53 protein-coding genes and 1 pseudogene are annotated in these 48,257 nt (G+C 70.3%); 17 read left to right on the forward strand and 37 right to left on the reverse strand.

Features of this window, described 5'->3' with window-relative positions; all coding sequences use genetic code 11:
• Positions 1-1,040: 2-succinyl-5-enolpyruvyl-6-hydroxy-3-cyclohexene-1-carboxylic-acid synthase (gene menD, locus QM634_RS14430; protein ID WP_415043472.1), on the reverse strand; the 1,040-nt coding region annotated here is incomplete at its 3' end.
• A 32-nt stretch (positions 1,041-1,072) separates the two neighbouring features.
• On the opposite strand from menD, the gene QM634_RS14435 reads away from it, so the two are divergent.
• The 4 genes from QM634_RS14435 (at position 1,073) to QM634_RS14450 (ending at position 4,884) form a co-directional block, all read left to right on the forward strand.
• Entirely contained in the window at positions 1,073-1,324 is a 252-nt protein-coding gene (locus QM634_RS14435; protein ID WP_415043473.1) for a hypothetical protein, read from the forward strand.
• Positions 1,325-1,379: 55 nt separating this feature from the next.
• On the forward strand, positions 1,380-1,997 hold the full coding sequence (locus QM634_RS14440; RefSeq protein ID WP_415043474.1) for a class I SAM-dependent methyltransferase: 618 nt from the start codon (positions 1,380-1,382) through the stop codon (positions 1,995-1,997).
• Between the two features lie 106 nt (positions 1,998-2,103).
• The gene (locus QM634_RS14445; protein ID WP_415043475.1) at positions 2,104-3,600 is read left to right on the forward strand and encodes an MFS transporter; all 1,497 of its coding nucleotides are present in this window, start codon (positions 2,104-2,106) and stop codon (positions 3,598-3,600) included.
• Between the two features lie 45 nt (positions 3,601-3,645).
• Entirely contained in the window at positions 3,646-4,884 is a 1,239-nt protein-coding gene (locus QM634_RS14450; RefSeq protein ID WP_415043476.1) for a saccharopine dehydrogenase family protein, read from the forward strand.
• Positions 4,885-4,888: 4 nt separating this feature from the next.
• Here QM634_RS14450 and QM634_RS14455 read toward each other — a convergent pair whose 3' ends face one another.
• Positions 4,889-5,599 (reverse strand): O-methyltransferase, encoded by a 711-nt coding sequence (locus QM634_RS14455; RefSeq protein ID WP_415043477.1) that lies wholly within the window; start codon positions 5,597-5,599, stop codon positions 4,889-4,891.
• A 43-nt stretch (positions 5,600-5,642) separates the two neighbouring features.
• Positions 5,643-6,260: a PaaI family thioesterase gene (locus QM634_RS14460; RefSeq protein WP_415043478.1), complete on the reverse strand. Its 618-nt coding sequence runs from the start codon at positions 6,258-6,260 to the stop codon at positions 5,643-5,645.
• Positions 6,261-6,307: 47 nt separating this feature from the next.
• On the opposite strand from QM634_RS14460, the gene QM634_RS14465 reads away from it, so the two are divergent.
• The gene (locus QM634_RS14465; RefSeq protein WP_415043479.1) at positions 6,308-7,258 is read left to right on the forward strand and encodes a 1,4-dihydroxy-2-naphthoyl-CoA synthase; all 951 of its coding nucleotides are present in this window, start codon (positions 6,308-6,310) and stop codon (positions 7,256-7,258) included.
• Here the strand turns inward: QM634_RS14465 and QM634_RS14470 are convergent.
• Together QM634_RS14470 and QM634_RS14475 are read right to left on the reverse strand one after the other, a co-directional pair.
• Positions 7,252-7,506: a hypothetical protein gene (locus tag QM634_RS14470; RefSeq protein ID WP_415043480.1), complete on the reverse strand. Its 255-nt coding sequence runs from the start codon at positions 7,504-7,506 to the stop codon at positions 7,252-7,254. The two genes, QM634_RS14465 and QM634_RS14470, sit on opposite strands and share 7 nt — an antisense overlap.
• 28 nt (positions 7,507-7,534) lie before the next feature.
• Entirely contained in the window at positions 7,535-8,731 is a 1,197-nt protein-coding gene (locus QM634_RS14475) for an oxygenase MpaB family protein (RefSeq protein WP_415043481.1), read from the reverse strand.
• A 114-nt stretch (positions 8,732-8,845) separates the two neighbouring features.
• Here QM634_RS14475 and QM634_RS14480 point away from each other — a divergent pair, with 114 nt between their 5' ends.
• Positions 8,846-10,033, forward strand: a complete 1,188-nt coding sequence (locus QM634_RS14480) for a YncE family protein (RefSeq protein WP_415043482.1) — start codon at positions 8,846-8,848, stop codon at positions 10,031-10,033.
• A gap of 54 nt (positions 10,034-10,087) precedes the next feature.
• On the opposite strand, the gene QM634_RS14485 is transcribed toward QM634_RS14480, so the two are convergent.
• Positions 10,088-10,627: a hypothetical protein gene (locus tag QM634_RS14485; protein ID WP_415043483.1), complete on the reverse strand. Its 540-nt coding sequence runs from the start codon at positions 10,625-10,627 to the stop codon at positions 10,088-10,090.
• Positions 10,628-10,702: 75 nt separating this feature from the next.
• On the reverse strand, positions 10,703-11,764 hold the full coding sequence (locus QM634_RS14490) for an LLM class F420-dependent oxidoreductase (protein WP_415043484.1): 1,062 nt from the start codon (positions 11,762-11,764) through the stop codon (positions 10,703-10,705).
• Between the two features lie 161 nt (positions 11,765-11,925).
• Between QM634_RS14490 and QM634_RS14495 the strand changes: the two genes are divergently transcribed.
• From QM634_RS14495 to QM634_RS14520, 6 genes are read left to right on the forward strand one after another with little or no spacing between them, the layout of a single operon-like run.
• Positions 11,926-13,140 carry an inorganic phosphate transporter gene (locus QM634_RS14495; RefSeq protein WP_415043485.1) on the forward strand — a complete coding sequence of 405 codons (1,215 nt, stop codon included), beginning with the start codon at positions 11,926-11,928 and terminating at the stop codon, positions 13,138-13,140.
• A 25-nt stretch (positions 13,141-13,165) separates the two neighbouring features.
• On the forward strand, positions 13,166-13,438 hold the full coding sequence (locus QM634_RS14500) for a hypothetical protein (protein ID WP_415043486.1): 273 nt from the start codon (positions 13,166-13,168) through the stop codon (positions 13,436-13,438).
• A 19-nt stretch (positions 13,439-13,457) separates the two neighbouring features.
• Positions 13,458-13,757 (forward strand): DUF3349 domain-containing protein, encoded by a 300-nt coding sequence (locus QM634_RS14505; RefSeq protein ID WP_415043487.1) that lies wholly within the window; start codon positions 13,458-13,460, stop codon positions 13,755-13,757.
• Between the two features lie 49 nt (positions 13,758-13,806).
• The gene (locus tag QM634_RS14510) at positions 13,807-14,193 is read left to right on the forward strand and encodes a DUF3349 domain-containing protein (protein WP_415043488.1); all 387 of its coding nucleotides are present in this window, start codon (positions 13,807-13,809) and stop codon (positions 14,191-14,193) included.
• Positions 14,194-14,198: 5 nt separating this feature from the next.
• On the forward strand, positions 14,199-15,383 hold the full coding sequence (gene menE / locus QM634_RS14515) for an o-succinylbenzoate--CoA ligase (protein ID WP_415043489.1): 1,185 nt from the start codon (positions 14,199-14,201) through the stop codon (positions 15,381-15,383).
• 22 nt (positions 15,384-15,405) lie between these two features.
• Positions 15,406-16,329 carry a 1,4-dihydroxy-2-naphthoate polyprenyltransferase gene (locus QM634_RS14520; protein WP_415043490.1) on the forward strand — a complete coding sequence of 308 codons (924 nt, stop codon included), beginning with the start codon at positions 15,406-15,408 and terminating at the stop codon, positions 16,327-16,329.
• Here QM634_RS14520 and QM634_RS14525 read toward each other — a convergent pair.
• Both QM634_RS14525 and QM634_RS14530 read right to left on the reverse strand, forming a co-directional pair.
• On the reverse strand, positions 16,326-17,162 hold the full coding sequence (locus QM634_RS14525; RefSeq protein WP_415043491.1) for a Clp protease N-terminal domain-containing protein: 837 nt from the start codon (positions 17,160-17,162) through the stop codon (positions 16,326-16,328). The two genes, QM634_RS14520 and QM634_RS14525, sit on opposite strands and share 4 nt — an antisense overlap.
• Positions 17,163-17,189: 27 nt before the next feature.
• A complete protein-coding gene (locus QM634_RS14530; protein ID WP_415043492.1) occupies positions 17,190-17,408 on the reverse strand; it encodes a helix-turn-helix domain-containing protein in 219 nt (72 codons plus the stop codon).
• A gap of 139 nt (positions 17,409-17,547) precedes the next feature.
• Between QM634_RS14530 and QM634_RS14535 the strand changes: the two genes are divergently transcribed.
• Positions 17,548-18,297: a YggS family pyridoxal phosphate-dependent enzyme gene (locus QM634_RS14535; RefSeq protein ID WP_415043493.1), complete on the forward strand. Its 750-nt coding sequence runs from the start codon at positions 17,548-17,550 to the stop codon at positions 18,295-18,297.
• On the opposite strand, the gene QM634_RS14540 is transcribed toward QM634_RS14535, so the two are convergent.
• The 4 genes from QM634_RS14540 to QM634_RS14555 all read right to left on the reverse strand — a co-directional run bounded on the left by QM634_RS14540 (position 18,298) and on the right by QM634_RS14555 (position 23,095).
• The gene (locus tag QM634_RS14540) at positions 18,298-20,868 is read right to left on the reverse strand and encodes an FtsX-like permease family protein (protein WP_415043494.1); all 2,571 of its coding nucleotides are present in this window, start codon (positions 20,866-20,868) and stop codon (positions 18,298-18,300) included.
• Complete coding sequence (locus tag QM634_RS14545) at positions 20,865-21,575, reverse strand: ABC transporter ATP-binding protein (RefSeq protein WP_415043495.1); 711 nt, start codon at positions 21,573-21,575, stop codon at positions 20,865-20,867. The genes QM634_RS14540 and QM634_RS14545 overlap by 4 nt, the downstream gene beginning before the upstream one ends.
• Positions 21,572-22,705, reverse strand: a complete 1,134-nt coding sequence (locus tag QM634_RS14550; protein WP_415043496.1) for a PLP-dependent cysteine synthase family protein — start codon at positions 22,703-22,705, stop codon at positions 21,572-21,574. Before QM634_RS14550 ends, QM634_RS14545 begins: the two co-directional genes overlap by 4 nt.
• Positions 22,706-22,768: 63 nt before the next feature.
• Positions 22,769-23,095, reverse strand: coding sequence for a DUF4229 domain-containing protein (locus tag QM634_RS14555; RefSeq protein WP_415043497.1), 327 nt, complete (start codon positions 23,093-23,095; stop codon positions 22,769-22,771).
• A 176-nt stretch (positions 23,096-23,271) separates the two neighbouring features.
• Here QM634_RS14555 and QM634_RS14560 point away from each other — a divergent pair, with 176 nt between their 5' ends.
• Both QM634_RS14560 and QM634_RS14565 read left to right on the forward strand, forming a co-directional pair.
• Positions 23,272-23,496 carry a BldC family transcriptional regulator gene (locus QM634_RS14560; RefSeq protein ID WP_415043498.1) on the forward strand — a complete coding sequence of 75 codons (225 nt, stop codon included), beginning with the start codon at positions 23,272-23,274 and terminating at the stop codon, positions 23,494-23,496.
• 64 nt (positions 23,497-23,560) lie between these two features.
• Positions 23,561-23,743: a hypothetical protein gene (locus QM634_RS14565; protein WP_415043499.1), complete on the forward strand. Its 183-nt coding sequence runs from the start codon at positions 23,561-23,563 to the stop codon at positions 23,741-23,743.
• A gap of 5 nt (positions 23,744-23,748) precedes the next feature.
• Here QM634_RS14565 and ccsB read toward each other — a convergent pair whose 3' ends face one another.
• The 7 genes from ccsB to QM634_RS14600 form a co-directional block, all read right to left on the reverse strand.
• Positions 23,749-24,729 carry a c-type cytochrome biogenesis protein CcsB gene (gene ccsB / locus QM634_RS14570; RefSeq protein WP_415043500.1) on the reverse strand — a complete coding sequence of 327 codons (981 nt, stop codon included), beginning with the start codon at positions 24,727-24,729 and terminating at the stop codon, positions 23,749-23,751.
• Positions 24,730-24,734: 5 nt separating this feature from the next.
• On the reverse strand, positions 24,735-26,396 hold the full coding sequence (locus QM634_RS14575; protein ID WP_415043501.1) for a cytochrome c biogenesis protein ResB: 1,662 nt from the start codon (positions 26,394-26,396) through the stop codon (positions 24,735-24,737).
• Complete coding sequence (locus tag QM634_RS14580; protein ID WP_415043502.1) at positions 26,351-27,157, reverse strand: cytochrome c biogenesis CcdA family protein; 807 nt, start codon at positions 27,155-27,157, stop codon at positions 26,351-26,353. The genes QM634_RS14575 and QM634_RS14580 overlap by 46 nt, the downstream gene beginning before the upstream one ends.
• Positions 27,154-27,762 carry a TlpA disulfide reductase family protein gene (locus QM634_RS14585; RefSeq protein ID WP_415043522.1) on the reverse strand — a complete coding sequence of 203 codons (609 nt, stop codon included), beginning with the start codon at positions 27,760-27,762 and terminating at the stop codon, positions 27,154-27,156. The genes QM634_RS14580 and QM634_RS14585 overlap by 4 nt, the downstream gene beginning before the upstream one ends.
• Positions 27,763-27,797: 35 nt before the next feature.
• Complete coding sequence (locus tag QM634_RS14590; protein ID WP_415043503.1) at positions 27,798-28,466, reverse strand: histidine phosphatase family protein; 669 nt, start codon at positions 28,464-28,466, stop codon at positions 27,798-27,800.
• Between the two features lie 4 nt (positions 28,467-28,470).
• The gene (hemL, locus tag QM634_RS14595; RefSeq protein ID WP_415043504.1) at positions 28,471-29,838 is read right to left on the reverse strand and encodes a glutamate-1-semialdehyde 2,1-aminomutase; all 1,368 of its coding nucleotides are present in this window, start codon (positions 29,836-29,838) and stop codon (positions 28,471-28,473) included.
• A 71-nt stretch (positions 29,839-29,909) separates the two neighbouring features.
• Positions 29,910-30,803 carry an SGNH/GDSL hydrolase family protein gene (locus tag QM634_RS14600; protein ID WP_415043505.1) on the reverse strand — a complete coding sequence of 298 codons (894 nt, stop codon included), beginning with the start codon at positions 30,801-30,803 and terminating at the stop codon, positions 29,910-29,912.
• Between the two features lie 97 nt (positions 30,804-30,900).
• Here QM634_RS14600 and QM634_RS14605 point away from each other — a divergent pair, with 97 nt between their 5' ends.
• On the forward strand, positions 30,901-32,865 hold the full coding sequence (locus tag QM634_RS14605; protein ID WP_415043506.1) for an acyl-CoA dehydrogenase: 1,965 nt from the start codon (positions 30,901-30,903) through the stop codon (positions 32,863-32,865).
• 6 nt (positions 32,866-32,871) lie between these two features.
• Here the strand turns inward: QM634_RS14605 and QM634_RS14610 are convergent, their stop codons facing one another.
• Genes QM634_RS14610 through QM634_RS14650 form a run of 9 tightly spaced genes read right to left on the reverse strand, consistent with a single transcriptional unit; the run spans position 32,872 to position 40,538 of the window.
• Complete coding sequence (locus tag QM634_RS14610; RefSeq protein WP_415043507.1) at positions 32,872-33,297, reverse strand: hypothetical protein; 426 nt, start codon at positions 33,295-33,297, stop codon at positions 32,872-32,874.
• Between the two features lie 21 nt (positions 33,298-33,318).
• Entirely contained in the window at positions 33,319-33,936 is a 618-nt protein-coding gene (locus tag QM634_RS14615) for a DUF3093 domain-containing protein (protein ID WP_415043508.1), read from the reverse strand.
• Positions 33,933-34,526, reverse strand: coding sequence for a hypothetical protein (locus QM634_RS14620; protein ID WP_415043509.1), 594 nt, complete (start codon positions 34,524-34,526; stop codon positions 33,933-33,935). Before QM634_RS14620 ends, QM634_RS14615 begins: the two co-directional genes overlap by 4 nt.
• 57 nt (positions 34,527-34,583) lie before the next feature.
• On the reverse strand, positions 34,584-35,585 hold the full coding sequence (hemB, locus tag QM634_RS14625) for a porphobilinogen synthase (protein WP_415043510.1): 1,002 nt from the start codon (positions 35,583-35,585) through the stop codon (positions 34,584-34,586).
• A 19-nt stretch (positions 35,586-35,604) separates the two neighbouring features.
• A complete protein-coding gene (locus QM634_RS14630) occupies positions 35,605-37,266 on the reverse strand; it encodes a uroporphyrinogen-III synthase (protein WP_415043511.1) in 1,662 nt (553 codons plus the stop codon).
• Between the two features lie 42 nt (positions 37,267-37,308).
• A complete protein-coding gene (hemC, locus tag QM634_RS14635) occupies positions 37,309-38,238 on the reverse strand; it encodes a hydroxymethylbilane synthase (RefSeq protein ID WP_415043512.1) in 930 nt (309 codons plus the stop codon).
• A complete protein-coding gene (locus QM634_RS14640) occupies positions 38,235-39,611 on the reverse strand; it encodes a glutamyl-tRNA reductase (RefSeq protein ID WP_415043513.1) in 1,377 nt (458 codons plus the stop codon). Before QM634_RS14640 ends, hemC begins: the two co-directional genes overlap by 4 nt.
• Positions 39,608-40,276 (reverse strand): redox-sensing transcriptional repressor Rex, encoded by a 669-nt coding sequence (locus tag QM634_RS14645; protein WP_415043514.1) that lies wholly within the window; start codon positions 40,274-40,276, stop codon positions 39,608-39,610. Before QM634_RS14645 ends, QM634_RS14640 begins: the two co-directional genes overlap by 4 nt.
• Positions 40,277-40,289: 13 nt before the next feature.
• Positions 40,290-40,538 (reverse strand): glutaredoxin family protein, encoded by a 249-nt coding sequence (locus tag QM634_RS14650; RefSeq protein WP_415043515.1) that lies wholly within the window; start codon positions 40,536-40,538, stop codon positions 40,290-40,292.
• 81 nt (positions 40,539-40,619) lie between these two features.
• Between QM634_RS14650 and QM634_RS14655 the strand changes: the two genes are divergently transcribed.
• Positions 40,620-41,714 (forward strand): HAD family hydrolase, encoded by a 1,095-nt coding sequence (locus QM634_RS14655; RefSeq protein WP_415043516.1) that lies wholly within the window; start codon positions 40,620-40,622, stop codon positions 41,712-41,714.
• Between the two features lie 62 nt (positions 41,715-41,776).
• Here QM634_RS14655 and QM634_RS14660 read toward each other — a convergent pair whose 3' ends face one another.
• The 8 genes and pseudogenes from QM634_RS14660 to QM634_RS14695 all read right to left on the reverse strand — a co-directional run.
• Complete coding sequence (locus tag QM634_RS14660) at positions 41,777-42,898, reverse strand: lysophospholipid acyltransferase family protein (protein WP_415043517.1); 1,122 nt, start codon at positions 42,896-42,898, stop codon at positions 41,777-41,779.
• 158 nt (positions 42,899-43,056) lie between these two features.
• Positions 43,057-44,115 (reverse strand): NAD-dependent epimerase/dehydratase family protein, encoded by a 1,059-nt coding sequence (locus QM634_RS14665; RefSeq protein WP_415043518.1) that lies wholly within the window; start codon positions 44,113-44,115, stop codon positions 43,057-43,059.
• A 6-nt stretch (positions 44,116-44,121) separates the two neighbouring features.
• The gene (locus tag QM634_RS14670; protein ID WP_003402602.1) at positions 44,122-44,223 is read right to left on the reverse strand and encodes a 30S ribosomal protein bS22; all 102 of its coding nucleotides are present in this window, start codon (positions 44,221-44,223) and stop codon (positions 44,122-44,124) included.
• A 171-nt stretch (positions 44,224-44,394) separates the two neighbouring features.
• Complete coding sequence (locus QM634_RS14675; RefSeq protein ID WP_415032341.1) at positions 44,395-44,619, reverse strand: helix-turn-helix domain-containing protein; 225 nt, start codon at positions 44,617-44,619, stop codon at positions 44,395-44,397.
• Between the two features lie 193 nt (positions 44,620-44,812).
• A complete protein-coding gene (gene proC, locus QM634_RS14680) occupies positions 44,813-45,679 on the reverse strand; it encodes a pyrroline-5-carboxylate reductase (protein ID WP_415043519.1) in 867 nt (288 codons plus the stop codon).
• 52 nt (positions 45,680-45,731) lie between these two features.
• Positions 45,732-46,613, reverse strand: a complete 882-nt coding sequence (locus QM634_RS14685) for a thioesterase family protein (protein ID WP_415043520.1) — start codon at positions 46,611-46,613, stop codon at positions 45,732-45,734.
• Positions 46,610-47,506 carry a sugar phosphate isomerase/epimerase family protein gene (locus tag QM634_RS14690; RefSeq protein WP_415043521.1) on the reverse strand — a complete coding sequence of 299 codons (897 nt, stop codon included), beginning with the start codon at positions 47,504-47,506 and terminating at the stop codon, positions 46,610-46,612. Before QM634_RS14690 ends, QM634_RS14685 begins: the two co-directional genes overlap by 4 nt.
• A gap of 34 nt (positions 47,507-47,540) precedes the next feature.
• Positions 47,541-48,257 (reverse strand): annotated as a pseudogene (locus QM634_RS14695) (hypothetical protein); the annotation flags it as partial.

Below are 48,257 nucleotides of genomic sequence, written 5' to 3' on the forward strand. Positions count from 1 at the left end.
ACCCGCGCGACCGCGTCGACGGCCCGCCGGTTCTCGGCGGCGCACTCGGCGAGCCAGGCCGACCGCGGCGTGCCGGTCGGCTCGGCGCGCGTCCCGGTAGAGTAGACGTTGCCCGACACGTCCGGCCAGCGCGGGCCGGTCGTGATCGCGTGCACCCGGACCTCGGGGTCGGCGAGCAGACGCGCGATGCCGCGATGCAGGGTCGGGCGACCGCAGATGATGGCCTGCTGCGGTTTGACCCCACCCAGGGCGAGTGGATGCATCGGGTTGTCGGGCACCGGCGCGGTGGGCTCGGCGATGGTCGGCAATCCGGTCAGCTCGGGGTTGACCCCCGCTCCGTGCCCGGCGACGACGACGGTGTCCAGGCTCAGGTCGATGGGCACCGGGATGTCCAGGCGCCCGGCCGGCGCCTGCGTCCACGGCAGCCCGTCGGGGCGGCCGGTGAAACCGGCGAGGTCGTCGGCACCGTCGCCGTCACCGGTTTCGGGCACCAGCGGCTCGCGCAGCGGGATGTCGAACTGGACGGGACCGGCGTTGCCGGTGCGGGCGCCGCGCGCCGCGGCCAGCACCCGGCCGACCGCCGAGCGCCACTGGCTGTTGGTGTCGACGCCGTCCTCGGCCAGCCCGATGCTGATCGCCGCACGGACCTGCGTGCCGAACAGGCCGAACTGCTCGACCGTCTGATTGGCGCCGGAGCCGAGCAACTCGTACGGGCGGTTGGCGCTCAGCACGATCAGCGGCACCCGGGCGTAGTTGGCCTCGAAGACCGCCGGGCCGACGTTGGCGACCGCGGTTCCGCTGGTCAGCACGATGGGGACCGGTCGGCGCGAGGCGACCGCCAGGCCCAGCGCGAGATAGCCCGCCGACCGCTCGTCGATCCGCACGTGCAGGCGGATCCGCCCGTTCGCGTCGGCGGCGTGCAGTGCGAAGGCGAGCGGTGCGTTGCGCGACCCGGGGCACAACACGGCGTCGGTCACTCCCCCGCGGATCATCTCGTCGACGATCACCCGGGCCTGCAGCGTCGACGGATTGATCGGCATGGGACAAGTCTGTCACGCCTAGAATCGCGGGGGTGGTCTCCACCCTCCTGTCGATCACCTTCGCCTGCGGCCTGTTCATCGCCGCGGCGCACGTGGTGAACACCCGCTTCACCGCACCCGTCTACGACGCGATCGCCAACCTCCTCGCCTTCGGTTGTGCGACGGCGGCCTCCGCGCTCCTGCACCATTGGGTGCCCGCTGCACTGTCGGCCTTCGCATTCTTATGCTGGGTCGCGCTCGCGGTCCGCACCGCCACCCGACGGGCCGGTCGGACAGCGGCTTGATCGGCGTATCCGCGTTTTTCGACCAGCCACACCGCGGTCAGACCACAATCGGGGCATGGGCTTCTACGGGGACCGGATCCTGCCGCACGTCGTGCAGCTCACCTGCGGGATGCCGGCGATGCGCAAGATCCGCCGCAAGGCGACGGCGGGGTTGCACGGCGACATCGTCGAGATCGGCTTCGGCTCGGGTTCCAACGTCGGCTGCTACCCCGACGAGGTGACGTCGGTGACCGCGATCGAGCCGTCGGACACGGCGTGGACGATGGCCGCGCCGCGCGTGGCCGAGAGCGCGGTGCCGGTGACCCGCGGCGGTCTCGACGGCCAGCGGCTGCCCTTCGACGACGACACCTTCGACGCGGCGCTGTCGACGTACACGATGTGCACGATCCCCGACCTTCCCGCGGCCCTGGCCGAACTGCGCCGCGTCGTGAAGCCGCACGGCACGCTGCACTTCCTCGAGCACGGTCGCGCACCCGACGAGGGTGTCCGCCGTTGGCAGCGCCGGATCGAACCGGTGCAAAAGCGGCTCGGCGGCGGCTGTCACCTGACCCGCGACATCCCCGCGCTACTCGCCGACGCGGGGTGGGAGCCGGTCGAGCTGGAGCAGTTCTATGCCACGAAGACCCCGCGGACCTTCGGCGCCCTGAGTCTGGGCGTCGCCCGTCCGGCGTGAGTGCCCGACGAGGTGTTCAGGTTCTCGTTGCCCGCCGGTAACCCAAACGTGGGTCACCGGTACCCGCTTGCGGCAGGATTCCTCGGACCGAGGAAAGTGGATCACCGTGAGCGAGACAGCCGTGCGGCGCCCTGAACAGGCGGCCCGCCGCAAGCATCCCAGTGGCCCCAAGAGCGTCCAGGAGTACATCGACGAGACGCCGACCTGGGAAGACGGCACGCCCGCGATGGCGACGCCCCTGACCCGGATGCAGTGGTTCATCTGGGCGCTGGCCGCGACCGGCAAGTTCTTCGAGGGCTACGTTGTCTTCGTGGCCGGCGTGGCCCTGCCGCTGATCACCTACGAGTTCAACCTCACCTCGCTGCAGAAGGGCCTGGTCAGTTCGGCCTCGCTCGCCGGCATCCTGCTCGGCGCCAGCCTCCTGGGGAACCTGTCGGACCGGCTCGGCCGCAAGGAGGTGTTCGTCGGCGAGATGGCACTGTTCGCCGTGTTCCTCCTGGGGGTCGCGCTGAGCCCCAACCTCACGGTCCTGCTCCTGTGCCTGCTGTTCGTCGGCGTCGCGCTCGGCTGCGACTATCCGACGGCGCACGTGATGATCTCCGAGTGCAGCCCGACCCGGCTGCGCGGCCGCCTGGTGTTGAGCGCCTTCGGCTTCCAGGCCGTCGGCGCGGTGGCCGGCACCTTCGTCGGGTACGTCGTGTTGAGCACGTCGACCTCACAGGGCGACTGGCGACTGATGTACTTCATCGCCGTCCTCCCCGCCGCGCTCGTGGCGGTCGGCCGCCTGTTCGTGGTGCAGAGTCCGCACTGGCTGATCGCCAAGGGCCGCGTCGACGAGGCCCGCGCGGCCACGCGCCACCTGCTCTCACGCGTCCCCGCCTACCCGTCGGACATCGAGCTGCGCGCCAACCGCGACGCGGAGGACGAGGGGCGCACCCGGGTCCGCGACCTCTTCGGCCCCAAGTACCGCCGCGCCACGATGTTCGCCTCGATCCCGTGGTTCCTGCAAGACCTGAGCACCTACGGCATCGGCATCTTCACCCCGGTGATCATCGCCACGACCGCCGGCGGCGCCGCCAAGCCGGAGGACCCGCGCAACATCGCCGAGGTGGTCCACGCCGACGCCATCGGTGCGCGCGGCGGCGTGCTCATCGACCTGTGTCTGCTCGTCGGCGTCGTGATCGCCTTCTTCCTGGTCGACGGCGTCGGTCGCATCCGGCTGCAGGTCGTCGGCTTCGTCGGATGCGCGATCGGCCTGCTGGCCGCCTCCCTGTCCCACTTCGCCGACGGCACCACCGGGATGATCGTGCTGTTCGCCGGCGTGATGGTGTTCAACGTGATGACCAACGTCGGGCCGAACACCCAGACGTACGTCATCGCCGGCGAGGTCTTCCCCACCGAGGTGCGGGCCACCGGCGCCGGTCTGGCCGCCTCGTTCGCGAAGGTGGGCGCGGTGATCGCCGCCTTCCTGTTCCCGATCATGTTGAAGGACATCGGCACCCAGTGGCTGCTGCTGGCGCTGGTCGGGGCGTCGCTGCTCGGAGCGGTTGCGACCTGGAAGCTGCGCATCGAGACGCGCGGCGTGAGCCTCGAGCACCTGTAGCCCCATAGCGCCGTCGCCTCCCCGGCGAGCCGATACGCTGGCGCCATGAGCCGCGAATTCGACATCGTTGTCTTCGGCGCCACCGGTTTCGTCGGTGAGCTGACCGCCACGTACCTGGCCGACTCGGCACCGACCGGCACGCGCATCGCGCTCGCCGGGCGCTCGGAGTCCAAGCTGGCCGCGGTCCGCGACCGTCTCGGGTCCCGGGCCGCCGATTGGCCGCTCATCGTCGCCGACGCCGACCGGCCGTCGACGCTCGACGAGATGGTCGCGCGCACGCAGGTCGTCTGCACGACCGTCGGGCCGTATCTCAAGTACGGCGAGCCGCTGGTGACCGCCGCCGCCAGCGCGGGCACCGACTACGTCGACCTCACCGGCGAGGTCCCGTTCGTGCGCTACTCGATCGACAAGGCCGGGGAGACCGCCGCGGCCACCGGCGCACGCATCGTCCACGCCTGCGGTTTCGACTCGGTTCCCTCCGACCTGGGCGCCTACCTGGTGTTCCGGCAGGCGCAGCAGGACGGTGCCGGGACGCTCGGCAAGACGACGATGGTCGTCCAGTCGATGCGCGGCGGGGCGTCCGGCGGCACCGTCGACTCGGTGCGCGTGATCGCCGAGCAGGCCCGCGAACCCGACACCCGCCGGGTGCTGCTCAATCCGCAGGCCCTCTCCTCCGGACCGAATGAGATGGTGCACGCCGACCTGCGCTCGGAGCCGAGCGACGCCGCGATCGTGCGCGCGTCGACGATCGACCCGTCGCTGCGCGGGACCTGCGCACCGTTCTTCATGAGCTCGTTCAACACGCGAATCGTGCGACGGTCGAACTCCCTGCTCGACTACGGCCCGGACTTCCGCTACGGCGAGGTGATGGCCGTCGGCGGCGTCCCGGTGGTCTCGGCGATCGCGTCGGCGGCGGTGGCCGGCGGGCTCGGCATCGGCATGGGGCTGATGGCCCTGCGCCCGACGCGCGCCCTGCTGGACCGGGTGCTGCCCAAGCCCGGCACCGGGCCGAGCGAGAAGGCCCGCGACAAGGGGCACTTCACGACGCAGACCTTCACCACGACCTCCAGCGGGCGGCGCTACCGCAGTGAGATGGTCGCGCAGGGCGACCCCGGCTACAAGGCGACCGCGGTGATGCTCGGCGAGTCCGCGCTGGCGCTGGCCCTCGACCGCGACAAGCTGCCCGACCGCTCCGGTGTGCTCACCCCGGCCGTCGCGATGGGCGACGTACTCGTCGACCGGTTGAACGCCGCCGGCTTCAAGGTCGGCGTCAAAGAACTCTGAGGCGTCAGCGCTTCATCGACACTTCGATACCGCCCTGCCCGGGGACGGTCACCGACTGGAACGGTCCGTCCGGGTCCCGCACGTAATCGGTGTAGGCACGGTATTGGCTCGCTCCGCTGACGACGTTGTCGCAGACGACGAGTGCACCGCGGCGCAGCTTGGGCTCGAGGATCCGCAGCGCCGGCTCGGCCATCGGGATCCAGATGTCGACGAGGACGAAGTCGATCGGCCCGTCGACGGTGGGCAGCGTCTCGCGCAGATCCCCCGCCAGGATCTCGGCGAAGTCGCCGACGCCGGCCTCGTCGAGGTGACCGCGGGCGGCGGCGACCTTGCCCGGTTCGTGCTCGGTACCGATCACCACGCCGCGCTCGCCCGGCGACTCGGCCAGGTTGTCGCGGATCGCGGCGGCCAGGTAGATCGTCGACACCCCGTACGACGTCCCGACCTCCACGACGCGGCGGGCATCAGCGGACCGGCAGAGCAGGTAGCAGAGCGCGGCCTTCTCCGGATCGAGGGCGACGTACTTGTCGGCCAACCATTTGCGGCCCGGCTCGCCGGTCGTCGGATCCCAGGTGCCCTCGCGGACGCGGCTCCGCACGGCATGGCCGATCATCGGCAGCACGGCAGGCAGTTGTTGGCGCTTGCTCGCCGTGAGTAACCGGTCGGCGACGGCCTGTGATCGGGGGTCCAGCGGCGATGGCGCGAGTTTGCCCATGGACCAACCCTACACCCCGTACTTAGGTAAGCCTAAGTAGTAATCAGGGCTGTCCGGGTCGCAGCGCGATGAACAGCGACTCGATGTCGGCGCACAGGCGGTCGCCGTCGTGCAGCGTGCCGGCGACGAACAGTTTGCGCCCGTCGCGCTCGGCGACCCACGCCTTGATCTGCAGCTTGGTGTTGAGCGGGGTCAGCGACCGGTAGTTCACCTTGAGGTAGGCGGTGCGGCACACGCCGTCGACGGCCAGGGCGGCCGCCATGCCGCCGATGTCGTCGAAGGCCACCGCGACCTGCCCGCCGTGGGCGACGCCGTTGCCGCCGAGGTGGTACGGCCGGAACCACACGACGCCCTCGACGCCGTCGGGCCCGGCGGTAGTGAGGTCGTAGGGCGGGAGCGTGATGTTGCCGCGCGCGGGCAGGTCGACGCGCGTGCCCGCCGGGGTGGTCCACTCGTCGACGAGGTGCTCGTCGAGCTTGGCGTTGAGGTCCTTGAGCGTCGCGATGGCCTCCTGCGCAAGCTCGTCGGTCGGGCACGCGTAGCGAACCTTGTCCATCAGCGTGCGGACCTGCTCGTTGAACTCGGCGTAGTGGGGCCCGCCCCGCTCGGTGGAGATCGCAAGATCCGGGCGGAAGCCGCCCTCGTGGGAACCATCGCTCATTTCCTCACGTTATCGTCTGCCCTCGAGCGCGGTTTACGCTGGGCGCCATGAGCGACTCCAACCCGTTCGACCCCGCCCAGTGGCGCCCCGTCCCCGGCTTCGCGGACCTGACCGACATCACCTACCACCGCCATGTGGGAGAGGGGCGGGCCAACGGCATCGTGCGCATCGCCTTCGACCGGCCGGAGGTGCGCAACGCGTTCCGCCCGCACACCGTCGACGAGCTGTACCGGGCACTGGACCACGCGCGTCGCACCCCCGACGTCGGAACCGTGCTGCTCACCGGGAACGGGCCGTCGCCCAAGGACGGCGGCTGGGCGTTCTGCAGCGGCGGTGACCAGCGGATCCGTGGGCGCTCGGGCTACCAGTACGCCACCAGCCATGACGACGACGTCGAGGCGGCCGGGCGCGAGGGCGTCGACGAGGCGCGGGTGAAGGCCGAGGGCGGGCGTCTGCACATCCTCGAGGTCCAGCGACTGATCCGGACCATGCCCAAGGTCGTGATCGCGGTCGTCAACGGCTGGGCGGCCGGCGGCGGGCACTCGCTGCACGTCGTCGCCGACCTCACGCTCGCCTCCCGGCAACACGCGCGGTTCAAGCAGACCGACGCCGACGTCGGCTCCTTCGACGCCGGCTACGGCAGCGCGTACCTGGCCAAGCAGGTCGGCCAGAAGTTCGCGCGGGAGATCTTCTTCCTCGGCGAGGCCTACGACGCCCAGACGATGCACGCGATGGGCGCGGTGAACCGCGTCGCCGACCACGCCGAGCTGGAGGACCTGGCCATCGAGTGGGGCCGCGCGATCAACTCCAAGTCGCCGACTGCGCAGCGCATGCTGAAGTTCGCGTTCAACCTCGCCGACGACGGTCTGATGGGCCAGCAGGTGTTCGCCGGTGAAGCCACGCGCCTGGCGTACATGACCGACGAGGCGGTCGAAGGGCGCGACGCCTTCCTGGAGAAGCGTCCGCCCAACTGGGACGACTACCCGTACTACTACTGACGCCGCCTCACGCGGGAGAGACGATCGGACCAGCGGCGTCGTGTCTCTCGTCGCTCGGCGGCATGGACCTTGCGCTCGTACCGCGCGTGGCGAAGATCCGAGCAGTCTCGCCGCGGAACGCGGGGATAGTCGGCGGCCCCAGCGCCGGGAAGCAGCTGCACGACGGTGATGACGACGCATTGCGCCAGCCACCAGAACCACGCGGCGACGAGCCTCGGCGTCGACCGACGATCGGGAATCTCGCCCATGACAGCCGAGCGTAGCGGCGAGCCGGTCCTACGCCGGTTCGCGGTGGCGCGCGTCAGGCGCGTCGTCGACCATCTGGTGCTCGACGCCGTAGTCCGCGCGCATCCGGTCCATCTCGACGTCGCGCAGGCGGTAGCCGCGGCGGATCAACCGCTTGCGCCCACCCAGCGCGAGCACCCGCACCCGGCCCGAGGCGGCCATCAACGGCTCGGCCGCACGCATCAGGGGTTCGAGCCGGGTCCGTGGGATCCGGAGCTGGTCGGCCTGCTCGTCGCCGAGGAAGACCCGCTGCATGCCGCGCGTCAGGGTGGTCGCCAGCGGCCTGGTCAGCCGGTCGGGACCGGGCAGTGCGCCGGCGAGCTCGGGTACCAGGTAGTCGTCGGTGAGGGCGTCGACGAAGGCGATGTCGTCGGCGCTGGGCCCGGGCGAGGTGAGTCGGTACAGCCCCTCGATCCGGACGTAATCCTCGGCGCTACGGGGATTGAGGTGGTCGTCGACGCCGACGACGTGCCCGACGTACCGCCACAGGTGGTAGATGTCGGCGAGCTCGGCGTCGGTGAACCGGACCCCGACCCTGCCCATCGCGTCAAGGGCGATGTGGCCGAACTCGGCCATCGTGAACGCCATGTACGGCTGCGGGATCGGCGCACCCCACCGCTGCTCGTCCCACCGTCCGGCCAGACGCAGACCGCGGCGGACGTGGGCGTGGATGATCCGCACGCGCACGGTGTAGGCGAACCCCTCGCCGTCGCGGCGCATCCCGCCCGGCGTCGCGACGCGGCGCAACCACTCCCCGACCTCCACCGACCGCACCGCCGGCTGCGACACGTAGCGGCCGCTCTGGACCAGCGGCATGCCGGCGACGGTGTTCACCGCTCCGCGCAGCAACGACGCCGCTCCGAGGACGAAGCCGAAGGCGGCGGTGTGCTGGACGAGGGCGTCGGCGGCGCGCGCCATCGCATCGTGGTCGACCCACGACGGCTCGTCGTCGAGTAAGGCGAACAGTGCACGCAGCGACTCGGGGGCGTCGGGAAGGGCATCGATGCCGTCAGTGAGGGCCGTGGCGACGGCCCCGGTCGCCGACCCCGATGCGTACCGGTCGGCGACGACGGCGTCGGCGAGGGGATCGGCATCTGCCATGGCGTCGAGCCAGCGCCGGCCGGCCTCGCCATACCGGCGGATCGCCTCATCGGTCCGGACCAGGTCGGTCGGCGGCCGTCGCGTCATCGCCCCAGTGAACCATTTTTGATCACGCGCGTAGCCCGAAGTGGGGAACCCGAGGCGCGCGAGTGAGGCAACCCACGGTTCACCTGGCCGCGGAGTTAGGTTAGCCTGACCCTCATGACTTCACGCTTGAATCGCACGGCGCCGCTGGCCGGTGTCGCCCTCGCCGCCGCCCTGTCCCTCGGTTCGATCGTCGCGCCGCATGCCGCCGCCGCACCCTCACCGGCACGTCCGGGGCCCGCGGTACCGCAGCCTGCCGGCTACACCATCAAGGGCTACAGCGTCGGCGTCGGCAATGAGCGCGGCGGTAACTACCGTGGCTCTATCGACCCGCAAACCGGTGACCTGTGGATGACTCAGGCGGAGCCGATGAGCGGCGCCACTCGGTCGGACCTCCTGAAAATCGATCCGAACACCATGACCGTCAAGAAGCGGTTCAGCGTGATCGAGCCCGCCAACACCGGCGGTCACGGCAAGTACGGCGTGCAATACGAGATCAAGGTGCCCAAGACCGGCAACGTTGTCTGGACCACGGCCGCCGCCGCCAATGGCGGTGAAGCCAACGTGTGGGACAAGACCACCGGCAAGCGGGTCGCCCGCCTGACGAACCTGTCGCACGCACACTGGGTAGATTTCGCCGAAGGTCTTCGCGTCGCCATCGTCTCGACCACCAGTGGCCTGTCGTTCTTCGACATGGACACCTACGCGCGCCTCGGGGACTGGAAATTCCCCGGCAGCGGCAAGAAGCTCGGCGCCGGCTTCGCGATCACCAATTCCGACGCCAACGGTGCCACCGTCTCGGTGACCTCGTACTACCGCGACCTCAGCCAGCTGCGCATCACCCGCAGCGGCGGCAAGGTGGCCACCAAGCTCAACTGGAACACCCGGCAGAGCAACGCGCAAGGCCATGGCAACGTCGCCGCCGACACCCGGACCAACCGCCTGTACGTGAACAACCTGATGACCCCGGCCGCCGGGCTGTCGGTGTACAACCTGACCACCGGCAAGCACATCGCCGACGTGAACACCGGGATCGGCACCAACTCGCTGCTCATTTTCCAGGGCAAGCTGTACGCCGCGAACTACTTCCTCGGCTTCATCTCCGTGGTCGACCAGAAGACCTTTGCCGTCCAGCAGGTGATGACCACCGGTCTGCTTCCCAATCACCTGCTGGCGTGGAAGAAGAACACCTTCCTGGTGATCGACAAGAACTCGTCCGCCGCCGAGCTTCCGGGCGGCATGCTGAAAATCAAGTCTCCGCCGCTGGCCAGCGGCGACTACGTCTTCAAGGTCACCAAGCACTGAGCCTCGGCGACACCGCACATCCGACGGTTAGGCGAGGAGGGCGCGTTCAGCCCGTCAGCCTCCGGAGTTGTACGGCGTTCGGTCAATCTCGGCAATCGCGTCATGTAGCCGACCAACACTTGCCGGATTGGAGCGCGCTGCGGCCAACTGCGCGTCTGACAGGGGAACCGTGTCGTACCAGATCACCGTGAGTCCATTGGTCGGCGTTGGGTCATCCGTCCACAGGTACATCAAGTAGGAGTAGCCAACTTTGGGAATGGGCCCCGGGTTGGACTCGCACCCATCGACGCCCGAGTGCGAGACGGTCAGCCCACTCGGCGGATTTCCGCGGAGGGCACGGTCGACCTTGATGCGAAGCTCGGTCACCGGCCTGGGCTCCAACCGTTCGCCGGCGATTCCCTCAACAGTGGCTATCACCACCATCGACGCATCAGACGTCCTTGCGGCGACGTCGGTGTCGTAGTCCGTTGCGTATTCATAGGTTGACAGCGAGTGACAAGGGTCCGGCATCCGCGCATCTCGTATACCGATCCACAGCCAGTTGACCAGGACTGCAGCGATCAAGACAACCGCGATCGCCGCCAGCGCGGCCACCACTCGATGCCTTCGTATCCGATCACCAGCTGCGCTCATCGCCACTATCCCCGGCCACGTACGGACGCCGACGATCTACCCGATGAGCTCGGCGAGTGCCGCCATGGTGTCCACGCGCTCACGGTGCGTACCCGCGGCGGGCGAGGCCAGAATGACGCCCACACCGGCTCCCTCGAAGGCGGCCAGCCGCTCGGCGACCAGGGACTTCGGGCCGATCAGGCTCATCGCGCGGACCAGCTCGTCGGGGACGGCGGCCGCCGCTTCGGCCTTCTTGCCGTCCAGATACAGGTCCTGGATCTGTATGGCCTCGTCGACGTAGCCATAGCGCTGCACCAGTGAGTTGTAGAAGTTCTTGCCGCGCGCGCCCATCCCGCCGATGTACAGCGCGGCGTGGTGGCGCACGGTGTTGAGCGCGTTCTCGATCTGATCGGCATCCTCGGTGACCAGCGCCGCCGACTGGACGACGATGCGCAGGTCGCCCAGCGACGGATCGCGTTTGGCCTTGCCGGCGGCCAGCGGCTCGCCGAAGGCCGCATCGACGTAGTCGGGGTGGAAGAGGAAGGGCTGGAACTCCTCGTAGAGCTCGGCGGCCAGTTCGACGTTCTTCGGGCCGATGGCCGCGAGCAGCATCGGGATCCGCTCGCGCACCGGGTGGTTGATGATCTTGAGCGCCTTGCCCAAACCGCTGCCGCCGTGCTCCTCGTCGAGCGGAAGCGTGTAATGCTTGCCGCGGAACTCGACCTTCTCGCGACGCCACACCTTGCGGCAGATCTCGACGTGCTCACGAGCGCGGCCGAGTGGGAAGTCGTACTTGACGCCGTGGAAACCCTCGATGACCTGCGGTCCCGACGCGCCGATGCCGAGGATCGCCCGGCCCCCGCTGATGTAGTCCAGGCCTGCCGCGGTCATCGCCAGGTTCGTCGGGGTGCGCGAATACATCGGCAGGATCGCCGTCTGGAGCTCCATCTTCTCGGTCCTGGCCGCGATGAACCCGAGTTGGCTGACGGCGTCGAAGCTGTACGCCTCGGGCACCGCGATCCGCCGGACGCCGACACCCTCGAAGTCGGCGAGGTTGGCGATGGTCTCCCGGAAGTCGCCGGCGTAGTTGATGGGCATCCCGAGCGTGATCGCAGTCATGTCGACGATTCTGACACGCGGCCCGGTCGATGGACATTCGCCGACCGTTTGGTGAACGCAAGGTGAACAACCCAGTAATTCCAGATAATGCCTGGTCAGAGGCTTAAACGGGGCGTGGTCCAGTTAGGCGAAACGGGTCCGGACCGACCATCATCGTTCTTATGAGCGTAGAGATGTTGATCTTGGTGCTGCTCGTCGTCACCGCCCTGGGCTTCGACTTCACCAACGGCTTTCACGACACCGGCAATGCGATGGCGACGTCGATCGCCACCGGCGCCCTGAAGCCCAAGGTGGCCGTCGGCCTGTCGGCCGTCCTGAACCTCGTCGGCGCGTTCCTCTCCGTCGAGGTCGCCGCGACGATCACCAAGGACGTCCTGAAGATCCAGGGCAAGGACGGCGCACTGATCGCCGGCCTCGACGCCAACAAGGCGCTGCTCATCATCTTCGCCGGCCTCGTCGGCGGCATCCTGTGGAATCTCTTCACCTGGCTGTTCGGCCTGCCCTCGAGCTCCTCGCACGCGCTCTTCGGCGGCCTGATCGGTTCGGGCCTGGTCGCCATCGGCACCACCGGCGTGAACTGGAGCGGCATCGTCGCGAAGATCCTGGTGCCCGCCCTGATGGCCCCGGTCATCGCCGGCGTCATCGCCGCGTCCGGCACCTGGCTGGTCTACAAGATCACCGACGCGCTCGCCGACCACCAGAAGGACGACGGCTTCCGCTACGGCCAGATCGCCACGGCCTCGCTGGTCTCGCTGGCGCACGGCACCGGCGACGCGCAGAAGACGATGGGCGTCATCGCGCTCGCGCTCATCGCGACCGGCCACCTCAACGCCGAGACCGTCTCGCACGGCCTCCCGGTGTGGGTCGTCTTCACGTGCGCCACGGCGATCGCCCTGGGCACCTACCTGGGCGGCTGGCGCATCATCCGCACGCTGGGCAAGGGCCTGGTCGAGATCGCGCCGCCGCAGGGCATGGCCGCCGAGGCCAGCTCCGCCGCGATCATCCTGACCTCGAGCGCCGCGGGCATGGCGCTCTCGACCACCCACGTCGCCACCGGCTCGATCCTGGGCACCGGCGTCGGCAAGAAGGGTGCGCAGGTCCGCTGGCAGGTCGCCGGCCGGATGGTCGTCGCCTGGGTGACCACGCTTCCGGCCGCCGCCCTCGTCGGCGCCATCTGCTACGGCCTGGCCCACCTGCTGGGCAACCTGGGCGGGGCGATCGCCATCTTCACCGTCCTGGTCGCACTGTCGGGCTACATGTACTGGCGCGCACAGCAGAACAAGATCGACCACAACAACGTCAACGCCGAGTGGGACGAGGAGGCCGGCCTGATCCCGGTCGAGCTCGACGAGATCCCCGAGAGCGCCCGGGTCTGACCGGCCACAGCGACAAGGAACCATCATGGCAGTTGCAGAATCCATCCTCCGCGTCTTCCTCATCGGCCTGGTGTTCGGCGCCGGCCTGCCCGCGCTCTTCGCGCTGGGCCTGCGCCTGTGGGCCAACGGCTACAACGCCGACGGCACCGTCACCAACCACAACCCGGTCCTCAAGGCCCTCGGCGGCGCACTGTTCCTCCTGGTGAGCCTCGCGATCGTCATCGGCATCCTGTGGATCACCCGCCAGACCATCTACTTCCACTTCGGGATCAAGATCTTCCCGTTCGGCTACAAGTAACCGAAAGCAGACGAATCTCATGGCGACTACCTTCGATTCGATCGTCAGCTGGATCCGCCAGGGCTACCCCGACGGGGTGGCGCCGAGCGAGTACCCGCCGCTCCTGGCCCTCCTCACCCGCGTGCTCGACGAGAAGGACGTCACGAAGGTCGCGCAGACCCTCGCCGGCGAGCTCGGCGTCCCGCCGGTGACCGAGGGGCAGATCCGCGACGCGATCGTCCGCGTCACCGAACAGGCCCCCAACGCCGAGGAGATCAACCAGGTCGCCGCGCGCCTCGCGGCCGCCGGCTGGCCGCTCTCGGCGAACCTGGCGAGCTGAGCAGACGAACATATAATGGTGAAAAGCCGCAAAGCGGAAGGAGGCGTCCATGGCTGACCGCCCTCAGTTGCTGGCGTCCGTGATCCGCTGGCTGCGCGCCGGCTACCCCAACGGGGTTCCGTCCGGCGACTACATCCCACTCGTCGCGATCCTGCGCCGCCAGCTCTCCGACGACGAGGTCCGCGAGGTCGCCAGTTCGCTGGTCAGCGAGGCCCGTGCCGCCGCGATGGCCCAGCAACCGTCGGCAATCGCCGCCGAGGACGTCCCGGAGATCAGTCGCATCGACGTCGGCGTCGAGATCAACAAGCTGCTCGACGAACTGCCCAGCGAGACCGACCTGGCCCGTGTGCGGTCAGTGCTGGTCGGCGCGGGCTGGCCGTTCGACGACGAGCCGCTCCGCCGCGACCCCTCCGAGAAGCCCGACTCCTCGGAATAGCCACCGTGCCGGTCCTGCGCGCCCTCCCCCTCGCCGCCGGTCCGGCCTTGGCCGAATCCTTCAGCTCGCTGGTGGCGATGGCCGCCGGTGCCGAGTGCTACCTGCCCGTCGTCGACGATCCGCTGGCCCCCGACCGTCAGCTGCTGGAGTCCTCGCTGCACGTCGGTTCACCGGTCGAGGTGCCCGATGCCTGCCTGGTCATCGCGACGTCGGGATCCACCGGTGAGCCCAAGGGCGCCATCCACACCCCCGCGACGCTCGCCGCGTCCGCCGACGCCACCCACGCGCGCCTCGGCGGCCCGGGCAACTGGTTGCTGGCGCTGCCGCCGCACCACATCGGGGGACTGCAGGTCTTGCTGCGCGCCCTGCGGGCCGGGTTCACCCCCGCGGTCGCTGACCTGCGCGACGGGTTCGACGCCGAGCGCTTCGCCGCCGACGTCGCACTGCTGCGCGGACCGCGGCGGTACACCTCGCTGGTGCCCACACAGCTCGTCGCCGTCCTCGCCTCCCGAGCGGCGACCGCCGCCGTCGCCGATCTTGACGCGGTCCTCGTCGGCGGCGCGGCCACCCCACCGGCGCTGCACGACCGTGCGCGGCAAGCGGGCATCCCGATCGTGCGGACATACGGGATGAGCGAGACCGGCGGCGGCTGCGTCTACGACGGCCGTCCCCTCGACGGGGTGAGCGTGACGATCGGCGCCGACGACCGGGTGGTGTTGAGCGGGCCGATGGTCGCGCGCGGCTACCACCGTCGTCCGGGCGACCCCGCGTTCGCGGTCCCCGGGTCCTTCCGCACCGACGACGTCGGCCGCCTCGACGACGGCGTGCTGAGCGTCCTGGGCCGTGCCGACGACGGCATCAGCACCGGGGGGCTCACCGTCTCCCCGCAGGTCGTCGAGGCGGTGCTGGCCGAGGACCCCGCGGTGGCCGAGTGCGTCGTCGTGGGGCTCCCCGACGAGCGGCTGGGCGAGCAGGTCGTGGCCGCGGTCGTGGCCAGCGCGGGCCACACCCCCGACATCGAGGCACTGCGCCGCCGGGTCGCGCAGCGGGTCCACCGCTTCGCCGCGCCCCGCCGCATCGTCGTGCGCGATTCCCTCCCGTTGCGCGGTTCGGGGAAGGTCGACCGCCGCGCGTTGCGCAGCCTCCTCGCCGACGAGTTGTCGGCGCAGATCGGCTCCCCCGTCGACTGAACCCGCGTGGTTGAATGACCGGGTGGCCACTCTCTCGCAATGGATCAACGGCGCCCGACCGCGCACCCTGACGATCGCCCTCGCACCGGTGATCGCCGGCGTCGGCGCCGCGTACCACGTGCACAGCCACCTGGATGGCCGGCACCCCGCCCCCATCTGGTGGCACGTGATCCTGGCCTTCGTGGTCGCCATCGCCCTGATCGTGGGCGTGAACTACGCCAATGACTACTCCGACGGCGTGCGCGGCACCGATGACGTGCGCACCGGCCCCGCCCGCCTCGTCGGAGGGGGCATGGCGGCGCCGGCTTCGGTACGCACTGCGGCGATCATCGCCTTCCTCGTCGCAGCGGCCGCCGGCATTTGGTTGTCGCTCGCGACGCACTGGTGGCTGATCCTCGTCGGCGCCGTCTGCATCGCCGCTGCGTGGTTCTACACCGGCGGGCCGCGCCCCTACGGGTACGCCGGCTTCGGCGAGCTCGCGGTGTTCGTGTTCTTCGGGCTCGTCGGCGTGATCGGCACCCAGTACGTCGTCGCCGGGAAGGTCGATCTGGTCGGCGTGCTGTCCGGGGTCGCGGTGGGTTCCTTCGCCTCGGCCGTGCTGGTCACCAACAACCTGCGCGACATCCCCACCGACGAGGTGTCCGGCAAGCGGACCCTCGCGGTGCGGCTGGGCGACTACTCCACGCGTTACCTGTACGCGTTCCTGATGACCCTGCCGTTCGTCGTCTCGGTGGTCCTGGCCCTGCACCACCCGTGGGCGCTGGTCGGCCTGGCGCTGGCGCCGCTGGCCAACGCCGTCGGGCGCAACGTCGTGAACGGAGCGAGCGGCCACGATCTGATCCGAGCCCTCGGCAACACCGGATGGATCATGCTGGGCTGGTCGATCGTGACCGCTCTGGCCTTCATCTGGGGACTCGACGGAGCACCCCACACTCACCTGCTCTAGGCGTCGGCTCCCGCCGCCAACCGCTCCTCGATCGCGTCCCGCAGAACGCCGGCATCGGGGGCGAGGGCGACGATCGCCGCCACCCGCGGGCTGTCGGAGTCGAAGGCCGCGAGCAGGACGTGCCCGGTCGACATCACGCGGGTGCCGTAGTCTTCCGCGGCGATCCGCATCGCTTGTGCGACGACCCGCTTGGTCGACGGCGCGAAGCGCGGACGACGACCTCGAGGGCCACGGCGTCCGCGACCCTGGTCCCACGGTCCGTCGCCGCCCCAGGGACCCTCGCCCCAGGGGCCGCGACCGAAGTCGCGAGGATCGAAATCACGGGGATCGAAGTCGCCTCGATCGAATCCGGCCCGGCCGAAGCCGCCACCGTCGCGCCCGGCGAATCCACGCCCGCCGCGCTCGCGGGGATCACCGTGTCGACCGTGGGGTCCACCTCGACGACCGTGGGGACCGCCGCGGTGGCCGCGCCGGTCGTCCCGCCGGCCCCACCCGCGGGTGAGGTCGTCGCCGAAGTTCTTCTCCACGGCGTCGCGGACCTTGTCCAGGTCGATGCCGAGGGTCTTGAGCGCGTCGCGGTCCGCCGAGTAGCGGTCCTCGTCCGACGCGGGCTCGGCCTCCTCCTGATTCTCGATCCCGCTCACCGCGTCGCGCGCGGTCTGCAGGGTGATGCCGTTCTCGGCGAGGACGCCGACGAGCGGGTCCCGGGCGTTGCAGAGCACGCCGAGGACCAGGTGCTCGGGGCCGAGGCTGGGGTCACCGAGGTCTTGGGCCTCGGCGATGGCGAACGGGAACACCATGCGCCCGTCGTTGTTGAGTCGTGAGCCAAACATTGGGCTCCTCCTTCTGTTGTTCTGTGGTCAGTCGGTGGCTGATTCGTCGGTGCGCCGCGAGTGCTTCTGGTGGACGGCCTGGCGGCTGATCTCCAACACTTCGGCGATCTGCTGCCAGCTCCACCCGGCTCGGCGGGCGCTGTCGACATGGATGTCTTCGAGTCGATCCGCCAGCGTGCGCAGGGCGCGCACCGCGGCCAGGCCGCGCGCCGGATCGGTATCGGCAAGGTTCGTTTCCTCAGTCACGATGTCAGGTTATGTTGACAATCGGTAGTTGTCAAGAATTATTGACACAGCCATCTGCAAACCCGACTGTTCAGGTCAAACCCAACACCCGATCGCAGTCGGGTTTGACCCGAACTGCAGGGTTTGCGAGCGTGGTGTCGTGACCGACTACCCCGCCGCCCACACCGTCGAGGACTTCCGCGCCAACCTGGCCGCGGTGCGCACCCGGATCGACGCCGCCGCGCGCGCGGCCGACCGCGACCCGTCAGATGTGCGGCTCCTGCCGGTGTCGAAGACGGTCGAGGCGGACCGCCTGCGCAACGCCGTCGCCGCCGGGTGCGATTGGCTGGGCGAGAACAAGGTCCAGGAGGCCAAGCGCAAGCACGGCGAGCTCGCCGATACCGGTGTGAAGTGGGCGGTCATCGGCCACCTGCAGACCAACAAGGCCAAGGACGTCGCGGCGATCGCCGACGAGTTCCAGGCGCTCGACAGCATGCGCGTCGCCGAGGCGCTGGACCGCCGGCTCACCATGGTCGAGCGCACGTTGGACGTCTACGTCCAGGTCAACACCTCCGGCGAGGAGTCCAAGTTCGGCCTGGCCCCCGACGAGCTGCCCGCCTTCCTCGCACAGGTGGTCGGCTTCGAGACCCTGCGTGTCCAGGGGCTGATGACGCTGGCGGTCAACTCCCCCGACGAGGAGCAGGTGCGCGGGTGCTTCCGATTGTTGCGCGAGCTGCGCGATCGGGTCCGCGACACCGATCCGGATCTGATCGGCGCCGGTGAACTCTCGATGGGCATGTCCGGCGACTACCCGCTCGCCATCGCCGAGGGCTCGACCTGCGTGCGCGTCGGGCAGGCGATCTTCGGCGCCCGCGCCACACCGGACAGCCACTACTGGCCGGCCGGCTGACTACTCGTCGGCGATGGCCTCGGAGATGTTGAGCCGCGCGGCGCGCATGGCGGGGGTGAGCGCACCGATGATGCACAGGCCCACCGACACGGCGACGTAGAGCAGCGTCGTCCACTGCGCCGAGTAGTGCACCGCGATCGACGTGCTGGCGCTGAGGATCTGGTTGCTGATCAGGTGCAGCATGCCGCCGAGGACCAATCCGGCCAACGACCCGACCACCGCGATGGCCACCGCCTCGGCCAGCACCATGGAGAACACGAACCGCCGCGACGAGCCGAGCGCTCGCAGCACGGCGAGTTCGCGCCGCCGCTCGACCACCGACAGCAGCAGGGTGTTCAGCAGGGCCACGGCCGCCGCCACCGCGACGATCCACTGGATTGCGACGGTGAACGCCCCCGATTGCTCCACGGACTGCTGCGTCGCGCGCAGCGCCTCGTCGCCGGAGTAGACGTACAGCGGCAACCGCCCGGCGGAGTACTCATTGGCGACCTGCGTCAGGCCCGCGCGCACCTGCTCGGGGTCGGCTCCCGGGGCCAGCTGGACTTGTAGATAGGTCGCCCCCGGCCGCTGGAACCACTCGCGCAGCTTGTCCAGCGAGATGGCCGCACTGCCCGAGTCGATGGTCACGTAGTCGACGATGTCGCGCACCGTCAGGTCGTGGAACCCGGTCGGCGTGGCCAGCCGCACCTGGTCGCCGATGCCGCGACCCAGGTTGCGCGCGGCAACCGACGACAGCACGATGCCGTCGCCGCCCAGGACTTGGCGCAGCGCGTCGGGCGCAGTCTTGACCACGAAGGGCGCGACCATCCCCTGTTCGAGCCCCTGGAGGATGATCCGGGCCTCGCCGACGTTCACCGCCGACCACTGCGAGGCGTGCACCTCCCCGACACCGGGCACCGCCTTGGCCGCCTTCTCGACGTCGTCGCCGAACGTCGGGCCGGTCGGTATGCCCTCCTTGCTCGACGACGAGAGGTAGAACCCCGGGTCGCCCAAGCCCTTGAGGGAACCGGAGATCGACGACACCAGGTTGTCCAGGGCACCGGAGGTCCCCATGCCGACGGCGATCGCGACCGCGACCGTCATCACGGTCGCCCACACTCGGCGCGACGCGCGCTCGGTGTTGACCGCGGCCAGCGTTCCCGGCGCCTGGAACCGGCCGGCGAGCCACGTCGCGGTGCGCACCAAAGGGCCGGTGAGCGCGAAACAGATCAGCAGCCCGGCGGCACCGAACACCGCGCCGGCGATGATGGCCGCGCGGCCGGGCATCGTCGTCGCAAGGACCCACGCCGCGGCGACGCCGGCCAGGCCGAGGATCGCGGCGACCGCCACGACCGGTTTCGACAGCGGTTTGTCGACGTCACCGCCGGCCGCCGACATCGCCTCCACCGGGGCGACGGAGAACACCGTGCGGGCCGCCAACGCGGTCGCCGCGACACAGGCGAGCACGCAGGCCGCCAGCGCGACGAAGGGCGCGAACAGCGGCAGGTGGTAGTTGACGGCAGTACCGACCGAATTGAGCGTCATCTCCGGCAGTCGACCGATGGCCCAGCGCCCGGCGAGGATGCCGATGGGAATGCCGATCAGGCCGCCGATCAGGCCGAAGACGGTCGCCTCCCAGAGCATGTCGCTGACCAGTTGCCCGCGGCGCGCACCGAGGGCGCGGATCATCGCCAACGCCGAGCGACGCGACGCGACGGCCATGTTCATCGTGTTGAACACCAGGAACCCGGCGATCACAAGGGAGATGACCGAGACGAGCAGCGTCGAGTCGCGGGTCACCGCGGTGGCCACCTCGGCCTGCTTCAGCCGGTAGTCGGGGTCGACCACGACCGCCCGCCCGTCGACGACCTGCTCGGCACGTCGGCGCATCTGACCCAGGTCGGCCCCGGGCTTGGCGACGATCGACAGCGAGTCGACCCTGCCCTCGGCACCGGCGATGCGCTGGGCGAGCGAGAGGTAGGCGAAGAAGAAGTTCCCCCGGTTGAGCACCTCGGTGCCGGCGGCGGGCGCGACCTGCAGGACGGTGACCTCGACGCCGTTGATCTTGATCCGGTCGCCCTTGCGCAGTCCGGTGCCGGCACCGGCGATGACCCCCGACTCCAGGTCGTCCAGGCTCAGCTCATCGTGACCCGCGTTGGCGCGCATCGCCTCGCGCAGCTGCGGCGACAACTCGGTCACCCGCTGGTCGGAGCCGAGTAGCAGGCTGACCCGCGGCTCGGCCGACGCCGGCCCGTCGGCCGGGTCGAGGCGCACCTGGGACTGGATCATCGGGACGACGGCCTTCGCACCGTCCAAGTCCGCGCGGAGTTGCCCGGCGATCTGCTCGTCGAAGCCGGTGTCGGAGATGGCGGCGACCTCCAGGCTCGACGCACCGGTGAGTGCGGCCGTCATGTCGCGCACCGACCCGGTCAGCGACCCGAAGGTGCCGAACACCGCGATCAGCAGCGCCGACGCGACGACGATGACCGACAGCGAGGTCACCACCCGCAGACGGTGGGTCACGATCTCGCGCAGGTTCAGCAGGCGCACCCGGGTCAGCCCGGCGCGCAGGCGCCCCGCGACCGCCCTCATCGGCTCAGGACCCGCCCGTCGCGCACGGTGATCACGTGGTCGGTCGCGGCGGCCGCGTTGTTGTCGTGGGTGACCATCACGACGAGGCGGTCGGGCCGGTCGTGGGCGAGGTCGCCGAGCAGCTGCAGCACGTCCTGGCCGGTGCGGCTGTCGAGGTTGCCGGTGGGCTCGTCGGCCAGCAGGATCGCCGGATCCATGATCAGCGACCGGGCGATCGCGACGCGTTGCATCTGGCCGCCGGACAGTTCACTGGGCCGGTGGTCGACGCGGTCGCCCAGGCCGACCCGCTCCAGCAGCGCGATGGCCTCTGGCTTGGCCTTGCGCAGCGACTGGTTGTCCAACAGGCGCGGCAGTGCCACGTTCTCCCACGCCGACATCGTCGGGACGAGGTTGAAGAACTGGAAGATGAAGCCGACCCGCCGACGTCGGAACTCCGAGGCGGCGGTGTCGTCGAGGTCGGTCAGCGACACCCCGTCGACGGTGATGGTTCCCGACGTCGGCTGGTCGAGGGCACCGAGGATGTGCAGCAGCGTCGACTTGCCGGCACCCGACGGGCCGATGATCGACACGAACCGCCCGCCGGGGAGGTCGAGGTCGACGCCGTCGAGAGCCCGGACGGTCGTGTCGCCGAAGGCGTATTCGCGCACGAGTCCGCGTGCGCTGACGATCGGCGGCCGGTCGACGTGCCGCACGATGTTGGGGCTCATGCGTCGGTGCCCCACCGGCCGACGGTCCAGAACCGGCGCAGCGCCGCGAGCTCGTCGTCGGCGAACAGGTCGTGCTGGGCGCGCCAGTCGGGGTCGAAGTAGGTCGACCCGTAGCGCTCGCCCGGGTCGCACAGGAGCGTGACGACCGATCCGGGTTGGCGGGCGTCGACCATCTCGGCGACGATCGCGAGTGCGCCCTGCAGGTTGGTGCCCGTCGACGGTCCCACGCGGCGGTCGAGCAGCTCGGAGAGGAACAGCATCGCCGCGATGGAGTCGGCGTCGGGCACGGAGATCATCCGGTCGATGACCTGGGAGACGAAGGAGGGCTCGACGCGGGGGCGGCCGATTCCCTCGATGCGCGATCCGGTGTCGAGGTGGACCGAGCAGTAGGAACCGTCCGCGGACTCGTAGGCCGGGTAGAACAGCGAGTTCTCCGGGTCGACGACGCACAGCAAGGTGTCGTGGCCCTGGTAGCGCAGGTAGCGCCCGAGGGTGGCCGAGGTGCCGCCGGTGCCCGCTCCGACGACGACCCAGGACGGCACCGGGTACCGCTCGGCGGACATCTGCTCGAAGATCGATTCGGCGATGTTGTTGTTGCCGCGCCAGTCGGTCGCGCGCTCAGCCATCGTGAACTGGTCGATGTAGTGCCCGCCGAGCTCCTGCTCGAGTTGGGCGGCCACCTCGTAGACCTCGGTCGGGTTGTCGACGAAATGACAGCGCCCGCCCTCCCGCTCGATCAGGCGCACCTTCTCCGGCGACGTCGCGGCGGCCATGACGGCGATGAACGGGACGCCGATCAACTTCGCGAAGTACGCCTCGGAGACCGCCGTCGAGCCGGAGGACGCCTCGATCACGGTCGTCGACTCGGTGATCCAGCCGTTGCAGAGCGCGTAGAGGAACAGCGAGCGGGCCAGCCGGTGCTTGAGCGAGCCGGTCGGGTGGGTCGACTCGTCCTTCAGGTAGAGGTCGACGCCGGCGGGGCGCCCGTCGACGCCGGTCCAGTGCGCCCACTCGGGCAGGTCGATCCGGAGGAGGTGGGTATCGGCGGACCGTCGGGTGTCGGCCTCGATGAGTGCGACCGCGCGGCGCACCCACTCGCGGTCGGAGCGGTGTTCGACGATCCGCATCATGGCGCCGTCCTCAGCCCGTCAACAGCGGCGCGCGTAGTCATGAGACGAAATTAGCATGTCGTCTCAATCCGTTGAGCCGCCCGGACCGCGAAGCCGGCCCTGCAGATCGGCGCGCCGACGGGCGCGCGCCTCGTCGAAGGCCGCGATCTTGGCGTTGACGTTCAATCGCAGCGACTTGAACAGCAGCATGCCCAGCGGGAAGGCGATCACCAGGGCGAAGGCGATGGCCACGATCGGCGGGACGGTCACGTGGACGAGCGCCCCGACGCCGAAGATCACCGCCGCGAAGAAGGCGACCAGCAACAGTCGGGCTCCGACGTAGGCCGCGATGGCGCCGATCAGCTCGAGCAGCGTCGGTTCCGACGTTTCGGGGGTGTCTGACTCAGTCACACGCCCAGCCTATCTGGCGCGGGCACGGGTGGCCGCCGGGCCCGGATTCGGGGGCCGAATACCGCAAACCGGGCAATTTGACCATCCCTTTACCGACCGATGACGGTTCGAACAACCGGATATCCGGCGGGTAAAACGGTCGAAGCAGGTAATTCCGTCCGATTAGAGGAGGTCGCATGACGATCATCAGCCACCCGTCGACCATCACCGCCGCCAACGCGAGCCAGTTCAACCTGAAGCCCGCCGATGTGGCCGCGATGTTCAGCGTCAACCCGAAGACCGTGGCCCGTTGGTCGTCGGCGGGCCTCCTGCAGTCGATCCGCACGCCGGGCGGTCACCGCCGCTACCGCGAGACCGACGTCGTCGCCCTGCTCAACAACCGCGACGGCCTGCCGGTCTGACGACGGCCGCGCCTCGGGGCGCCGGACCTCACGTATCCTGGAGTCGATCCAGAGGAGGTTCGCCGTGCCCTACTTTCTGATGGTCGCGTTCATCATCGCGCTCGGCCTCGTCCTGTGGCGGCTGACCATCACACCCGGTGATGCCCCCGCTCCCCGACCCCGCGCCCCGCGCGGTCCGATCGGGCCCGACGACGACCCCGACTTCCTCCTGGACCTGCGCCGGAAGAACCAGGGCCGCGACTCTTAGCCCGGTCAGCCGTTGGCGTAGGAGTGCAGCCCGGAGATCACCAGGTTGATCGCGAAGAGGTTGAACAGCAGCGTCGCGAAGCCGAAGACGTTGATCACCGCGGCGGCGGTGCGCCAGCCGGCGGTCGCCCGCGCGTGCAGGTAGGCGGCGTAGACGACCCACGCGATGAAGGAGACGACCTCCTTGGGGTCCCAGGCCCAGTAGCGACCCCACGCGGACTCGGCCCAGATGGCGCCACAGATGACGCCGAGGCTGAACAGCGGGAAGGCGAAGACCACCGCGCGGTAGGCGATGCGGTCCAATCGCTCGGCCGCATCCTCGCCGAACCAGCCGAAGTAGTTGTTCAGCAGGAACAGCATGCTGGCGATGCCCGAGACGAGGAGGACGCCCGAGCTGATCGAGATGATCGAGACGTGGATGACCATCCAGTACGAGCGCAGCGGAGCCGACACCGGGCCGACGGGCTGGTGCAGGAACCGGTCGGCGATCACGAGGATCAGCACGACGGCCACCCCGAGGAAGCCCAGGTACTTGCGGTTGCCGGGGGCGCGCAGGGCGATGATCCCGCCCACCATGCAGGCGAGCATCGTCAGCGAGATGAACTCGTACATGTTGCCCCACGGCACGCGGTGCGCCGCGAAGCCGCGGGTCACCAGCGCCGCGAACTGCAGTGCGGCGCCGGCGATCGCGACGGCGTAGCCCATGTTGATCCACACGGCGCTGGCCGGGCGGCGCGCCTGGTCCGGAACCACACGGCCGGGGCCGTTCTCGTCGGCGCTCACGATGGGGCCGCCGCCGGCCGCCACCAGCTCGCGGGAGCGCTGCCCGGCGAACCGGTCGAGGGTCAGCGCATAGCCGGCGAGGAGAAGCAGGATCGCGAGTCCGTAGACGATGATTCCCGCGCCGTGCAGGCTCTCGGACAGTCGCGCCAGCGGTTCGTTGACGTCCACCGGCGCCTCGTCGGGTGCCGCCAGGATCTCGATCATGCTCATCACCTCTTGCCGTCCGTCCCCAAGACCAGCTCGCGCGCCTGCTCGGAGAATCCGTCGCCCCAACCCGCCGAATCGGTGCGGGCCAGACCGGCCACTGTTACTACCGTACGTCGTTGACCTTCGTCGCCGTCACCAACCACCCGGATCCGGGCCCAGACACGACGCCGCTTCACCAGCAGCGATACCACCAGGCCGCCCACCATCGTCATCGCCGAGATCAACACCCACAACTGCGTCGGGTCGTGCGAGACCTGCACGGAGATCCACCGCTTGTACCCGTCGAAGGTGACCGAGGTGCCGTCGTCCAGGCGCAGTGACGCCCCCGGCCTCAGGTTGGCCTGTCCGACGCGGCGCAGCTGTCCGCTGTGCATCAGCGACGTGTCCAGCGCATAGGCGTTCTGCGGTCGGCCGGAGTCCAGGCCGGTGTCACCGCGGTAGACGCGGATCGCCACGTAGGGGTCCTTGGGGTCGGGGGCGCTCGAGGACAGCAGCGTGCCGTCGAACTTGGCGCTCGGCGCGAAGATCCCGTCGATGCCGATCTGGTTCTGACGACGGATCTTCTCCTCGGGGAACATCCCGGCCGGCGGGTCGACGCGGACCGCGCCCGAGGACAGCATCGTCGCCAGCTCGTCGGGGGCGAACGGCACCGTCTGGGTGCGCGTCTGACCGCCGGGGAAGGTCACCGTGAACGTCGGCGCGTAACCGTGGCCGAGGAGGTAGACGCGGTTGCCGGAGATCCGCAGCGGCTTGTTGACGCGGACGTCGGTCAGCGGCCAGGTGCCCGGGTCGGTGTCGACGATCCCCTTCGAGTAGCGCATCTTCGCGTCGAACATGGCCGCCTGCCCGGTGGGCAGGTAGCTCACCGTGAAGTCGTCGACACGGATGCAGAACGGGGTGAGATCGGTGCCGTCGACGAGGCGACCGGCGCGGAAGGAGTCGTACACAGCGGTGGACGTGTTGCACAGGCCCTGCTGGCCGTCGGCGACGAGGCTGCGGGTCCCCTCGTAGCCGATCATCTTCCCGGTGGCGACCGCGAGCAGCAGGCTCAGCAGTGCGAAGTGGAAGACGAGGTTGCCGAATTCGCGCAGGTAGCCCTTCTCGGCGGACACCTCGTAGGTGCCGGCCTTGCTCTGATCGGGCGGGTAGACGGTCGTGCGCCACCCGCGCAGGTTCCCCTCGATGCGCTCGGCCAGGGCGGCCGGGTCGACGTCGCCGTCGACCTCGATCTCCTCGTGGCGCGGCATCCGCGCCAGGTTCCGCGGCACCGGCACCGGCCGCGCGCGCAGGCTGCGCAGGTGCTCGAGTGTGCGGGGCAGCAGGCAGCCCACGAGCGAGACGAACAACAGGACGTAGATGGCGGTGAACCAGCTGCTGGCGAAGACGTCGAACAGCTGGACCTTGTCCATGAGCGTGCCGAGCTTGCCGTGGTCGGCGATGTAGGCCTGGGTCTTGGCCTCGTTGAGCGGGTGCTGCGGCAGCAGTGCGCCGGGGATCGCCGCGAGCGCCAACAGGAACAGCAGAATCAGCGCGGTGCGCATCGACGTCAGCGACCGCCAGGTGTTGCGCACCGGGGCGATGACGAAGCGCTGCAGCGTCGACGGGGTGGGGGCGGTGGTCACAGCAGCAACCCCGATTCCGCGCCGAACCGCGTCTGCAGCCATGCGATGAAGTGCTCCCACCCGCCGGTCATCACGGCGATGCCCACGACGATCAGCACGGCACCGCCGACGAGTTGGATGGCGCGCGTGTGGCGCCGCAGCCAACCCCAGCTGCGGACGGCCCACGACGACGACAGCGCGAGCAGCAGGAAGGGGATGCCGAGTCCGAGGCAGTAGGCGACGATCAGCACGGCACCGCGCGCGGCCGTCGTGCCCTCCGTCGCGCGGGCGGCGGCGAGTACCGCCAACAGCGTCGGTCCGACGCACGGGATCCAGCCCAGGGCGAAGACCGCGCCGAGCAGCGGCGCCCCCCACACCCCGGTCGACACCTTTGTCGGGGCGAAGCGGTGTTCGGTCTGCAGCACCGGGACGACGCCGATGAACACGAGCCCGAGGAAGACGATGACCAGTCCGCCGATGATCTGGAACCAGTGGCGGGCCGCACTGCCGCGGGCCATCACGTCGGTCAGCCCGAACAGCGTCACCGAGGCCGCGACGAACACGGCGGTGAACCCCAGGACGAACAGCAGCGCCGCGCCGACGACGAGGAAGCGCCCACTCTTGCGCTCGGTCCGCGCCTCGTCGACGGTCACCGCCGGCGCCTGGGCGCCGACCAGGCCGGCCAGGTACGACAGGTACCCGGGCACCAGGGGGACGACGCAGGGCGACGCGAAGGACACGAACCCGGCCAGCGCGCAGGCGAGCACCGCGACGAGCAGCGGCCCGGAGGCCGCCGCGTCGGAGACTGCGCTGGCGGTGATCACTTCGCGGCCGGCGCCTTCGGGGCCGGCGGCGCGGGGGCGGGCTCGGCGGCAACCTTCTCGACGGCCTCCTTCAGCTCCAGTGCCTCGACCGACCGCAGGTAGACGACGGCGGGCCGGTGCTGACGGTCGAGGATCACGGTCGTCGGGACCACCGAGGTCGGCGTGGTCAGGGCGGCGAGGCGGGCGCCGGTGAAGTCGTAGATCGACGGGTAGTCGATGCCGCGGTCGGCGACGAAGTCGCGGGCGGTGGGCCGGTCGTCGCGCAAGTTGATGCCGAGGAAGGCGACACCCTGATCACGGGTCTGATGGAAGGTGCGCAGCAGCAGGTCGGCCTCACCGCGGCACGGCCCGCACCACGAGGCCCACACGTTCACGACGACGGCCTTGCCATCGAAGTCGGCCAGCGACACGGGCTTGTCGGTCACGAGTTCGGGACCGGCCAGCGGCGCCACCGGCTTGCGCTGCGCCGGCGGGTAGGTGATGACCGTCTGGCCGCCGGGCGACACGAACTGCCAGGTGTCGCCGCGCTTGACCGCATCCTTGCCGGTGCCGCAACCGGCCAGCAGACCGGCGCCCACGACGACCGCGACGACCGTCGCGACCAGTTGCGCGGCGGTCCCGCGCCGGGTGGCCCGCACGCTCACGCCCCCGTGACGGTCGGGTCGGAGGCGCCCGCCGGCTCGGAGTAGACGATGTCGATCAGCGCGTCGCCGTCGTAGATGAGGCTGGTCACCGACGCCAGCGAACACTGCCGCTTGCGCGGGTCGTGCCACAGCCGCTGACCCTCGAGGAAGCGGCGCAGCGTGTACACGGGCAGCTGGTGGCTCACACACACGACCTCGTGGCCGCGGGCGGCGTCGCGGGCGGTGGTGGCCGCGCCGAGCATGCGGTGCGCGAGCTGGATGTAGGGCTCCCCCCACGAGGGGGTGAACGGGTCGCGCAGCTTGGGCCAGTGCCGCGGCTTGGAGAGCGCGCCGCCGCCGACCGACACCTTCAAGCCCTCGAAGACGTTGTCGGCCTCGATGAGGTCCTCGTTGGTGACGATCTCCAAGCCGAGCGCCTGCGCGAGCGGCGCGGCGGTTTCCTGGGCGCGCTGCAGCGGCGAGGCGAACACCGCGGCGATGTCGTGGTCGGCGAGCGAATCGGCGACGGCCTGCGCCTGCGCGCGACCGGTGTCGGAAAGGTGGAACCCGGGCAGCCGGCCGTAGAGGATGCCGTCGGGGTTGAAGACCTCGCCGTGGCGCATCATGTGGACGATCGTGTGCTCGCCGGTGCGCACACCGCTGCTGCGGATGGTCTTGTCGCTCATGTGTCTACTCCCCGCCGCCGGTGGCGGCTGCGGCCGCGGCGGCCGCACCCGGCAGCGCAGCGGCGATCGTGTCGAAAGCGTCGTCGTCGAGGGCAGTGGAGACGAACCACGCCTCGAAGGCACTCGGCGGCGGGTACACCCCGGCGTCGAGCAGCGCGTGGAAGAACGGGGCGAACCGGTGGGTCTGGGTGGCGCGCACCTGGTCGTAGTTCGTGATCGGCGTGCCCGGCTCGTCGGTGAAGAAGACGCTCACCAGGTTGCCCGCGTACTGCACGCGGTGGCCGACGCCGGCCGCGTCGAGTGCGTCCCCGAGCAGGCCGCCCAGACGCTGGGCGTTCGCGTCCAGCGTCGCGTAGGCCGCGGCGTCGGCGGTGCGCAGGGTGGCGAGCCCGGCGGCGACGGCGACGGGGTTCCCCGACAGCGTGCCCGCCTGGTACACCGGTCCCGACGGGGCGAGTCGGCTCATGACGTCGGCGCGACCGCCGAAGGCGGCGGCCGGGAGCCCACCGCTCATCACCTTGCCGAAGGTGTAGAGGTCGCCGCCGATGCCCTCGAGGCCGAACCACCCGGCGGGACTGACGCGGAAGCCGGTCATGACCTCGTCGATGATCAGCAGGGCACCGTTGTCGGTGCACAGTTTGCGCAGGCCGGCGTTGAAGCCGACCCCGCTGAATTTCCCGCCGACGTCGGCGAGCGGCGCCACGGCCCCCATGTTGCCGGCGGCGGCCTCGGTGATGACGGCGGCGATCTGGCCGTCGTACTCGGCGAAGGCCGCTTCGACGGCGGCGAGGTCGTTGTAGGGCAGCACGATGGTGTCGTGCGCCGCCGCGCCGGTGACGCCCGGGGAGGTCGGCAGGCCCAGTGTCGCCACACCAGATCCGGCCGCGGCCAGCAGCGCGTCGACGTGGCCGTGGTAGCAGCCGGCGAACTTGATGATCTTGGCGCGCTCGGTGAACCCGCGGGCCAGGCGCACCGCCGACATGGTGGCCTCGGTGCCGGAGTTGACCAGTCGCACCTCTTCGACGGGGTCGACGCGGGACACGATCTCCTCGGCCAGCTCGACCTCGCCCAGGGTCGGTGCGCCGAAGGACAGGCCGCCGGTGGCGGCGGACCGCACGGCCTCGACCATCGCCGGGTGGGCGTGGCCCAGGATCATCGGGCCCCACGAGCAGACCAGGTCGACGTAGACGTTGTCGTCGACGTCGGTCATCCGACAGCCGGCGGCCGAGGCGATGAAGCGGGGGGTGCCGCCGACCGCGGAGAACGCGCGGACCGGGGAGTTCACACCGCCGGGGATGACGCCCTCGGCGCGGGCGAACAGCTCGGCCGATACGGCGGTGCCGCGCGCGGTCCGGTCGGGGCTGGCAGTCACGACGTCCAGTGTTCCAAAAAGGCCCGGTGAAACCCAATCCGACTTAGGCGGATGTAAGGTTCCCGGCCCGCTCAGCCCAGCGCGCGGTCGACCGCGTCGGCCATGGCCCGCTGACCAGCGGCGTTGGGGTGCGCAGTGGTGCGGATCCGGGAACCCCGTGTCGGCTCGATCCAGCGGTGATCGGGCCCGGCGCACGCGTCGTGGCCGACCGAGGCCGCCCACATGTCCACGTAGGTCGCTCCGTGACGCCCGGCCGCGGCGGCGATCGCGGTGTTGAGGCGCTCGCCGACGGCATTCATGTATCCCACGTCGCCGGCGGCGATCTGCACCTGCGGATAGCAGCCGCCGCGCTCGGGCAGCAGGCGCGGATAGCCGAGGACGATGATCCGCGCCCGCGGCGCCCGCTGGCGCAGCAGGGCGATCGCGTCGTCGAGGTCGGGCGCCACCGCGTCGGCGATCCGCGCGTCGAATTCGCCGCCCCGGGCACGTCGACACGGGTCGCCGGCGGGGTCGCCGGCGGCGACCGACCCGCAGTCGGCGACGGCGTCGGCGAACAGCCGGTCGTCGTTGCCGCCGATCATGATGGTCACCAGCTCGGTGCGCGGGCCGAGGACGTCGACCTGCGGCGGCACCCCGAAGTACTGCTCGGCGGTCAGGTTGGCCGTGGTCGCGGCGCCGCAGGAGACGTCGGCGAAGTCCGCCCCGACATATCCGCGTCGCGCGGCCAACAGCTGCCCGAAGTTCTCCTGCGAGCGCAGACACATGGCCGGGGAGTCCTCGATGATCCGGTCGATCCCCGATCCGGCGGCATAGCTGTCGCCGAGGTGGGCGTAGCGGACCCCGCCCGACACCGCCCCGGTCGACGACGGCGGCGCGACGGACGGCTGGTCGTGACCGCCGCAGGCGGACAGCCCGACGACGGCACCCACGGTCATCACCGCGACGATCACCCGAGCCTTGTGCACATCGTCGAGGGTAGGCGCGCGATCACGGGTTAGGTCACCCCAACACCGATTGCTCCCGCCCGCTGTGCGCGCGGCGCCGACCGCCTACGGTGGACCCATGGCTGAATCGGAACCGACGACCGCTGACCAGACCACCGACCCGACGACCCTCGCCGGCCTGCGCGCCGCCCTCGACGGCCAATGGGCCCAGACCCGCGACCAGCTGCGCGAGGAGATCGCGCGCACCGAACTGCTCGCCGACCCCTCCCTCGACCTCAAACCCGCGCGCGCCAAGATCCTCGAGGAGATGAAGGTCCTCGCGACGAAGAACTTCGTCTCCGCGGGTTTCCGCAAGGAGCACGGCGGGACCGGCGACGTCGGCAAGGCCATCGTCGGCATCGAGATGCTCGGCTACGCCGACCTGTCGCTGATGGTGAAGTCGGGCGTGCAGTGGGGCCTGTTCGGCGGGGCGGTCGAGAATCTCGGCACCAAGCGCCACCACGACAAGTACGTGAAGGATCTCATCGACCTCAAACTGCTCGGCAGCTTCGGCATGACCGAGACCGGCCACGGGTCCAACGTGCAGTCGCTGGAGACCACCGCGACCTACGACCCGAAGACCCAGGAGTTCGTGATCAACTCCCCCACCGAGTTGGCCCGCAAGGACTACATCGGCGGCGCCGGCCAGCACGCCCGGGTCTCGGCGGTCTTCGCCCAGCTGATCACCGGCGCGCCGGGCGAGGAGCCGCACAGCCGCGGGGTGCACTGCTTCTTCGTGCCGATCCGCGACGCCAAGGGCAACGACCTGCCCGGCGTCACGACCTCCGACTGCGGCTACAAGGGCGGCCTGCGCGGCGTCGACAACGGCCGCATCTCCTTCGACAACGTGCGCATCCCGGCGGAGAACCTGCTCAACCGCTACGCAGACGTCGCCGCCGACGGCACCTACAGCTCGCCGATCGAGAGCGACAACCGCCGCTTCTTCACGATGCTCGGCACGCTGATCCGCGGCCGCGTCTCGGTGGGTGCGACCGCCGGCGCCGCCGCCCGCAAGGCGCTGACCCTGGCGGTGCGCTATGCGCTGGTCCGCAAGCAGTTCGAGACGCCCGACGGTTCCAGCGAGGTGACGATCCTCGACTACCGCGCCCACCAGCGCAAACTGCTGCCGCTGCTGGCCAAGTCCTACGCGCTTGCCTTTGCGCAGAACGAGCTGACCGCCGAACTGCACGAGGTGCAGTCGCTGCCGCCCGAGGAGGTCGACGATCACCGCCAGCGCCTGCTGGAGAGCTGGGCGGCCGGGCTCAAGGCCTACGGCAGCGGCCACGCCAGCCACACCATCAACGTGTGCCGCGAGGCGTGCGGCGGCGCCGGCTATCTGGACGAGAACCAGTTGCCGATCCTGCGCGGCGACATCGACGTGTTCACCACCTTCGAGGGCGACAACACCGTGCTGACGCAGCTCGTCGGCAAGGAGATGCTCGGCGCCTACAGCGAGGAGATGCGCGGGCTGAACGCCGCCGGCTGGGTGAAGTTCGTGGCCGGGATGGTCGGCGACGTCGTCGCGGAGAAGACGGCGGTGCGCCAGGTCGTGCAGACGATGCTCGACTCCTCCGACGAGAACCCGGACAAGTCCGAGCTCACCGACCGCGCGACGCAGATCCGGTTGTTCCGCAACCGCGAGGACCACCTGCAGCGCACCTGCGCCCAGCGCCTGCGGCGGGCCGCCGACGCCGACGACCCGTTCGCGGTGTTCAACGACGCCCAGGACCACCTGCTCAAGGCGGCCACCGCCCACATCGAGCGGCAGGTCCTCGAATCCTTCATCCAGGCGATCGCCGACTGCGACTCGAAGTCGGCCGCCGAGCTGCTCGGCAAGGTGTGCGACCTGTACGTCTACTCGGCGCTCGAGGCCGACCTGTCGTGGTTCCTGATGCACCGCCACGTGTCGGTGGAGCGCGCCAAGGCCATCCGCCGCGGGGTCAACGAGCTGTGCGAGGAGCTGCGGCCGCACGCCCGGACCCTCGTCGACGCCTTCGGCATCCCTGAGGAACTGCTCGTCGCACCGATGCTCGAGCACGGATAGGGATCTTCACGGTTCCCGCGGCGCGTCGGCGCCGACGCCGAACCACCGGCCCGCGCGCAGCTCCCGGTAGTCGGCCTGCGTGACGATTCCGACGAGATTCGAGATTGCCCCATTGCCGGCCCCGTCGGCTGCGGTCAGGTACGCCTCGACCTCGTCGCGGCTGCCGAACAGGATCGTGCGGAAAACGCGCTGACGCTCGGCCTCGGACAGGTTCGTCTCGGCCAGTTGGTACGGGTGGTGCAGCGCCGCGAAGAGGAAGTAGTAGCGCTCGACGTCGTCTCGCAGGACCCGGAACTCATCCGGGCCGATGGGGAACTCACGGCTGAACGACACAACCCCGCTGTCGATGGGGATGTCGTAGACGAGCTGGCCGTCGCGCTCGATCACGAGGGGCGTCCAGTTGCCGCGGCGGAGAACGACCCCGTCAGCCATGTGTCTGCTCGCCCGCGACCTTCACAGCCCCATCTGCACGGCCATGTGGGCCTGGGTGAGCTCGGTGCGCAGCCGGTCGACGTCGCGGGCCCAGGCCTGCGACAGTTTCCCGTTGACGGTCTTGAGGCCGATGCCCTTGCGCCCGCGGGGCACGGCCGGCAGGCCGCCCAGGGCGGGTGCCTTCTGCCAGTCCTTGTAGTCGGCACCGTTGTTCTGCGGGTAGATCGTCTCGATGTCGGCCAGGTTGATCCGGCGCGTGCCGCAGCGCAGCGTCTTCTCGGTGAGCTCGACGCTCGCGTACTCGCGGGCGGCGGTGATGAACAGGTAGCACGGTCCGGTGATCACGACGAAGAAGATCGCCATGACCGCCCAGTGCACCTGCCCGGGCCCCAGCGCCTCCATGGTCAGGATCGCACCGATCAGGACCGGACCCAAGAGAATCGGCCACCAGGTGCTGCCCGGCTCGGAGTAGAGCACCCGGCCGGGATCGTCGACCACCGGCGAGAGGCCCAGGTCGCTGTTGTCGACCTCGGTGATGTCTTCGGCCACCTCGAGCGCCTCGGGACTGAGGGCCTGCAGGTCCACCTTCTCGGGATCGTCGGCCTCGCGGTCGTCGTCCTTGCGCGCGTCGTCGCTCATGCGCCTCCTCCCGGGTTCTGCGGCGGGGGCGGCGGCACCTGCCACGGCTGTTGCTGCCACGCCCCGGGCGGCGGCGCGAGTTGCGCTTTGGCGGCGGCGCGGTACTGCGCCATGTCGCGGCAGTAGGTGTCGGAGTCGCGACGCATCAGCAGCAGGAGTGCACCGCCGGCGCAACCGGCCGCGATGATCTCGGGGACCTGGGTCCACGTGCGCTGGCCGGCGAAGGCGAGGACCGCCCCGACGACCACGTAGGCGCTCAGACCCGACAGGAGCAGGCGGGCCCAGTTGTGGCCGGCTCGCAGGAAGTACATCACCGTCAGCGCGAGGGCGGCACCGACCAGGACGCTGACGACGAGCGAGGCGATGATCAGGCCGGTCGACGTCATCATGTCGGCGGACTGGCGGAGTGATTCGCTCGCGTTCTTCGGCAGTTTGTCCCGACGCTCGACCATGAGGTCGCGAACCTTGTCGTAGCTGCCGATCTGCGCGACGGCCATGGCCGCGATCACGACGAGCCACAGCTCGGTCGCGATGGCCACCGGGGAGGCCAGCGCCGGCTTCTCCGGCGGCTGCGGAACGGGAGCGGTCATGGGAACCAGGCTACTGATCGACGACGTGCCGCCAAAACCCGGAACCGCGGTGGCTCGCTACCGTTCGTTCAGCCACCCGGCGGCCTCGACCGCCCAATAGGTCAGCACGATCGACGCGCCGGCCCGTCGGATGGCGGTGAGCGACTCCAGGACCGCGGCCCGCCGGTCGATCCATCCGCGCTCGGCGGCGGCGGTGATCATCGAGTACTCGCCGCTGACCTGGTAGGCCGCGACGGGCACGGTCGCGGTGGCCGCGACGTCGGCGAGCACGTCCAGGTACGCCATGGCGGGCTTGACCATGACCAGGTCGGCGCCCTCGGCGAGGTCGAGTTCGAGCTCGTGCAACGCCTCGGTCCGATTCGCGGGGTCCTGCTGGTAGGTGCGCCGATCCCCCTGCAGCGACGAGTCGACGGCATCGCGGAACGGGCCGTAGAAGGCCGACGCGTACTTGGCGGTGTAGGCCAGCAGCGCGGTGTCGATGAACCCCGCGCCGTCGAGGGCCTCCCGGATCACCGCGATCTGGCCGTCCATCATCCCGCTCGGGCCCAGCATGTGCGCCCCGGCGCGGGCCTGCGCGACGGCCATGGCGGCATACCGTTCGAGCGTCTCGTCGTTGTCGACCCGCCCCGCGTCGTCGACGACGCCGCAGTGGCCGTGATCGGTGAACTCGTCCAGGCAGGTGTCGGCCATCAGGACCGTCGCATCGCCCAGGTCCGCGCGCAACGCGGCCAGTGCCCTGTTGAGGATCCCGTCGGGGCTGTCGGCGCCCGATCCGATGGCGTCCTTGTCCTCGGCGCGCGGGACGCCGAACAGCATCAGCCCCCCGACCCCGGAGCGGACCGCTTCGTCGGCGGCCGTGCGCAGGGAGTCGAGCGTGTGCTGCACGACGCCGGGCATCGAGGCGATCGGCTTGGGCTCGGCGATACCGTCGGCGACGAACATCGGCAGCACCAGGTGGCGCGGCGCCAGATCGGTCTCGGCGACCAGGCGGCGCACCGCGGGCGTCGACCGCAGGCGGCGCGGACGAATCGTCGGGCCGGTCACACGATCAGCAGTCACGGCGTCGAGTCTAGTGAGACTAGGACCGCGACCGGCGCGACTTCTTGCGCGGCGGGGGCAGGGCGCCCTCGGCGCGCAGCCGGGCGGCGTGGGCGGCGAGCGCCTCGACCAGGTCCGGGATGGACGCGGTCTCGGGCCGCACATCGACGCGCAGGCCGAATTCGACGGCGGTCTCGGCCGTCTTCGGACCGATGCAGGCGACGATCGTGCGGGCGTGCGGCTTGCCGGCGATGCCCACGAGGTTGCGGACCGTCGAGCTCGAGGTGAAGCACACGGCGTCGAAGCCGCCGGTCTTGATCATCTCGCGGGTCTCGGCGGGCGGCGGCGCGGCGCGCACCGTGCGGTACGCGGTGACGTCGTCGATCTCCCAGCCGCGCTCGCGCAACCCCTCGGCGAGGGTCTCGGTGGCGATGTCGGCACGCGGGAGCAGGACCCGGTTGACCGGGTCGAACACCTCGTCGTAGGGCGGGAAGTCTTCCAGCAGGCCCAGCGACGACTGCTCGCCGGACGGGACCAGCTCGGGCTCGATGCCGAAGGCGCGGACGCGGTCCGCGGTCGCCTCGCCCACGCAGGCGATCTTCACGCCGGAGAAGGCGCGGGCGTCCAGGCCGAACTCGGCGAACTTCTCCCACACGGCGCGCACCGAGTTGGTGGAGGTGAACACCACCCACTGGTAGCGGCCGTCGACCAATCCCTTGACCGCGCGCTCCATCTGGGCGGGCGACCGGGGCGGCTCGACCGCGATGGTCGGGACTTCCTTGGGGATGGCGCCGTGGCCGACGAGCCGTTCACTCATGTCGGCGGCCTGCTCCTTGGTGCGCGGCACCAGCACGGTCCAGCCGTACAGGGCCCGCGATTCCCACCAGGAGAGCTTGCCGCGCTGGCTGACGATCTTGCCGATGGTCAGCAGCAGCGGGCCGGTCAGCTCGCCGCCCTGCTCGGCGGCGGTCTCCAGCGTCGCCTCGACCGTGCGCTGGGCACAGGTGGTGCCGTTGACGGTCAGGGCGACGGGGGTGTTCGGCGACAGGCCGTGCTCGATGAGCGCGGCGGTGGCCTCGGCGAGGTGGCCGGCGGTGCCGTGCAGGACCAGCGGCGCGGGCGCGGCGGCCAGGCCGGCCCAGTCGACCTCGCCGCGCATGTCGGCGACGGTGTACCCCGAGCCCAGGGCCATGCCGGCGTAACTCGGCACGACGGCGGCGGCGGGCAGACCGGGGAGCACCTCGAACTGGACGACGGTGCGCGCCACGGCGGTCACCTCGGCCAGCACGGCGTTGGACGTGAGCGGGTCGCCGGCGACGACGCGGACCACGTCGACACCGGTCTTGGCGGTGGCCACCAGGGTCTTGGCGACGTCGGCGGGATCGCCGAGCGCCGGGTGGATGTTCACCGGGTCCTCGGGCGCCTCCTCGGTGGCGTCGGTGGCCTCGGCCGCGTCCTCGGGGGCGTCGGCCTCCGGGTCGGGCTTGGCGGCCTTGGTCCGGCGGGTGGGCGGCACGGCCTCGGGGCGGTGCACCGAGCCGATCAGCTCGACGACGCCGGGCGGGACGTCGGGGTCGATAAAGGCGGTGGTCGCGTTGGTCAGCACGCTGCGCGCGCGAACCGTCAGCAGGTCCGGGTCGCCGGGACCGGCGCCCACGAACAGGATCCGTCCCGGGGTGACTTTCTTAGTCGTCCGGCTCATCAGTCGCACTCTCCTACCCCCAACGGGGTGGTAGTTCGTCTGCTAGGCCAGAAGCGACGCCGCCCCTGACTCCAGCATTTCCGCTGCGAGCGCGCGCCCCACGTCGGCCGCCTCCTGCACCGGTCCGACCGCCGAACTCCGGATCACATCCGATCCGTCAACGGCCGCGACCGCCGCACGTAGCGACAGCTCCAGGAAGATCCGGCCGTCGTCGTCGAGTGACTCGACGACCTCGGCGTAGGCCCCCACCGGCGCGGTGCAACCGGCCTCCAGGGCCGCCAGCAAGGCGCGTTCGGCATCGACCGCCGCACGAGTGGACGGATCGTCCAACGTGGCGAGCGTGCTCACCAGTTGGGCATCGTCGGTGCGGCACTCGACGGCCAGGGCACCCTGGGCCGGCGCCGGAAGCAGCACCACCGGATCGAACGCTTCGGCAATGACCTCGGTCCTGCCGATGCGGGCCAACCCGGCCCGGGCGACCACGACTGCGTCGAGTTCACCGTTGGCGACTTTGCCCAACCGAGAATCAAGGTTGCCTCTTAGGGGGCGGATTTCCAAACCGAGACCCAATGCTCTAAGCTGCGCCGCCCGTCGCGGGGCCGACGTACCCACCGTCGCGCCCGGAGGCAGCTCGCCCAACACCCGGTTACCGGCGCTGACCAGCGCATCTCTGGCATCTTGGCGCGGCGGGACCGCGGCGATGACGAGGTCGGATTCGGGGGCGGTCGGCAGGTCCTTGTAGGAGTGCACCGCGACGTCGATTTCGTCGTTGCGCAGGGCGACGCGCAGCGCGGTCGTGAACACGCCGACGCCGATCTCGGCGACCGGGGCCGCCGACTTGTCGCCCTCGGTCTTGATGATCACGAGTTCCGCGGGGTGTCCGGCGTCGGTCAGCGCCTGTGCGACGTGGCCGGCCTGGGTGGTGGCCAGCAGCGATCCCCGGGTCCCGATGCGCAGCACCGGAGGAGTCATCGATGTCCGTCCCGGTCGGCGGGAGCGGTCGGGTCCGGCAGTACCAGGGACTCGACCTCGGGCGCGGCGACCGACTCGGCGGCACCGGGCTTGAGCTCGAACAGTTCGCGCAGCGCCTGCGCGTACTGGTCGCCGTCGGCGGTGGCCGCGAGCTGCTTCACGCGCACGGTCGGGGCGTGCAGCAGCTTGTCGACGACGCGGCGAACGCTCTTGGCGACCTCGTCGCGCTCGGTCTCCGACAACGACGGCAGCCGCGACTCCAGGCGCAAGATCTCCGCCTCGACGACGTCGCTGGCGCGCTGGCGCAGCGCCGTGACCGTCGGGGTGACCTCGGCCCGGCGCTGGGCGGCCAGGTAGTCGGCGAGCTCGGAGGCGACGATGGCGCGCGCACCCACGATGTCGGCCTCGGCGGCCTGCGCCTCGGTGTCGCCGCGCAGCCCCTCGATGTCGATGAGTTCCACGCCGGGGAGCCGGCCCGCGGCGGGATCGACGTTGCGGGGCAGTCCCAGGTCGCAGATGACCAGCGGGGTGCTCTCGGTCCGCGCGGCCAGCGCGTGGTGCACCTCGGCGACGCTGACGACCGAACCGACCGATCCCGAGCACGTCATCATCACGTCGGCGCGCGCCATGGCGGCGGGCAGCTCGTCCAGCCCCACACCCACCGCGGTGACCCCCGGGTGGTTGGCGGCGACGTTGTCGGCCAGGCGCTGGGCCTTGTCGACGCTGCGGTTGACGATGGTGATCTGCTTGACGCCCTCGCGTGCGAGGTGCACGGCCGACAGGCCGCCCATCGCGCCGGCGCCGAGGACCACGCCGCGGTTCAGCTGCCCGCCCGCGGACGTCAGGACGCTGCGCGCCCGGTGCAGGGCCACCGACACGACCGACGCACCGGCGCGGTCGATCCCGGTCTCGGTGTGCACCCGCTTGCCGACGCGCAGCGCCTGCTGCGCGAGTTCGTGCAGCACGCGACCGGCGGTGCGGTTGGCGTCGGCACTCGCGTAGGCGCCGCGGATCTGGCCGAGGATCTGCTGCTCGCCGACCACGAGGGAGTCCAACCCGGCGGCGACGGTGAACAGGTGCTCGGCCGCCGACTCCGAGTAGCGCACGTAGGCGTGCTGGGTCATCTCGTTGATGCTCATCCCCGAGTGCTCCCCCAGGACGTTGCCCACGGCCTCGAGAGCGGGGTGGAAGGCGTCGACGACGGCGTAGATCTCGACGCGGTTGCACGTGGACACGACCATCGCCTCGGACATGGTCGGCGCGCTCAGCAGCTTGTCGACGATCTTGGGACGGTCGTGCTCGGACACGGCAAGGCGCTCGAGCACCCCCACGGGAGCGCTGCGGTGCGATACGCCGAACAACAGCACGCTCACAACGGGCTCACCTTCTCCGCGGCTGCCGCGAAAGACAGCAGCTGTAACTCCAAGGCTAGGTCAATCTGCCGGATCGACAGGCCCTCTTGCGGAGTTAGCGGCACGGTCGTGACGTTGAGGATCTGCTGCACGCCGGCGGCGGCGAAGGCGTCGCACACGGATTGGGCGTGCTCGTCGGCGGTCGCGATGACCCCGATGTCGAAGGGCTCGCCGTCGGCGCCGGTGCCGCCGATCGCGTGCAGCGGGGCGATCACCGGGCCGTCCGGGTCCAGCCGGGTGCCGACGAGACCGGGATCGTCGTCGAACAGGGCCTTGAGCGAGTACCGCGAGTCGTTGCCGGTGTGCGCGAGCAGGGCGCGGCCGAGTGCGCCGACGCCGGCGAGCGCCACGGTCTGCGCGGAATCGCTGTGCAGGGCCATCGAAACCGTCGCGATCAGCTTGTGCACCTGGTACCCGACGCCGCGCACACCGTGGCCGCCCACGTAGGACAGGTCCTTGCGCAGGATCAACGGGTTCACGCCGGAGGCCTGCGCCAGTTCAGCGCTGGAGATGACGGTGACACCGCTGGCGGCGCGCTCGCGCAACGCGGTCAGGTAGGTCGCCAAACGGGCGACCGACGGGCCGGGGATCCTGGCCGTCGGTCTGCTCTCAGACAGCGACGTCATTGCAACAGGATATCTACGACGCGAGGTCGTTGCGTAGGCGGCCCTCGTCGACGGTCCAGTAGCTGTGCTCCTCGCCGTCGAGCAGGACGACCGGCAGCCGGTCGCCGTATTCGGCGCGCAGCTCCTTCTCCCCCGCCGTGGCGCGCTCGTCGACGTCGACCTCCTCGAAGGGTTCGCCGACGTCGGCGCAGATCCGCGTCAACTCGGCGCGCGCGGTCGCGCAGGCCGCGCAGCCGGCCCGACTCAGCAACACGATTCGCAAGTCGCCCTCCTCACAGCCACCAGTCTGCCATTGCGGCTAATCTTGACGGAACCAACCGCAGCGCCCACCGGAGGGAGCGACGTGAGCGACGAGCCCCACGGGGAGCCGGACGATTTTCCCGTCCGCGATCGCGATCTCGACCCTGATCCCGACGCTGATTTCGAGCCCGATTCCGCCGATCTCGAGGACGACGCGGAGGCGGCGATCGCCGCGAACGCCGCCACCGATCCCGCCGTCGACGCCGATGAGGCCGAGACCGACCGCCGGGTGCGCGAGTGGGTCACCTCGGCCAGCGGACGGTTCCGCCAGACCGCCGCGGAACTGCGCCAGAACCTCGCCGGCGAAGCGGCGGCAAAGGCGGCCCTCGAATCGCTCGCCCAGCGCGCCCAGGCCAGCCCCGACGGCGCCGATCTGACCGCTGCCGCCTTCTTCGACGTCGACAACACGCTGGTGCAGGGCGCCTCGATCGTGCACTTCGCCCGCGGTCTGGCCGCGCACAAGTACTTCTCCTACAACGACGTCGCCAGTGCGCTGTGGGCGCAGGTGAAGTTCCGGGTGACCGGGAAGGAGAACGCCGACGACGTCGCCGAGGGTCGCGACAAGGCGCTGTCGTTCATCGCCGGGCGCCCCGCCTCCGAACTGGTGGAGCTGGGCGAGGAGATCTACGACGAGTACATCGCCGACAAGATCTGGCCGGGCACCCGGGCGCTCACCCAGCGCCACCTCGACGCCGGCCAGCAGGTCTGGCTGGTGACCGCGACGCCGGTCGAGCTCGCGCAGACCATCGCGACACGATTGGGCCTGACCGGCGCCCTGGGCACCGTCGCCGAGACCGAGGACGGCATCTTCACCGGGCGCCTGGTCGGCGACGTGCTGCACGGCCTGGGCAAGGCCCACGCGGTCCGCTCGCTGGCGATCCGCGAGGGACTGAACCTGCAGCGCTGCACCGCGTACTCCGACTCGCACAACGACGTGCCGATGCTGTCGTTGGTGGGGACCGCCGTCGCGATCAACCCCGACTCCGACCTCAAGGAGATCGCCAAGGTGCGGGGCTGGGAGAGCTACGACTTCCGGACGGCGCGCAAGGCGGCCAAGTACGGGGTGCCGACGGCCGTGGCACTCGGCGCCCTCGGCGGTGGCGCCGCCGCCGTGCTCCGGCGCGGGCGCAAGGGCTGACCGGGCACGCTCGGCGAAAAACTGGGCACGCTCGGCGAAAATCCGGGCACGCTCGGTGGATCTCAGCCGAGGTAGACGCTGCCGCGGCGGCTGAGCATGCGGAAGAGGGTCTGCTGGATCTCTTCGCGGACGTGGTCGGTCAGGTCGAAGACGACCAGCGGGTCGTCGGCGGCCGACTCCTCGTAGCCGTCGGTGGCGATCGGCTTGCCGAAGTGGATGTGCCACTTGGAGGGCAGCGGGATCGCGCCCAGCGGGCCGAGCCACGGGAACAGCGGGGTCACCGGGAAGTACGGCAGGCCCAACAGCTTGGCGACCGGCTTCAGGTCACCGATCATCGGGTAGATCTCCTCGGAGCCGACGATCGAGACCGGGATGATCGGCGCGCCGGTGCGGATGGCGGTCGTCACGAAGCCGCCGCGACCGAACCGCTGCAGCTTGTAGCGGTCCTTGTACATCTTGCCGATGCCCTTGTAGCCCTCCGGCCACACGGCGGTGAGCTCGCCGGCGCGCAGCAGGTGCTCGGCGTCGGAGTTGCAGGCGAGCGTCGCGCCGATGCGGCGGGCCAGCTCGCCGACGACCGGCGAGTCGAACGCCATGTCAGCGGCCAGGATCCGCAGGTGGCGGCCGGTCGGGTGGTTGTCGTGGACCGCCATCGACGTCATGATCGCGTCGATCGGGATCGCGCCGGCGTGGTTGGCGACCAGCAGCGCACCGCCCTCGACGGGCAAGTTCTCCACACCGGTGACCTCGACGCGGAACCACTTGTCGTAGACCGGCCGGATCGCCGGGAACCACACCGAGTCGGTGAAGTGCGGGTCGAAGCCGAAGTCGTCGACGTCGTACTCGCCGGCCAACCGCTCACGCAGATAGGAGGCGGTGCCGGTCAATGCGTCGGCGATCTGGGTGCGGACGCCGTCGAGGCTGAGCAACGGGCTGGGCTTGGCGGGTCCGACGTGCTCAACGCCGAGCGCTTCGTCCGGGAGCTGGACCTCGTCGCTGATCGGCGTCACCTCGGCCGGCTGGCGACCGAAGCCATCGGTGTTGGGGTGCCCCGCCTGCGACGGGTGGCGCCGCTTGCCCGACTGTCGGCGGGCGGCGGCCTCGGCGACGGGATCGGAGCCGGGCGTCGAGTAGAGCTGGATGACTTTCGCGGTGCGCGGGTCGTGGGCGCGGCGGCCGGCCATGGGATTCACCCCCGTCTGGGCTTCGTAGGGACAACTGCGGCGCGGGGCGCCGTCGGACTACGAGCTTACGGGCTCGCGCGGCCACACGGGAACGATGAGCTCACACGCGTGAAAAATCACACACAGATGAAACAAGCTGGTAAACCGCAGTATTCGGATCACAAAAGCTGATGGGCCGCGGACACGACGCGCTGCTCGAGGTCGTGCCAGCGCTGCGGGCTGATCAGCATGTCCGAGGCCCCGCGCTCGATGAAATCGTCGACCGTCTCGGAGGTGGTGAACCGCGGCTCGAAGCCCAGTTCGGTGCGCATGCGGGTGTTGTCCAGCACCCGTCCATAGGTCACCCAGTCCATCTGCGAGGACCGGAGGCGGGCCGAGCGGACGTCGGCGAAGACGCCCACGATGGGGGTGACCAGTCCCGACGGCACGGGCAATTCGATCCGACCCGCGCGGCGGATCGCCTGGGTCAGGGTGATCACGCCGTCCGCGGCGATGTTGTAGGTGCCCGCCGGCGCGCCGAGGGTGATCCGCTCGAGGGACGCGAGGGCGTCCTCCTCGTGCAGGAACTGCAGGCGCGGCTGGTAGCCGAGCACGGTGGGCACGACCGGCGTGGACAGATACGCGCCCATGCGGGTCTGCATCCGCGGGCCCAGGATCGCCTGGTAGCGGGCGATCGTGACGTCGATGTCGGGACGGCGGCGGGCCAGGCCGCGCGCATAGCCCTCGACGTCGAGGAGGTCGCGGCCGTAACCGTTGCGGGGTTCGCGCACCGCGCGGTCACCCTCGCTGAAGTAGGCGGGGTCCTTGCTGCTGGAGCCGTAGACCATGGCGGTCGAGCGGAGCACCAGTCGTTTCACCGACGGGCTGCGCTGACAGGCGGCGCACACCTGCATCGCGCCGACGACGTTGAACTCCTTGATCGCGGCGGAGTGCGCGGCCAGGTCCATGACGGAGGTGGCGGCGTGGACGACGGTGTCGACCTCGTGCGCGGCGATCGTCTTCGCGATGGCGGGGCGCCGGATGTCCAGGCGCAGGAACTCGGCGCGGCCCATGCGGCGCAACAGCGCCTTGCCCGGGACCCGGGAGTCGACCGCGAGAACCTTCTCGATGTCGGGGTTGGCGGCCAGTCGGGCCACCAGGTTGCCGCCGAGGAACGTGGAGGCGCCCGTCACCAGAACGACGCGGGGCGTCGTCTTCTCGTCGGTGTCGGGCGCCATGACGGACTACTTGCCGAGTTTGCGACGCTGGACGCGCGTGCGGCGAAGCAGCTTGCGGTGCTTCTTCTTCGACATGCGCTTGCGGCGCTTCTTGATGACAGAACCCATGGGGGATGCTTCCTAACGTTGCGTATTCACTGGGCACGGCGGCGGCCGCGCGCGAATAACGCCACTTTACCGGGCGGCTTCGACTCGGCCCTAATCGCCCGGTGAACCTCACGACAAACCCCCGGCCGAACACCGGCCGGGGTCTGATCGGACGTGATCAGGCGATATCGCCTAGCCGACGTCGAAGTACGACGTCTCCAGGTAGTCGTGGACGGCCTTGGCGTGCACGCGGAACGAGCGGCCGACGCGAACCGCCGGAAGCTCACCGTTGTGGACCAGGCGGTAGACGGTCATCTTGGAAACGCGCATCAGCGCGGCAACCTCGGCGACGGTCAGGAACTGCGAACCGGCCGCGTTCCCGCCGTTGCGGTCACCAGACATATCTGCAGGTGCCATCAGTACTCATACCTCTCACAGCACGAGTCGCGGCCGTTGGCTTCCCCTCCGACGGACATCTGACACGCACGTGCTGAAGGTACCTTAGCGTGGCTGATGTGAAAATAGCGACGGGAGTTGCGGACAAGTACTGATTTGTTGCCGGAGCGTGCCCTAAACCGGCGAGTCACCTGGGAGTTTGCGTCGCAAACTGCTATACGCCCCGATCTGCGGTGTCCTTGTCGTTACCGGGGGAACCCTCAAGTTCCGATCGACGGCTGAGTTTCGCGCTCTTCGCGGCGGCCGCCGCGGTGGCCGCGTACATGGTCGCGCGCAGACCGCCGCGCTCCATCTCGGCGATCGCCGCGGCGGTCGTGCCGCCGGGCGAGGTGACCGCCGCGCGCAGGTCCACCGACGTCATCCCGGACTCGGTGAGCATCGCACCGGCACCGCGGATCGTCTGCTTGGCCATCTCGGCCGCCTGGGCGCGGGTCAGGCCCAGCGCGACACCGGCGTCGATCATCGACTCGGCCAACAGGAACACATAGGCCGGGCCCGAGCCCGAGATCGCCGTGACCGCGTCCATCTGGCTCTCCGGCACGACCATCACCTTGCCGACCGCGGAGAGCAGGTTGGAGACCGACTCGACCTGCTCGTCGGTCGCGTAGCGGCCCGGCGCCAGCGCGCTCATCGCCTCGTTGACGACCAGCGGCATGTTCGGCATCACCCGGATCACCGGCGAGCCCGCGGGCAGCGCGTTCTCGTACTTCGACGTCGGCAGACCGGCGACGAGCGTCACGGTCACCCGCTCGACGTCGTTGTTGTCCTCGACCTTGCTCAACTCGGCGAGCACACCCTCCACCGCATCGGGCTTGACCGCGATCACCACGATCTGGGCGTGCTCGGTGGCCGTGGGGATGTCGGTGACGAGCACTTTGTAGACGTCGGCGAGTTCGGCGGACCGCTGCGGCGAGCGCTCCACGATTGCCAGGTCCCGGGCGGGCTTGCCCGCCGCGATCAGGCCGGCCAGCAGGGCCTCGCCGATCTTGCCTCCACCGATGATCGCTACGCGCTCGGACATGGGTTCTCCGTTCGTCTTTCCTGTGATCGCATCATTGTCGACGGTCGCATCGTCACCCGCCGGCGGGGCCCGGGACCGGTTTGGCCGGGATCAGTGCGAGCTGCCGGGATTGGCCGACGACGACACCGGTCGAGTCAAGCACGGTGTGGTCGGACTCGAACATCCCCTGCCCCACTTCAATGCTGCGGTTCTCGAACCGCAGCCACCCGTCGGGCGCCGGGATGCGGCGCAGATAGGTCGCCAGCGTCACCGTGGGCGCCCAGCCGAACACGCCCAGGTTCATCACCACCGGCGGCGAGATGTCGCACACGAGCGTCACGAAGGGCAGCCCGGCGGTGCCCTGGTGCGGGCGAACCCAGCCCCGGATGGTCGGTTCGCCGAGTCCGCCGGTCGCCGCCGGGAAGCTCGCCGGGTCGATGGCGAAGTCCACGACCGGGTGCATGTGCATGATCTCTTCCATCGGCGACCCGGCGAGGTGCAGCGCACCGGCGGGCGGCTCGACGGGCAGGTCGCGCAGCGGCTGCGGCACCGAGCGGCGGGGTTCGCCGTGGTCGAGCATCCCGAAGACCACCGCGGTGGTGATCATCGTCCGACCGTCCTGCACCAGGTCCACGTCCACGACCGACACCGTGCGGCCGTGCTTGACCAGTCGGGCGACGAGTTCGACGGCCGCGGGATCGGGGGCGCTCAGGTAGGTGCTGGTGGCCGCGACCGGGACCGGCGCGGTGCCGTCGGCGCGGGCCAGCTCCGGGTCGGCTTCACCGAACCACGCGCGGTAGGCGGCGTGGGCGGCGTTGACGACCATCATCTGCGCCGAGCCGCCGTGCACCTTCGGGCCGATGGTGAACATCGGGTCGATGGTCGCGGTGAAGGTGATGGTCGAGTCGCCGCGATCGACGACGGTCAGCACCAGCCCGTCGTCGATGCCGCTCACGGTCGGCCCTCGCGCGACAGCGGGCCGTGGCCGTCGGCGATCCCCGGCCGCCGCAGATGCGTCCGCGCGAAGTCGAGGGAGCGGGCCAGCATCGCGGCGCGCTCGTCCTTGCTGCGCGCGCTGCTCGTGGTGACCTCCAGGACGACGGCGCCGTCGAACTCGCTGGCGGCGATGCGACGGCAGATCTCGCTGCACGGCTGGTTGCCGTCACCGGGGATCATGTGCTCGTCGTGGGCGGCGCCGTCCCCGTCGGTGAGGTGCAGGTGGCGCATCCCCGATGCCATCCGCTCGAACATCGCCAGGGCGTCCATGCCGGCGGTCGCGGTGTGCGAGAGGTCGAGGGTGTAGTTGGCGTATCCGTCGTCGGTGGGGTCGATGGACTTGCCGAAGGCCGACGTCGACAGCCCCGGGCTGCCGCCGCGGGCGGCCAGGCGCTTGGCCGAGCCCTCCCCGGCACCGAAGAGGCGGTCGGCGCGCAGCGGGAACATGTTCTCCACCGCGACGGCGATGCCGCTGTCGGACTCGAGTTCGCCGACCAGGTCCTCGAAGGCGGCGACGTAGGCGCGCTGCCAGCGGAAGGGCGGGTGGACGACGACGGTGGGCGCGCCGAGGGCGTCGGCGGCGTGGACGGCGCGCTCGAGTTTGCGGATGGGGTCGCGGCCCCACACCCGCTGCGAGATGACCAGGCACGGGGCGTGGATGGACAGGATCGGCATCTGGTACTTGTGCGACAGTGCCTCGACCCGGCCGACGTCCTGGCTGATCGGGTCACCCCAGACCATCACCTCCACGCCGTCATAGCCGAGGTCGGCGGCGTAGCGGAACGCCGCTTCGATGCCCTGCGGGTAGACCGACGCGGTCGACAACCCGACCGGGATCTCCTCCAACATCATCGACCGCCCCCCTGTCGTCAATCCCCGGAACCACTCACGAAGTGGCCAGCAGGATCAGCGGTCCGATGGTGATGAACAGGCCCACGCCCAGGGCCAGCAGGGTGGTCGCGAGGTCGTGGCGGCGGCGCACCAGGTGGACCAGCGTCACGATGCCGAAGATGACCAGGGCGGCGGCCACCAGCGCGAAGTACACGTTCCAGCGCCACAGTTGCACGAAGCCCCAGAAGGCGGCGGCACCGATGACCAGGCCGCCGATCACCTGCCCGAGCAGGATCAGCCACTGCATCAGCGGCGAGTACTTCGACTCCAGCGGCACCTCGTCGACGACGGCGGTGTCCGACTCACCGGCGACGGTGGCCGTGGCGGCAGTGGCGACGGCCGCGGTGACGGCGGCGCGGCGGCCCCGACGTGCGCGGCGACGCTTGGCGGGCGGCTCGTCGGCGGGCTCCTCGTCGATCGGCTCACTCGCGTCGACGACCGGCTCGGTGCGCCGCGTCGCCGACGGACGGATCGCCGGGGCATCCTCGTCGTCGTCCGCCGCGGCGGTCGCAGCGGTCGCGGGTACTGCGAACTTGCCGGTCACCGGATCGACCAGCGGCGGCTGCTCGACCACGGGGATCTCGTCCTCGTAGAGGTCCTCGGCGGCCACCGGCGCGAGCGACGCGGTCTCCTCGGCCGCCGGGACGGGAGCCGCGGCGGGCACGGGCGTTGCGGCGGTCGGGGGCGTTGCGGCGGTCGGGGGCGCGGCCGG

Origin of the sequence: Gordonia sp. (in: high G+C Gram-positive bacteria) (genome assembly GCF_047606305.1) — a bacterium.
In the GTDB taxonomy this organism is placed as follows: Bacteria; Actinomycetota; Actinomycetes; order Mycobacteriales; family Mycobacteriaceae; genus Gordonia.

Coding starts and splice junctions, on each gene's coding strand:
- QM634_RS14440 (WP_415043474.1), top strand. CDS start 1,380: ATGGGCTTCTACGGGGACCGGATCCTGCCGCACGTCGTGCAGCTCACC.
- QM634_RS14450 (WP_415043476.1), top strand. CDS start 3,646: ATGAGCCGCGAATTCGACATCGTTGTCTTCGGCGCCACCGGTTTCGTC.
- QM634_RS14455 (WP_415043477.1), bottom strand. CDS start 5,599: ATGGGCAAACTCGCGCCATCGCCGCTGGACCCCCGATCACAGGCCGTC.
- QM634_RS14460 (WP_415043478.1), bottom strand. CDS start 6,260: ATGAGCGATGGTTCCCACGAGGGCGGCTTCCGCCCGGATCTTGCGATC.
- QM634_RS14465 (WP_415043479.1), top strand. CDS start 6,308: ATGAGCGACTCCAACCCGTTCGACCCCGCCCAGTGGCGCCCCGTCCCC.
- QM634_RS14470 (WP_415043480.1), bottom strand. CDS start 7,506: ATGGGCGAGATTCCCGATCGTCGGTCGACGCCGAGGCTCGTCGCCGCG.
- QM634_RS14475 (WP_415043481.1), bottom strand. CDS start 8,731: ATGACGCGACGGCCGCCGACCGACCTGGTCCGGACCGATGAGGCGATC.
- QM634_RS14480 (WP_415043482.1), top strand. CDS start 8,846: ATGACTTCACGCTTGAATCGCACGGCGCCGCTGGCCGGTGTCGCCCTC.
- QM634_RS14490 (WP_415043484.1), bottom strand. CDS start 11,764: ATGACTGCGATCACGCTCGGGATGCCCATCAACTACGCCGGCGACTTC.
- QM634_RS14495 (WP_415043485.1), top strand. CDS start 11,926: ATGAGCGTAGAGATGTTGATCTTGGTGCTGCTCGTCGTCACCGCCCTG.
- QM634_RS14500 (WP_415043486.1), top strand. CDS start 13,166: ATGGCAGTTGCAGAATCCATCCTCCGCGTCTTCCTCATCGGCCTGGTG.
- QM634_RS14505 (WP_415043487.1), top strand. CDS start 13,458: ATGGCGACTACCTTCGATTCGATCGTCAGCTGGATCCGCCAGGGCTAC.
- QM634_RS14510 (WP_415043488.1), top strand. CDS start 13,807: ATGGCTGACCGCCCTCAGTTGCTGGCGTCCGTGATCCGCTGGCTGCGC.
- QM634_RS14525 (WP_415043491.1), bottom strand. CDS start 17,162: ATGTTTGGCTCACGACTCAACAACGACGGGCGCATGGTGTTCCCGTTC.
- QM634_RS14540 (WP_415043494.1), bottom strand. CDS start 20,868: ATGAGGGCGGTCGCGGGGCGCCTGCGCGCCGGGCTGACCCGGGTGCGC.
- QM634_RS14545 (WP_415043495.1), bottom strand. CDS start 21,575: ATGAGCCCCAACATCGTGCGGCACGTCGACCGGCCGCCGATCGTCAGC.
- QM634_RS14550 (WP_415043496.1), bottom strand. CDS start 22,705: ATGATGCGGATCGTCGAACACCGCTCCGACCGCGAGTGGGTGCGCCGC.
- QM634_RS14560 (WP_415043498.1), top strand. CDS start 23,272: ATGACGATCATCAGCCACCCGTCGACCATCACCGCCGCCAACGCGAGC.
- ccsB (WP_415043500.1), bottom strand. CDS start 24,729: ATGATCGAGATCCTGGCGGCACCCGACGAGGCGCCGGTGGACGTCAAC.
- QM634_RS14575 (WP_415043501.1), bottom strand. CDS start 26,396: ATGGCTGCAGACGCGGTTCGGCGCGGAATCGGGGTTGCTGCTGTGACC.
- QM634_RS14590 (WP_415043503.1), bottom strand. CDS start 28,466: ATGAGCGACAAGACCATCCGCAGCAGCGGTGTGCGCACCGGCGAGCAC.
- QM634_RS14605 (WP_415043506.1), top strand. CDS start 30,901: ATGGCTGAATCGGAACCGACGACCGCTGACCAGACCACCGACCCGACG.
- QM634_RS14610 (WP_415043507.1), bottom strand. CDS start 33,297: ATGGCTGACGGGGTCGTTCTCCGCCGCGGCAACTGGACGCCCCTCGTG.
- QM634_RS14615 (WP_415043508.1), bottom strand. CDS start 33,936: ATGAGCGACGACGCGCGCAAGGACGACGACCGCGAGGCCGACGATCCC.
- QM634_RS14620 (WP_415043509.1), bottom strand. CDS start 34,526: ATGACCGCTCCCGTTCCGCAGCCGCCGGAGAAGCCGGCGCTGGCCTCC.
- QM634_RS14630 (WP_415043511.1), bottom strand. CDS start 37,266: ATGAGCCGGACGACTAAGAAAGTCACCCCGGGACGGATCCTGTTCGTG.
- hemC (WP_415043512.1), bottom strand. CDS start 38,238: ATGACTCCTCCGGTGCTGCGCATCGGGACCCGGGGATCGCTGCTGGCC.
- QM634_RS14645 (WP_415043514.1), bottom strand. CDS start 40,276: ATGACGTCGCTGTCTGAGAGCAGACCGACGGCCAGGATCCCCGGCCCG.
- QM634_RS14660 (WP_415043517.1), bottom strand. CDS start 42,898: ATGGCCGGCCGCCGCGCCCACGACCCGCGCACCGCGAAAGTCATCCAG.
- QM634_RS14665 (WP_415043518.1), bottom strand. CDS start 44,115: ATGGCGCCCGACACCGACGAGAAGACGACGCCCCGCGTCGTTCTGGTG.
- QM634_RS14670 (WP_003402602.1), bottom strand. CDS start 44,223: ATGGGTTCTGTCATCAAGAAGCGCCGCAAGCGCATGTCGAAGAAGAAG.
- QM634_RS14675 (WP_415032341.1), bottom strand. CDS start 44,619: ATGGCACCTGCAGATATGTCTGGTGACCGCAACGGCGGGAACGCGGCC.
- proC (WP_415043519.1), bottom strand. CDS start 45,679: ATGTCCGAGCGCGTAGCGATCATCGGTGGAGGCAAGATCGGCGAGGCC.
- QM634_RS14690 (WP_415043521.1), bottom strand. CDS start 47,506: ATGATGTTGGAGGAGATCCCGGTCGGGTTGTCGACCGCGTCGGTCTAC.